54 protein-coding genes and 1 pseudogene (1 of these 55 cut by a window edge) are annotated in these 55,607 nt (G+C 67.4%); 35 read left to right on the forward strand and 20 right to left on the reverse strand.

Going from position 1 to position 55,607, the window contains the following annotated elements:
* Nucleotides 1–31 precede the first annotated feature (31 nt).
* Complete coding sequence (locus LCL61_RS09235) at nt 32–256, reverse strand: PspC domain-containing protein (protein WP_007033414.1); 225 nt, start codon at nt 254–256, stop codon at nt 32–34.
* Between the two features lie 170 nt (nt 257–426).
* On the opposite strand from LCL61_RS09235, the gene LCL61_RS09240 reads away from it, so the two are divergent.
* The 5 genes from LCL61_RS09240 to LCL61_RS09260 all read left to right on the forward strand — a co-directional run bounded on the left by LCL61_RS09240 (nt 427) and on the right by LCL61_RS09260 (nt 4,935).
* The gene (locus LCL61_RS09240; protein ID WP_340688534.1) at nt 427–1,221 is read left to right on the forward strand and encodes a transporter substrate-binding domain-containing protein; all 795 of its coding nucleotides are present in this window, start codon (nt 427–429) and stop codon (nt 1,219–1,221) included.
* A gap of 78 nt (nt 1,222–1,299) precedes the next feature.
* Nucleotides 1,300–1,902 carry a hypothetical protein gene (locus LCL61_RS09245; protein WP_340686451.1) on the forward strand — a complete coding sequence of 201 codons (603 nt, stop codon included), beginning with the start codon at nt 1,300–1,302 and terminating at the stop codon, nt 1,900–1,902.
* A 157-nt stretch (nt 1,903–2,059) separates the two neighbouring features.
* Entirely contained in the window at nt 2,060–2,968 is a 909-nt protein-coding gene (locus LCL61_RS09250; protein ID WP_340686452.1) for a M23 family metallopeptidase, read from the forward strand.
* A 402-nt stretch (nt 2,969–3,370) separates the two neighbouring features.
* Nucleotides 3,371–4,168 carry an alpha/beta hydrolase gene (locus LCL61_RS09255; RefSeq protein ID WP_340686453.1) on the forward strand — a complete coding sequence of 266 codons (798 nt, stop codon included), beginning with the start codon at nt 3,371–3,373 and terminating at the stop codon, nt 4,166–4,168.
* An 8-nt stretch (nt 4,169–4,176) separates the two neighbouring features.
* Nucleotides 4,177–4,935: an SDR family oxidoreductase gene (locus tag LCL61_RS09260; protein ID WP_340688535.1), complete on the forward strand. Its 759-nt coding sequence runs from the start codon at nt 4,177–4,179 to the stop codon at nt 4,933–4,935.
* On the opposite strand, the gene LCL61_RS09265 is transcribed toward LCL61_RS09260, so the two are convergent.
* Nucleotides 4,874–6,472 (reverse strand): IS1634 family transposase, encoded by a 1,599-nt coding sequence (locus LCL61_RS09265; protein WP_340686454.1) that lies wholly within the window; start codon nt 6,470–6,472, stop codon nt 4,874–4,876. The two genes, LCL61_RS09260 and LCL61_RS09265, sit on opposite strands and share 62 nt — an antisense overlap.
* 185 nt (nt 6,473–6,657) lie before the next feature.
* Here LCL61_RS09265 and LCL61_RS09270 point away from each other — a divergent pair, with 185 nt between their 5' ends.
* From LCL61_RS09270 to LCL61_RS09290, 5 genes are all read left to right on the forward strand, one after another.
* Nucleotides 6,658–9,213, forward strand: coding sequence for a bifunctional FO biosynthesis protein CofGH (locus LCL61_RS09270; protein ID WP_340688536.1), 2,556 nt, complete (start codon nt 6,658–6,660; stop codon nt 9,211–9,213).
* A 150-nt stretch (nt 9,214–9,363) separates the two neighbouring features.
* On the forward strand, nt 9,364–10,215 hold the full coding sequence (locus LCL61_RS09275) for a HalD/BesD family halogenase (RefSeq protein WP_340686455.1): 852 nt from the start codon (nt 9,364–9,366) through the stop codon (nt 10,213–10,215).
* 15 nt (nt 10,216–10,230) lie between these two features.
* The gene (locus LCL61_RS09280) at nt 10,231–11,079 is read left to right on the forward strand and encodes a class I SAM-dependent methyltransferase (protein WP_340686456.1); all 849 of its coding nucleotides are present in this window, start codon (nt 10,231–10,233) and stop codon (nt 11,077–11,079) included.
* Complete coding sequence (locus LCL61_RS09285; RefSeq protein WP_340686457.1) at nt 11,076–12,857, forward strand: choline/carnitine O-acyltransferase; 1,782 nt, start codon at nt 11,076–11,078, stop codon at nt 12,855–12,857. The genes LCL61_RS09280 and LCL61_RS09285 overlap by 4 nt, the downstream gene beginning before the upstream one ends.
* Nucleotides 12,858–13,050: 193 nt before the next feature.
* Nucleotides 13,051–13,587 (forward strand): DUF4232 domain-containing protein, encoded by a 537-nt coding sequence (locus LCL61_RS09290; protein ID WP_340686458.1) that lies wholly within the window; start codon nt 13,051–13,053, stop codon nt 13,585–13,587.
* Here the strand turns inward: LCL61_RS09290 and LCL61_RS09295 are convergent.
* From LCL61_RS09295 to LCL61_RS09305, 3 genes are read right to left on the reverse strand one after another with little or no spacing between them, the layout of a single operon-like run.
* On the reverse strand, nt 13,577–14,239 hold the full coding sequence (locus LCL61_RS09295; RefSeq protein ID WP_340686459.1) for a DUF6518 family protein: 663 nt from the start codon (nt 14,237–14,239) through the stop codon (nt 13,577–13,579). The two genes, LCL61_RS09290 and LCL61_RS09295, sit on opposite strands and share 11 nt — an antisense overlap.
* 28 nt (nt 14,240–14,267) lie before the next feature.
* Nucleotides 14,268–14,705, reverse strand: coding sequence for a hypothetical protein (locus LCL61_RS09300; RefSeq protein ID WP_340686460.1), 438 nt, complete (start codon nt 14,703–14,705; stop codon nt 14,268–14,270).
* Between the two features lie 15 nt (nt 14,706–14,720).
* On the reverse strand, nt 14,721–16,058 hold the full coding sequence (locus tag LCL61_RS09305; protein ID WP_340686461.1) for a hypothetical protein: 1,338 nt from the start codon (nt 16,056–16,058) through the stop codon (nt 14,721–14,723).
* 100 nt (nt 16,059–16,158) lie between these two features.
* Between LCL61_RS09305 and LCL61_RS09310 the strand changes: the two genes are divergently transcribed.
* Nucleotides 16,159–17,601 carry an ABC transporter substrate-binding protein gene (locus tag LCL61_RS09310; protein WP_340686462.1) on the forward strand — a complete coding sequence of 481 codons (1,443 nt, stop codon included), beginning with the start codon at nt 16,159–16,161 and terminating at the stop codon, nt 17,599–17,601.
* Here the strand turns inward: LCL61_RS09310 and LCL61_RS09315 are convergent.
* On the reverse strand, nt 17,581–18,480 hold the full coding sequence (locus LCL61_RS09315) for a LysR family transcriptional regulator (protein ID WP_340686463.1): 900 nt from the start codon (nt 18,478–18,480) through the stop codon (nt 17,581–17,583). The two genes, LCL61_RS09310 and LCL61_RS09315, sit on opposite strands and share 21 nt — an antisense overlap.
* A gap of 71 nt (nt 18,481–18,551) precedes the next feature.
* Between LCL61_RS09315 and LCL61_RS09320 the strand changes: the two genes are divergently transcribed.
* Complete coding sequence (locus LCL61_RS09320; RefSeq protein ID WP_340686464.1) at nt 18,552–19,586, forward strand: SDR family oxidoreductase; 1,035 nt, start codon at nt 18,552–18,554, stop codon at nt 19,584–19,586.
* A 198-nt stretch (nt 19,587–19,784) separates the two neighbouring features.
* Here the strand turns inward: LCL61_RS09320 and LCL61_RS09325 are convergent, their stop codons facing one another.
* Complete coding sequence (locus LCL61_RS09325) at nt 19,785–20,525, reverse strand: SDR family oxidoreductase (protein ID WP_340686465.1); 741 nt, start codon at nt 20,523–20,525, stop codon at nt 19,785–19,787.
* A 172-nt stretch (nt 20,526–20,697) separates the two neighbouring features.
* Here LCL61_RS09325 and LCL61_RS09330 point away from each other — a divergent pair, with 172 nt between their 5' ends.
* Together LCL61_RS09330 and LCL61_RS09335 are read left to right on the forward strand one after the other, a co-directional pair.
* Complete coding sequence (locus tag LCL61_RS09330) at nt 20,698–21,123, forward strand: DUF1508 domain-containing protein (protein WP_340686466.1); 426 nt, start codon at nt 20,698–20,700, stop codon at nt 21,121–21,123.
* 156 nt (nt 21,124–21,279) lie between these two features.
* Nucleotides 21,280–22,371, forward strand: coding sequence for a substrate-binding domain-containing protein (locus LCL61_RS09335; protein WP_340686467.1), 1,092 nt, complete (start codon nt 21,280–21,282; stop codon nt 22,369–22,371).
* Nucleotides 22,372–22,477: 106 nt separating this feature from the next.
* Here LCL61_RS09335 and LCL61_RS09340 read toward each other — a convergent pair whose 3' ends face one another.
* From LCL61_RS09340 to LCL61_RS09350, 3 genes are all read right to left on the reverse strand, one after another.
* Nucleotides 22,478–24,370 (reverse strand): S8 family peptidase, encoded by a 1,893-nt coding sequence (locus tag LCL61_RS09340; RefSeq protein WP_340686468.1) that lies wholly within the window; start codon nt 24,368–24,370, stop codon nt 22,478–22,480.
* Nucleotides 24,371–24,565: 195 nt separating this feature from the next.
* Entirely contained in the window at nt 24,566–25,468 is a 903-nt protein-coding gene (locus tag LCL61_RS09345; RefSeq protein WP_340686469.1) for a sortase, read from the reverse strand.
* Nucleotides 25,465–27,819 (reverse strand): hypothetical protein, encoded by a 2,355-nt coding sequence (locus LCL61_RS09350; RefSeq protein ID WP_340686470.1) that lies wholly within the window; start codon nt 27,817–27,819, stop codon nt 25,465–25,467. Before LCL61_RS09350 ends, LCL61_RS09345 begins: the two co-directional genes overlap by 4 nt.
* 257 nt (nt 27,820–28,076) lie before the next feature.
* Here LCL61_RS09350 and pstC point away from each other — a divergent pair, with 257 nt between their 5' ends.
* From pstC to LCL61_RS09370, 4 genes are read left to right on the forward strand one after another with little or no spacing between them, the layout of a single operon-like run.
* Nucleotides 28,077–29,066 carry a phosphate ABC transporter permease subunit PstC gene (gene pstC / locus LCL61_RS09355; RefSeq protein WP_340686471.1) on the forward strand — a complete coding sequence of 330 codons (990 nt, stop codon included), beginning with the start codon at nt 28,077–28,079 and terminating at the stop codon, nt 29,064–29,066.
* Nucleotides 29,066–30,199: a phosphate ABC transporter permease PstA gene (pstA, locus tag LCL61_RS09360; RefSeq protein ID WP_340686472.1), complete on the forward strand. Its 1,134-nt coding sequence runs from the start codon at nt 29,066–29,068 to the stop codon at nt 30,197–30,199. Before pstC ends, pstA begins: the two co-directional genes overlap by 1 nt.
* A gap of 23 nt (nt 30,200–30,222) precedes the next feature.
* Nucleotides 30,223–31,038, forward strand: a complete 816-nt coding sequence (locus LCL61_RS09365) for a phosphate ABC transporter ATP-binding protein (protein ID WP_425342036.1) — start codon at nt 30,223–30,225, stop codon at nt 31,036–31,038.
* Nucleotides 31,035–32,600 (forward strand): substrate-binding domain-containing protein, encoded by a 1,566-nt coding sequence (locus LCL61_RS09370; protein ID WP_340686473.1) that lies wholly within the window; start codon nt 31,035–31,037, stop codon nt 32,598–32,600. The genes LCL61_RS09365 and LCL61_RS09370 overlap by 4 nt, the downstream gene beginning before the upstream one ends.
* Nucleotides 32,601–32,643: 43 nt before the next feature.
* Here LCL61_RS09370 and LCL61_RS09375 read toward each other — a convergent pair whose 3' ends face one another.
* Nucleotides 32,644–33,555 (reverse strand): NADP-dependent oxidoreductase, encoded by a 912-nt coding sequence (locus LCL61_RS09375; RefSeq protein WP_340686474.1) that lies wholly within the window; start codon nt 33,553–33,555, stop codon nt 32,644–32,646.
* Between the two features lie 99 nt (nt 33,556–33,654).
* Here LCL61_RS09375 and LCL61_RS09380 point away from each other — a divergent pair, with 99 nt between their 5' ends.
* The gene (locus LCL61_RS09380; protein ID WP_340686475.1) at nt 33,655–34,116 is read left to right on the forward strand and encodes a GNAT family N-acetyltransferase; all 462 of its coding nucleotides are present in this window, start codon (nt 33,655–33,657) and stop codon (nt 34,114–34,116) included.
* On the opposite strand, the gene LCL61_RS09385 is transcribed toward LCL61_RS09380, so the two are convergent.
* Entirely contained in the window at nt 34,094–35,047 is a 954-nt protein-coding gene (locus LCL61_RS09385; RefSeq protein WP_340686476.1) for a helix-turn-helix transcriptional regulator, read from the reverse strand. The genes LCL61_RS09380 and LCL61_RS09385 overlap by 23 nt on opposite strands.
* Nucleotides 35,048–35,109: 62 nt before the next feature.
* Here LCL61_RS09385 and LCL61_RS09390 point away from each other — a divergent pair, with 62 nt between their 5' ends.
* From LCL61_RS09390 to LCL61_RS09400, 3 genes are all read left to right on the forward strand, one after another.
* The gene (locus tag LCL61_RS09390; protein WP_340686477.1) at nt 35,110–36,237 is read left to right on the forward strand and encodes an epoxide hydrolase family protein; all 1,128 of its coding nucleotides are present in this window, start codon (nt 35,110–35,112) and stop codon (nt 36,235–36,237) included.
* Nucleotides 36,238–36,239: 2 nt separating this feature from the next.
* Nucleotides 36,240–37,319: a winged helix DNA-binding domain-containing protein gene (locus tag LCL61_RS09395; RefSeq protein ID WP_340686478.1), complete on the forward strand. Its 1,080-nt coding sequence runs from the start codon at nt 36,240–36,242 to the stop codon at nt 37,317–37,319.
* 75 nt (nt 37,320–37,394) lie between these two features.
* The gene (locus LCL61_RS09400) at nt 37,395–37,691 is read left to right on the forward strand and encodes a hypothetical protein (protein WP_340686479.1); all 297 of its coding nucleotides are present in this window, start codon (nt 37,395–37,397) and stop codon (nt 37,689–37,691) included.
* A gap of 19 nt (nt 37,692–37,710) precedes the next feature.
* On the opposite strand, the gene LCL61_RS09405 is transcribed toward LCL61_RS09400, so the two are convergent.
* Nucleotides 37,711–38,481, reverse strand: a complete 771-nt coding sequence (locus LCL61_RS09405) for an FHA domain-containing protein (protein WP_340686480.1) — start codon at nt 38,479–38,481, stop codon at nt 37,711–37,713.
* Between the two features lie 84 nt (nt 38,482–38,565).
* Here LCL61_RS09405 and LCL61_RS09410 point away from each other — a divergent pair, with 84 nt between their 5' ends.
* Entirely contained in the window at nt 38,566–38,937 is a 372-nt protein-coding gene (locus tag LCL61_RS09410) for a PH domain-containing protein (protein WP_026467493.1), read from the forward strand.
* 848 nt (nt 38,938–39,785) lie between these two features.
* Here LCL61_RS09410 and LCL61_RS09415 read toward each other — a convergent pair.
* The gene (locus LCL61_RS09415; protein WP_340686481.1) at nt 39,786–39,968 is read right to left on the reverse strand and encodes a hypothetical protein; all 183 of its coding nucleotides are present in this window, start codon (nt 39,966–39,968) and stop codon (nt 39,786–39,788) included.
* Between the two features lie 45 nt (nt 39,969–40,013).
* On the opposite strand from LCL61_RS09415, the gene LCL61_RS09420 reads away from it, so the two are divergent.
* Both LCL61_RS09420 and LCL61_RS09425 read left to right on the forward strand, forming a co-directional pair.
* Entirely contained in the window at nt 40,014–41,390 is a 1,377-nt protein-coding gene (locus LCL61_RS09420) for a hypothetical protein (RefSeq protein WP_340686482.1), read from the forward strand.
* Between the two features lie 173 nt (nt 41,391–41,563).
* A complete protein-coding gene (locus LCL61_RS09425; RefSeq protein ID WP_340686483.1) occupies nt 41,564–42,580 on the forward strand; it encodes a hypothetical protein in 1,017 nt (338 codons plus the stop codon).
* A 2-nt stretch (nt 42,581–42,582) separates the two neighbouring features.
* Here the strand turns inward: LCL61_RS09425 and LCL61_RS09430 are convergent, their stop codons facing one another.
* Both LCL61_RS09430 and LCL61_RS09435 read right to left on the reverse strand, forming a co-directional pair.
* A complete protein-coding gene (locus LCL61_RS09430; RefSeq protein WP_340686484.1) occupies nt 42,583–43,053 on the reverse strand; it encodes an NUDIX domain-containing protein in 471 nt (156 codons plus the stop codon).
* 10 nt (nt 43,054–43,063) lie between these two features.
* Nucleotides 43,064–43,807, reverse strand: a complete 744-nt coding sequence (locus LCL61_RS09435) for a DUF5919 domain-containing protein (protein ID WP_005162385.1) — start codon at nt 43,805–43,807, stop codon at nt 43,064–43,066.
* A gap of 242 nt (nt 43,808–44,049) precedes the next feature.
* On the opposite strand from LCL61_RS09435, the gene LCL61_RS09440 reads away from it, so the two are divergent.
* The 9 genes from LCL61_RS09440 to LCL61_RS09480 all read left to right on the forward strand — a co-directional run bounded on the left by LCL61_RS09440 (nt 44,050) and on the right by LCL61_RS09480 (nt 50,861).
* Entirely contained in the window at nt 44,050–44,295 is a 246-nt protein-coding gene (locus LCL61_RS09440; RefSeq protein ID WP_276368013.1) for a hypothetical protein, read from the forward strand.
* Nucleotides 44,296–44,299: 4 nt separating this feature from the next.
* Nucleotides 44,300–44,761, forward strand: coding sequence for a hypothetical protein (locus LCL61_RS09445; RefSeq protein ID WP_340686485.1), 462 nt, complete (start codon nt 44,300–44,302; stop codon nt 44,759–44,761).
* Nucleotides 44,762–45,049: 288 nt separating this feature from the next.
* The gene (locus LCL61_RS09450) at nt 45,050–45,298 is read left to right on the forward strand and encodes a hypothetical protein (protein WP_340686486.1); all 249 of its coding nucleotides are present in this window, start codon (nt 45,050–45,052) and stop codon (nt 45,296–45,298) included.
* Nucleotides 45,276–45,530 carry an AMED_5909 family protein gene (locus LCL61_RS09455; protein WP_340686487.1) on the forward strand — a complete coding sequence of 85 codons (255 nt, stop codon included), beginning with the start codon at nt 45,276–45,278 and terminating at the stop codon, nt 45,528–45,530. Before LCL61_RS09450 ends, LCL61_RS09455 begins: the two co-directional genes overlap by 23 nt.
* A 311-nt stretch (nt 45,531–45,841) precedes the next feature.
* Nucleotides 45,842–47,416: an FtsK/SpoIIIE domain-containing protein gene (locus LCL61_RS09460; protein ID WP_340686488.1), complete on the forward strand. Its 1,575-nt coding sequence runs from the start codon at nt 45,842–45,844 to the stop codon at nt 47,414–47,416.
* Nucleotides 47,413–47,799 carry a hypothetical protein gene (locus tag LCL61_RS09465; protein ID WP_340686489.1) on the forward strand — a complete coding sequence of 129 codons (387 nt, stop codon included), beginning with the start codon at nt 47,413–47,415 and terminating at the stop codon, nt 47,797–47,799. The genes LCL61_RS09460 and LCL61_RS09465 overlap by 4 nt, the downstream gene beginning before the upstream one ends.
* Nucleotides 47,799–49,418 carry a replication initiator gene (locus LCL61_RS09470; RefSeq protein ID WP_340686490.1) on the forward strand — a complete coding sequence of 540 codons (1,620 nt, stop codon included), beginning with the start codon at nt 47,799–47,801 and terminating at the stop codon, nt 49,416–49,418. The genes LCL61_RS09465 and LCL61_RS09470 overlap by 1 nt, the downstream gene beginning before the upstream one ends.
* 10 nt (nt 49,419–49,428) lie before the next feature.
* On the forward strand, nt 49,429–49,608 hold the full coding sequence (locus tag LCL61_RS09475; RefSeq protein WP_340686491.1) for a helix-turn-helix domain-containing protein: 180 nt from the start codon (nt 49,429–49,431) through the stop codon (nt 49,606–49,608).
* Entirely contained in the window at nt 49,608–50,861 is a 1,254-nt protein-coding gene (locus tag LCL61_RS09480) for a tyrosine-type recombinase/integrase (protein ID WP_340686492.1), read from the forward strand. The genes LCL61_RS09475 and LCL61_RS09480 overlap by 1 nt, the downstream gene beginning before the upstream one ends.
* Nucleotides 50,862–50,925: 64 nt before the next feature.
* Here LCL61_RS09480 and lpdA read toward each other — a convergent pair whose 3' ends face one another.
* From lpdA to pip, 4 genes and pseudogenes are all read right to left on the reverse strand, one after another.
* A complete protein-coding gene (gene lpdA / locus LCL61_RS09485; RefSeq protein ID WP_340686493.1) occupies nt 50,926–52,311 on the reverse strand; it encodes a dihydrolipoyl dehydrogenase in 1,386 nt (461 codons plus the stop codon).
* Between the two features lie 47 nt (nt 52,312–52,358).
* A complete protein-coding gene (locus tag LCL61_RS09490) occupies nt 52,359–53,129 on the reverse strand; it encodes a lysophospholipid acyltransferase family protein (protein ID WP_340686494.1) in 771 nt (256 codons plus the stop codon).
* Between the two features lie 63 nt (nt 53,130–53,192).
* Complete coding sequence (locus LCL61_RS42565; RefSeq protein WP_425342037.1) at nt 53,193–53,600, reverse strand: nitroreductase family deazaflavin-dependent oxidoreductase; 408 nt, start codon at nt 53,598–53,600, stop codon at nt 53,193–53,195.
* Nucleotides 53,601–53,711: 111 nt separating this feature from the next.
* Nucleotides 53,712–54,602: pseudogene (gene pip, locus LCL61_RS42570) on the reverse strand (prolyl aminopeptidase); the annotation flags it as partial.
* 38 nt (nt 54,603–54,640) lie between these two features.
* Here pip and LCL61_RS09500 point away from each other — a divergent pair.
* Nucleotides 54,641–55,607: the 5' portion of a LacI family DNA-binding transcriptional regulator gene (locus LCL61_RS09500; protein WP_340686496.1), read on the forward strand. The gene runs 74 nt beyond the window's last position; the window shows 967 of its 1,041 coding nt (coding positions 1–967); it begins with the start codon at nt 54,641–54,643; the stop codon falls past the right edge of the window.

Genomic DNA, 55,607 nt, shown 5'->3' on the forward strand with positions numbered 1-55,607 from the left:
CTTCGGCCCCCTGCGCGCGGCGTCCGCCCCGTCAGGATTCGCCCGGCTGTTCCGGAGTCAGGAGCCATGCGGCGGCGTAGAGCGGGATCGCGAATCCGGCGGTGAAGAAGACGCCTGCCACGAGGGCGATGCGCAGGATCGCGGCGTCGACGCCGAGGTAGGCGGCCCAGCCGCCGGCGACGCCCGCGAGCATCTTGTCGGTGCGGCTGCGGTAGAGCTTCTTGGTGGCCTGGGGGGTGTACACGCTGTTGGTCATGGGTCAATGTTCGCTCTGGAACGGCCCCGGCACATCGGGGAACGGCCCCGAGCCGACCCTGGAATCCGACCCTGAGAGGCCGGAAAACCGGATGCTGGGGGTACGGCTTCGACATGAAGTTCGCCATGCGCATGGTGCGCCTCGGAGTCCAGGGTGTGGAAAATGCCTTGATGACGATCAAGGCGAAAGTACTCACGTTCGGGGTCGCGGTGCTGACCGTGCTGGGAATCGGCACGGCCGGTGCCGCGCCCGAAGGTCATGGCGCGCGGAGCGGGCTCGACGTCGTCCAGGCTCGCGGCGAGATCCGCGTGTGTTCGACGGGCGACTATCGCCCGTTCACCTATCGCGACGCGGCGGGCGCGTGGAGCGGGATCGACATCGACCTCGCGGGTGACCTCGCGAAGCGGCTCGGTGTCCGGCTCCAACTGGTCCAGACCACATGGAAGGCGATCGCCGACGACGTCGGGCGGAAATGCGATCTGGCGATGGGCGGGGTTTCGGTGACCTTGGACCGCGCGAAGAAGGGCTTCTACAGCCTTCCCTATCTCCGTGACGGCAAGACCCCGATCACCTTGTGCGAGAACGAAAAGCGGTTCCAGACCCTGGAGCAGATCGACCAGCCGGGCGTCCGGGCGATCGTGAACCCGGGCGGCACCAACGAACAGTTCGCCGACGCCAATCTCAAACGCGCGACCATCGTCCGTCATCCGGACAACAACACGATCTTCGCCGAGATCCTGGCGGGCCGGGCGGATCTGATGATCACCGACGCGACCGAAACCCGTTGGCAGGCAAAGCGGAATCCGCGCCTGTGCGCGGTGCATCCCGACGAGCCGTTCACCTTCTCGGAGAAGGCGTACCTGATGCCGCGCGACATCGTGTTCAAGGAATGGACCGACCAGTGGCTGCATCTCGCGCTGAACGACGGCACCTACGCGCGGATCGCGAAACCCTGGCTCGGCTGAAATCGGTTTGAACCACTTCCGTTACCCGGCCGTATCCCTGGTTGTGGGTGAGGAGGAACCAGACCGGAGGAAGCACCGATGATGAACAGTGCCGGGAAACACCGCAAGCGTGCGACGATCGGCATCGCGTCCGTTCTCGGCGTGGCCGCCATCGCCGCGGCGATGTTCGCGATCAGCACTCCGGACGGGCAGGCCGCGGAAAGCTGCCAGGGACTGGACAGCGCCCTCCGGAACAACCTGAACTTCATCGCCGGCCAGCAGGCGGATCCGGACGCGCAGTCCGAGGCGCGGATCGCGAACCGGCAGGCCGTCGTCGACCTCATCCAGCAGCGCCGCGAAGCCGCGGGATGCACCGAGGACGTACAGGCCGCCGAGCAGGGCGACGCCATGGCCGGCGAGGCCGCCGATCAGGGAGCAGCGGCCGCCGGGGAAGGAGAAGTCGTCTGCCAGGGCTCCACGGTGACGCTGTCCGGCGAGGGCGGCGCGCCCGCGGCGTCCAGCGGCCAGTTCCCGGCGGGCACCAAGCTGAAGGTGACGAACCTGGACAACGACAAGTCCACGACCGTCGAGGTCACCGGTGTTTCCGGTAGTTGCGCGCTGCTGAACAACGCGGCCTTCGAGCAGGTCCGCGAACCCGGGAAGTTCCTGATCCGCCGGGCCACCATCGAGCGGGTCGGCTGAGACACCCGCGCCGGGGCGGGGAAGACGCGGACGGTCCCGGTGCGGAGGCGGCACGAGTCCTCCTGGTCCCCTCGGCCAGGAGGGCTCGTGGTCGTTTGTATCTCGCTTGTACGCCCTTTCGGGACGCTTCTCGCGAAACGCCGAGAAAGGACATCCGATGAGATTCAGACGAGTGGTCACGGCGGCCGCCACCGCCTTGCTGGGCATGGCCGGGCTGGCGATCACCGCGACGTCGGCCGAGGCCGCCGTCGGGCCGCGGCCCAACTTCCAGCTCCCGTTCCCCTGCAACCAGGTGTGGAACGGCGACAACGACAACAGCAGCGCGCACCGGGCCTACGAGATCGACTTCAACCGCGGCAGCTCCGCGGGGGCGGACCTCGGCGACACCGTGGTCGCGGCGGCGGCGGGAAAGGTCGTCATCTCGGCGCACCAGGGGTCGGCCAACGGGTTCGGCAACCTGGTGAAGATCGACCACGGTGGGGGGTGGTCGACCTACTACGCGCACCTCAAGGTCCGCTCGGTCGCGCTCAACGCGCAGGTCGCGCAGGGGCAGAAGATCGGCGAGGTCGGCAACACCTCCAAGCCGGGCAACAACATCAGCCCGCACCTGCACTACGAGGTCCGCACCAACGACTCGTCATGGCCCAGCAACATCAAGCCCGCGTACTTCAACGGCGTGAGGTTCGGCTACCCCAACGCCAACGTGACCTCGAAGAACACCTGCAGCGGCAGCGGGAATCCCAACCCGTACGACGCCGTCGAGGTGTGCGGCGACGGCTACAAGGTGATCGACTCGCAGGCGCTCGGCAGCGCCGCGACCGCGTACCTGCTGTACAACGGCACGACCAAGAACAACTGCGTCACCACCATCAAGTCCACCTCGGTCGGCACGGGCAGCGCGGTTTCGGCCTTCCTCGAAGTCCAAGGTTCGGCGAGGAAGACCGACTCCGGCAGCTTCGAGTACTACGCGGGCCCCGTGAGCGCGGCCGCCGGCGCGAAGTGCGTCCGGTGGGGCGGCTCGGCGGGTTCCACCAGCTACGAATCGCCTTTCGAGCACTGCACCTGATCTTCTCCCGAACGCCATGAAAGGCCCCTTCCTTGCAAGTTTCGCAAGGAGCAACACACCCCAGATCGCACCGCAACCAAGCGGCCTTATCCGAAGCAGTCATTCCTAGCAGTTTTTGGTGAGACACCCACTCAATCGCACTGAGCGAGAGCTTGGTTCGTGTCCCGGTCGGTCGCCCGGTCTCCCTGGCGACGAAGAGAAGATTACACGTCCGGAAACCCCCGAAAACAGGGGGGTACCTTAACGGCGTTTACGCAGGTCAGCGGCCATAAACCGGACCGAAGCCGGTGATCGCCCCGCAGGCGGCCGGGGAACCACCCGGCGAACTCCCGGCGAAGAATATTGCTCCGAGTACATTGCACCGTATTGATCCTGATGATTGCTCCGATTAGCGTCGGGCTCATGAGCACTGCGGAACTCGACGGCATCTCCGTCGCTTACGACGACCTCGGCACCGGGTTGCCCGTCGTCCTCGTCCACGGCCACCCCTTCAACCGATCGATGTGGCGGCCCCAGGCCGAGCGCTTCAGCCAGGAGGGTTACCGGGTCATCACGGCGGACCTCCGCGGGTACGGCGAGACAACGGTGGTCCCGGGCAAGACCGGGCTCGACGTCTTCGCCAAGGACATCGTGCGTCTCGCGGATCGGCTCGGCCTCGGGCGCTTCGTCCTCGGCGGCCTCTCCATGGGCGGGCAGATCGTCATGGAGTTCCACCGCACCTACCCCGACCGCGTCGCCGGGCTCCTGCTCGCCGACACCTCTCCCCAAGAAGAGACAGGAGAGGGCAAACGCGTCCGCAACGAGATGGCGGACCGGATCCTCGCGGAGGGACTGAACCCCTACGCGGAGGAAGTCCTGACGAAGATGGTCTCCCCGGAGAACGTCCGCACGATGCCGGACGTGGCGGCGCACGTCCTGGGGATGATGCGCACGACGCCCAAGGAAGGAGCGGCGGCAGCGCTCAGGGGCAGGGCCGAGCGTCCGGACTACCGGGACAGCCTCACTCGCGTAGAAGTGCCGGCCCTGGTCGTGGTCGGGACCGAGGACGAGTTCACGCCGGTCTCGGACGCCGAGCTCATGCACGACCTCATCCCCGGCTCCACCCTGGCGGTGATCGAAGGCGCCGCCCACATGCCTAACCTGGAGCGCGAGGCCGAGTTCAACACCGTGTTCGCACAGTTCTTGAAAGAGATCGAGTGATGCCTTCCATGTCCCAGAAGACCGTTTTCGTGACCGGTGCCAGCGCCGGGTTCGGCGTCGAGATCGTCCGCCGGTTCGCCGCCGACGGCGCCAAGGTCGTCGCGGCCGCGCGGAGTAAGGACCGGCTCGACAAGCTGGCCGTCGAGCTGGGCGAGAACGTCCTCCCCTTCGAGCTCGACGTCCGGGACGCCGACGCGGTGGCCGCGCTCCCCGGCACGCTGCCCGCCGAATTCGCCGAAGTCGACCTGCTGGTCAACAACGCCGGCCTCGCGAAAGGACTCGAACCCGCCCATCGGGCGAAGCTCGACGACTGGGACCAGATGATCGACACGAACATCAGGGGGCTCGCGCACCTCACCCGCGCGTTGCTGCCCGGCATGGTCGAGCGCGGCCGCGGGCACGTGATCAACATCGGGTCGGTCGCGGGCTCCTACCCCTATCCCGGTGGCAACGCCTATGGGGCGACCAAGGCGTTCGTCCACCAGTTCAGCCTGAACCTGCGCGCGGACCTGCAGGGCACCGGCGTCCGGGTGACCAACGTCGAGCCGGGCCTGGTCGGCGGCACGGAGTTCTCCGTCGTCCGGTTCGAGGGTGATCAGAGCAAGGCCGACAACGTCTACAAGGGCACGACGCCGCTGACGGCCGCCGACGTCGCCGAGTCCGTCTTCTGGGCCGCTTCGCAGCCGGAGCACGTGAACATCAACGTCATCGAGTTGATGCCGGTGGTGCAGAGCTTCTCCGCGCTTCATATTCACCGAGAGAGCTAAGACCGAAGAGGTCGAAGAGCGCCTGCTGTTCCGGGCTCCGCTCGGTCAGCAGGCGCCGCGTCCGAGGGCGGCCGCCGGTGGACGGATACCGCAGCACCGTCTCCCCTATCCCCGCGAGGCTGTCCATCAGCTCACGGACCGACAGGTTCATCCCGGCCCGGTCGGCCTCGCGCCGCATGAGGTGGGTGACCGTGGACGCGAGCACCGTGACCAGGGTGTGCACCGCGATCCGATGCGGCGTCCACTCCCAGCGCGGGGCCGGGCCGGTGACGGCGGGACCGGTCAGCCAGCGGAACGTCGAGTCGAGGTGGGTCCGGGCCCGGTACGCGGTGACGACTTCGGACACCGGCCAGTCGTGGTCGGTGACCAGCACCTGCTTGCCGAAGAACTCGTCGTGCAGCCGCGACACGGCGGCATCGTCGACCTTCCAGGTCAGCCGGATCTCCCCCGGCTTCGTCCCCGTCAGGGAAGGGGAGAGCACCCGTTCGACGCGGCGGCCGCGGGTGATCCGCGCGATTTCGGCGTTCACCTGGCCACGGTCACCCCGGTGGACGCCCGAAGCGAGTGCGGCGTCGAGGCCGGCGAGTTCCCGCGTCGCGGTGCCCAGTTCCTCGCCGAACGCGCGGGCCTGCGCGTTGTGCAGGGTCTCCGAATGGGTCAGGATCACGCGCCGGCGCACGCCCGCGACGACGGCTCTGGTGTCGAGAGCGGTCAGCCCGGCAAAGCGCTCCGGGTCGACGGGCTTGCGCGCGGACGGCGGTTTCGCCAGCAGCTCCGGATGCTCCGAAAGAGGCAGCGCGCCGACGAAGTGCCGCCCGAGGTCCAGTTGCGCGGCCTGGCCGGCGGTGAAGACCAGCGTGACGGGGTACAGCGAGCGGAGTCGCTCGGCGAGCGCGGCGAACGGCGGCGCGTCGTCCCTCCGGTACACGTGCGACGCCAGCGGGATCGCGCCGTCCTTGGTCACCACCAGGCCGAGTCCGGCGAGTTCGCAGCGGCAGGGGTCTGCCGTGGTGAAGGTGGCGAACTGCGGGACGTCCACGGCGAGCGCGGCGTCGCCCGTCCCCAGCCAGGAGAGCACCGCGTCGGCGACGGCGGTCTCGATCCCGGCGATCCGTTCGGGCGTGAGACGGTGCAGCGCCCGCCGGTGATTCGGAAGGTCTGCCTGGACGAATTCCCGGGCGACGGACTCACGCCACCAGTCGGCTAACTGCGTTTCGGGCGCTGTCGCCCGGTGCAGAACGGCGAGCGCGAGATGCGTCCCGAGAGTGGTCGCGGCGCGCTGGGCTCCGACGGCTTCGTCGACCCGGCGCACGAAGTCGAGCCGTCGCAGCGTGGCCCACACCGCCGCGACGTCACCGAAGGTCCGGTGACGCGCTTCGCCGGGGGCGGAGACATCGCCCTCCATCGCGCGCCCGATCTCCTCGGCCGTCCCGAGGTAGCGCTGCGACACGACCCTCGGCTCGCCGTCGACCCGCGCGGAGGTGACGAGGTAGTAGTACGTCCGCCCGCCGACCTTCTTGCCGATCACCGAAGCCACACTTTAGGTAATACACTCCGACCCATCGATCGGCAACCAAGATCGCGCCCTGACCAGCGAGAACAGTGATCACACCCACGTGGGTGACGCGGTGGCGGGATGCACACTGGCAGGTGGAGCGAGTCCGGCCATAGCGTGCGGGAATGGCATCCCCTGCTGACGCGAACGCCCCCACCACCTCGGCGATGCGCCGGGCACTCGCCAGGGCGCGCGACGGGAAGACCCTCGACATCACCGAGGCCTCGATCCTGCTCCAGGCGCGCGGCGACGACCTCAAGACGCTGTCCGAGCACGCCTCCCGGGTCCGCGACGCCGGACTCGTCGCGGCAGGCCGTCCGGGCGTGGTCACCTACAGCCGTTCGGTGTTCATCCCGCTGACCCGGCTGTGCCGGGACCGATGCGGCTACTGCACCTTCGCGACCGTGCCCGGCCGCGTCGAATCGCCGTTCCTCTCCCCCGACGAGGTCCTCGACATCGCTCGCAAGGGTGCCGAAATGGGGGTCAAGGAAGCGCTGTTCACCCTCGGCGACCGTCCGGAGGACCGCTGGAAGGCGGCGAAGGACTGGCTCGACGCGCACGGCTACGACGACACGCTGTCCTACGTCCGGGCGATGGCGATCCGGGTTCTCGAGGAGACGGGTGTCCTGCCGCACCTCAACCCGGGCGTGCTGAGCTGGCAGGACTTCCAGCGGCTCAAGCCGGTTTCGGCGTCCATGGGCATGATGCTGGAGACGACGGCGAAGCGGCTGTACACGGAGAAGGGCGGCCCGCACTACGGCTCGCCCGACAAGGACCCCGACGTGCGCCTGCGGGTGTTGGAGGACGCCGGGCGCAGTTCGGTGCCGTTCACCACGGGGATCCTGATCGGCATCGGCGAGAACTTCGAGGAACGCGCCGACTCGCTGTTCGCGATCCGCAAGGTCGCGAAGACCTACGGCGGCATTCAAGAGGTCATCGTCCAGAACTTCCGCGCGAAGCCGGACACGAAGATGCGCGCGACCCCGGACGCCGATCTCGAAGAACTCGCCGCGACCATCGCCGTCGCGCGGCTCGTGCTCGGGCCGCGGATGCGGATCCAGGCGCCACCGAACCTGATCGGCCAGCAGTACGAACTGATGCTGAACGCGGGTATCGACGACTGGGGCGGCGTCTCGCCGCTGACCCCCGACCACGTGAACCCCGAACGCGCGTGGCCGCAGATCGACGAGCTCAAACGCCGCACCGAGGCGCTCGGCTTCACCGTGCGCGAGCGGTTGCCGATCTACCCGGAGTACGTCAAGGCCGGCGAGCCGTGGCTGGACCCGCGGATGAACGCGCATCTCGCGCCGCTGACCGACACCGAGACCGGGCTCGCCATCGAGGAGGCGATCCCGGTGGGCATCCCGTGGCAGGAGCCGGACGGCGGCTGGAAGGAGGCCGGGCGTACCGATCTGCACGTCGAGGTCGACACCGTCGGGCGCACGGAAGACCGCCGCAGCGACTTCGACTCGGTCTACGGCGACTGGGCCGAGATCAAGGGCAACATCAAGACCGGGCCGCAGCGGTTCGACACCGACATTCGAGATGCCTTGCGCAGCGCGGAAAAGAACCCCGCCGGACTTTCTGACGACGAGGCTCTGGCGTTGCTGCACGCCGACGGGCCGGAGCTCGACGCCTTCACCAAGATCGCCGACGACCTGCGTCGCGAGGTGAACGGCGACGACGTCACCTTCGTCGTCACGCGGAACATCAATTTCACCAACGTCTGTTACACCGGCTGCCGGTTCTGCGCGTTCGCCCAGCGGCGCACCGACGCGGACGCGTACACGCTTTCGCTGGAGCAGGTCGGTGACCGGGTCGACGAGGCGTGGGCCGCGGGCGCGACCGAGATCTGCATGCAGGGCGGCATCCACCCGGATCTGCCGGGCACGGCGTACTTCGACCTCGCGGCGGAGGTGAAACGCCGTCAGCCGGACATCCACCTGCACTCGTATTCGCCGATGGAGGTCGTCAACGGCGCTTCGCGAACGAACCTCTCGATCGAGGACTGGCTGGCCCGCGCGAAGGAGGCCGGTGTCGATTCGCTGCCGGGCACGGCCGCCGAGATCCTCGACGACGACGTGCGCTGGGTGCTGACGAAGGGCAAGCTGCCGACGTCGGAGTGGATCAACGTCGTCACCACCGCGCACAAACTCGGCATCACCACGACGTCGACGATGATGTACGGCCACGTCGACACGCCGGCGCACTGGGTCGGGCACCTGAAGCTGCTGGCGAAACTGCAGCGGGAGGGCCTGGAGCGCAACGGGCGGCGCGGGTTCAGCGAGTTCGTACTGCTGCCGTTCATCCACCAGAGTTCCCCGATCTACCTCGCCGGGCTCGCCAGGGCCGGGACGACGCTGCGCGAGAACCGCGCGGTGCACGCGCTGTCCCGGTTGCTGCTGCACGGGATGATCGACAACATCCAGAGTTCGTGGGTGAAACTCGGTGAGGAAGGCAGCCGCGCCGTGCTCCAGGGCGGGGTCAACGACATCGGCGGGACGCTGATGGAGGAGACGATCAGCCGGATGGCGGGGGCGGCCAACGGGTCGTACAAGACGATCAGCGACATGCGCGCGATGGTCGAACCGCTGGGCCGTCCGCTGCGCCAGCGGACCACGGAGTACGGCACGCCGACGGCCGAGCGGATCGCCGCGGCCCAGGCGTCCGACGGCGTCGCGACGGCGGTGCGGCGGCCGCTGTTGCCGCTTGTCACCAGCTGACGAAAAGTCATTGACGGCCCCCTTACCCGCGTACGACCGCGAGCAAGGGGGCCGTCACGTTCCGTGTGGCACCGCTCACAAGGCGCGGGAGCCGCGGGCGTTTTCTGTGCTAAACCCGAGAATCACTTCCGGGCAGCCGAGAGGACGTCGATGACCGCGAGCGCAGTCCAGGTGGCCGATACCGCCCGCTATCCGTTGTCCGAACCGGGAAGCCCCGCGTGGCGCGAAATCGTTTCCCGGACCCGCGCCGAACTGCGGGAAACGGGCTGCAGTGTGCTGGCCGACTTCATCCGTCCGGAGTTGCGTGACGTCCTTCGCGACGAAGGCGCGAAGATCGCTCCGGAGGCGTACGCGAAAGTCGAACGCGTCAACGCCTACAACATCGCCATCGACACTCCGCTGCCGCAGGACCATCCCGGCCGCACGATCATGGAACGCGGCAACGCCTTCGTGGCGCGCGACCAGATCCCGGCGACCGCGGTGATCCAGCAGCTGTACTCGAGCCGGGAGTTCCAGCGGTTCGTCGCCGACTGCTTCGAACTCCCCGAGCTGCACGAACTCGCCGATCCGCTGTCCGGCCTGGTGCTCAACGTGATCGAGCCGGGCCGCTCGCATCCGTGGCATTTCGACACCAACGAGTACACGGTCAGCATGCTCACCCAGGAGGCGGCCGACGGCGGTGTCTTCGAATACTGCCCGAACATCCGCTCCGAAACGGCGGAGAACTTCGACGACGTCCGCGCCGTGCTGGCGGGCGAAGGTGATCATCTGATCAAGCGGCTCACTCTGCGTCCTGGCGATCTTCAGCTGTTTCGCGGACGCTTCGCGCTGCACCGGGTGAGTAGTGTTCAAGGGGCAGTCGCCCGCCATTCCGCGATCTTCGCGTACAGCGAGCGTCCTGGGGTCATCGGCAGTCCGGAACGGACGCGACAGCTGTTCGGCCGGGTCCTGCCGGAACACGTCGCTTCGGCGGCGGTCCGGGGCGATCAGCTGCTCGACTAAGTCAGGAGCTTGGCCGTGCCTTTCGATTCGACCGGCAAGATCTCTTTCGACCACATCTACACCGAGCCCGATCCCCGTGCGTTCTTCGGTACCCTGCGACCTCTGGACTACGACATCCCGCAGCAGGCGAAGGCCTACTTCGCGAAACTGATCGACGAGTACCGCGCGGAAGCCGACGTCAAAGTCCCGACGGTGCTCGACCTCGGCTGTTCCTACGGCGTCAACGCGGCGCTGCATCGCTGTGACATCTCGATGGACCGGCTGTACGACCACTACCGGGACGGCGAGTCGCTGAGCCGGGACGAGCTGATCGCGCGCGATCGCCGGATGGTCGAGAAGCTCGCCGTCGGCGACGGTGTCCGCTTCATCGGCCTCGACGCCTCCGCGCCCGCATTGGACTACGCGCTCGCCGCGGGCTTCATCGACGACGCGATCCACGCGGATCTGGAGAGCGAAGACCCGACAGCGGAGCAGCGCGCGCTGCTGGCCGACGTCGACATCGTCATCTCGACCGGCTGCGTCGGCTACGTCACCGAGAAGACCCTCGTCCGGATCGCGCGGGAAAACCGGCCTTGGATGGCACATTTCGTCCTCCGGATGTTCTCCTACGGGCCGGTCGCCGAGAGCCTCGCCGAATTCGAGTACGAGACGACCGGGGTCGACGGCCTCTTCCGGCAGCGGAGATTCGCTTCGGCCGGGGAACAGTCGCAGATCTTGGACAATCTTTCCGTCGCGGGCGTCGACCCGCGTGGGCTGGAAGCCGACGGCCGGCTGTACGCGCGGCTGTTCGTCTCCCGGCCGAACGGCGCGGCGGGCGAGCTCGCCTCCGCGCTGAACGCCCTTCCCCTTCGAGATCAAGGATGATCGTGAGCAGTCCGGAACCGTCCACCCGCACGTTCGGCAACGAGGACATCCTGCCGCGGGTCCCCGTCCCAAGCCTGGACGACACCTGCCGCCGGTTTCTCGAGTGGTGCTCGCCGCTGCTCACCCCCGGGGAGCTCGCGGAGACCGAAGGCGCCGTCGCCGAGTTCCTCGCGGAAGGAAGCCCGGCGCACGAACTGCAGAGCGCGCTCGAGGCCTACGACAAGCGGGAAGGCGTCCGCAGCTGGCTCGACACCTTCTGGCCGTACCGCTACCTCGGCCGCCGCGACCGGATCGCGCTCAACGCGAACTTCTTCTTCCTGTTCACCGAATCCCCGCTGGGACAGCTGGAGCGCGCGGCCGAACTGGCCGCGTCGGCGGTGGACTACAAGCTGAAGCTGGACGAGGAACTGGTGCCGCCGATCGTGCTGCGCGGGCAGCCGCAGTCGATGGTGCAGCACAAGTACCTGTTCTCGGCGACGCGGATCCCCGGCGCCGTGCAGGACACCGCGCGCACGCCGTACCGCGAGGACTGGCCGGGGCCGTCGAGGGCGCGGCATATCGTGGTCTTCCACCGAGACACCCCGTTCCGGATGGACGTCATCGCGCCGGACGGCCGCCCGTACTCCCCCGAACAGCTGGTCGCGGGCCTGCAGGTGATCGTCAAGTCGGGGAACTTCATCGAAGACCCGCGGACCGCCGCCGGGCATTTCACCACCAAGGCCAGGGCGGAGTGGGCGGCGACGCGGGAAGCGCTGCTCGCCGCCGGGAACGCGTCCGCGCTCGACGACATCGAGACGGCGTTGTTCTGCCTGTGCCTGGAGGATTTCACGCCGGCGAACACGCGGGAGGCGTGCGACAACCTGCTGCACGGCGACAGCGGGAACCGCTGGTTCGACAAGGCCGTTTCGCTGATCGTCTTCGAGAACGGCACGGCGGGGATCAACGTCGAGCACTGTGAACTGGACGGGACCACGATCCTCGGGTTCACCGACGCGCTGCTGAGCGGAACGCGGCTGGAGCGGCCGCCCGCCGACGGCGTCCCGGCGTCCGAGGTCATCGAGTTCGTCCTGGGTGAGGCGCTGCGCGAGGACGCCCGCGCCGCTGCCGCGTCCTTCGCCGAGTACGCCGAGGCGACCGCTACGAAGACGGTGTCCTTCACCGACTTCGGCGCGAAGCGGGCGAAGGAGCTGGGGATGTCCCCGGACGCCTTCGCGCAGATGGCGTACCAGCTCGCGCACAAGCGGGCGAAGGGGATCACCGGCGCGACGTACGAGTCGATCGCGACGCGGCAGTACCAGAACGGGCGCACCGAAGCGATGCGCGTGGTGACGCCCGAGGTGCAGTGGTTCGTCCAGGTGATGGACGACCCGCAGGCTGACCGGCAGACGCGCCAAGCGGCCTTCCGCGCGGCGGCCGCGAAGCACGTCACGCGGGCGAAGGAGTGTCAGGCGGGTGACGCGCCGGAGCAGCACCTGTGGGAGTTGCAGCTGATCCAGAAGCGGCGCGGCGTCGAGGACTCTCCGGCGCTGTACTCGTCACCCGGCTGGTTGAAGATGCGCGACGACTACCTGAGCACCAGCTCGGCGCCGTCGGTGAACATCCAGTACTTCGGCTTCGGGTCGACCAGCCCGCAGTGCATCGGTGTAGCGTACGTGCTGCTGCCGGAGTCGTTGAATCTGTACCTGTGCACGCCGAGGCACGTGGCACACGAGATGGAGCTGTTCGCGACCGAACTGGCCAACGCCATGCGCGAGTTACAGGAGTTGCTGGCTTCTTGAGGGCTAAGGCAAACCATGGCGTGTCCGTGAAGGCCTCCTTGCCTACCCTGACGGTAGTGAAGGAGGCCTTCACTACCCATTCGGCGTTGGAGGCGCTGAGCGTCCCCAACGCCACATTGGGGACCCCCCCGCCCCAACGTCGAACCCAGATGTAGGTGAAGGGGGCCTTCACCTACATCGATAGGGTTCCGGCGTGCTGGGGAAACTGGGGTTGCTGGGCGGACTACTGCTCTTCGTGGCGGGGTGCACTGAGCCCCCGGCGCCGGTCCCTCAGCCCGTGCCCACGCCGGTGCCGGGCACCGTCGAACCGGCGGGCTGTCTCGGCACCGGGGTGACGGTGCAATCCGGGCCGGTCGAGGCCGCGCTGGGCCATCGCGCGATCGTGCTCACCCTCACCAACTGCGGCACGACACCGCGCACGATCACCGGCTATCCCGAAGTCCGCTTGCTGGACAAGGAAAAACGGCCGATGGCGGTCGAGGTCGAGCACGGGACCTCGTACATGGCGATCGATCCCGGTGTCAGCGCGCAGACCGTTCAGCCCGGCGGGACGCTGCTCTCGGTCGTCTCGTGGTCGAACACCGTCACCGTGGGTTCGCCGGAAGCGGGCGCCTACGTGACGGTCGCGGCCGCGAAGGGTGACCCGGAGCAGCGGATCACGGTCGACACCGACCTCGGGACCACGGGCAAGCTGACGCTGACGGCTTGGAACCCGAAGCTCAAAAACTGAGGTTGCCGAACAAGCCCTCGAAGAAATCCGGCGCCGACACGACCACGAGACCGGCAAGTCCCATCGGCAGGGCGGCCAGGGCGACCTGGGCGGCCTGCCGGCGCGAGCGGATTCCCCGCCAAGCCACGAAGGCGATCGCGAGGGCCGTCACGACCGCCAAGGTTCCGACTCCGGACCGGTCGGACCGCCGGACGAGGTCGGCGACCAGCAGACCCACGACCGCCGCGGTGGCCACGGTGCCGCGCCGGTCGGTCCGCCCCACGGCATCGAGCAGAAGTCCGGCGACGAGGCCACCGGCAACAGCCAGACCACACCACAGTACGAGCGTCGGCAGGTCGATCCGGTAGGGCATGCCCGCGTACTTGACGCCGTACATCACCGCCTTGCCGAGATAGAACGCGAGTACCGCCGCGATCAGCGCGCAAACCGCTCGAACCACTGCCCGACGCCTCGGCATCCCGGGGACGACGGCGACGATCAGCACGATCCAAAGGGTGAAGCTGTGCGCCAGTGGCCGAAGCGGCTCGCTGTAGTAGGCGTAGGCGCCGACAGCACCGGACACCGCACCGGCCGCGATCACCGCCACATCGGAGAATCCGAAGTGACCGGACGCGTGCTCACCCGCAGGATCGTTCCCCACCTCGGCCGACATCGTTCCCCTCGTTCGCGAACTCAGCCCGCTACATCGTCGTCGACCTCAAGAAGGCCTGTTCGGAGCCGTCGACCACGAAAGCGGTCCGCGACTTGGTGGTCGTGGGCAGCTCGCAGGAGAGCCACGCCACGCCGGGTGTCAGAAGCCCCTTCAGCTGTTTCGGCACCTCCGGGACCCCGGCCCCGCACTTGAGATCGCTGATCACCTTCGACACGGCCGCGGGCCGAAGCTTCACCACGGCGGACAGCCGGAGGTCGGACGGCCCGGGTGCCTCGATCCGGCCCTCGGAGGTGCCCATCCTCTCCTCGACCCAGGACGCTTCGACGATCTCGCCGACGTCGGGGAAGTCCTCGGCGACCGGCGCCGGATCGGTGCGGACGGCCATTTCCTCCGGCCGTGCCGGGGCACAGGCCGCGATCAGCACTACCGCGGCCGTGATCCCCCACGTCTTCCCCATGGTGCGCATGGGGAACATCTTCCCTCAGGCGGTGAGCTTCAGGATGTCGATTCCGCGAGTGTTGTCGGCGACATAGACGTAACCCTTGTGCCAGTAGGGCGCCCACGCGCTGGCGTCCGCCGGGCGGAAGTAGGCGATCTGCTTCGGGTCGGTCGGGTCGCTGACGTCGAGGAATCGCGTGCCCTGCGCGTAGAACGACTGCACGAGGACCTTGCCGCGGATGTCGAAGTAGTGCGCGGAGCAGTCACCCGACGCCGGGTCGCTGCCTTCCTGCCCGGCGACGCTCCAGGTGCCGACGGACTGGAGGCGGAACGGCTTCTCCGGCGTCGAGCGCCAGCCCTCGCCGTGGTACGAGTTCTTCAGCGACGAGATCGTCAGCACGCCGTCACCGGCGCAGCCGTCGAGGAAGCTTTCTTCGGTGGCATAGATCAGGTCTCGGCCGTGCCAGCGGTTCGAGTCGGCGCCGTCGGCCGAGCGGTGTCCCGCCGGGTGGAAGCTGTTGTGCATGAACTTCGACGGCGCCGCCGTCTCCTCGATCCCGCCGCCCGCGTAAGGCACCGGGTCGAACGCGGTCGCGCGGCGGACCTTCCCCTGCACGGGATCGCGGTGGTGGCCGTTGGTCCAGTAACCGCGGACGCCGCCTCGTCCGGACACCCACGCCACGCCCTCGGCGTCGACCTGGACGTCGTGCACGTAGTCGGTCTTGCCGTCGTTGCGCGCGAGTTCGATCGGGTTCGGGAACGTCTTGGGGTTGCGCGGGTCGCGGATGTCGGTCACCCAGATCGGGCGGCCGCCCCATTCCGCGGGCTGGTTCGCGGCCTTCGCGGGACCGCCGGTCCACAGATACCGGCAGTCGTCGACGCAGCTGGTCGTGTGGCCGGCGGGCACCTTGGTGTAGCTCAGGATGGCCGGTTTGTCCGGGTTCTTCAGGTCGATGATGTAGATACCGGACTCGCCGGTCTGCGTGGTACCGCCGTAGGCCCGCGGGTCGCGCGCGAGGAAGACGAGCTTGCGCTTGACGTCGACCTCGGTGTCCTCGGTCTCCCACAGACCGGGAAGGCTGACTTCACCGATCAGCTTCGGCGCGGTGGGGTTCTTCGTGAGGTCGTAGACCTTCAGGCCGAACTCGCCGGAAACCGCCATGACGTCACGTTTGCCGTACTGCAGGAACCCCATGGCGATGGCGCCTTGCGCGTCGGGCACGTTGCCGACGGCCTTGACGTTCTTCACCGCGCCGGGGGCACCCGCGACCCGGACCTTCTCACCGGCCGGTTTGTCCTCCTCGCCGCAGGCCGCGGCGGGCAGACCGGTGGCGATCAGGGTCGCGGTGACCGTGGCGAGCGCCAGGCACGAACGGAGCAACCAGTTTCCTCGCACAGAAACCTCCCAGGCTGGTTCCTGCACCTTATGATCGCCACTTTGCCCGCACAACCGCCAATGGTCGGTGTGGGACTGCTATGACATGACCATGCGCTTGCGTCTTCTGGTCCCGCTCCTGGCCGCCGCCCTGGTCGCGGCGGGCTGCTCGGAATCCGGCGAACCGCCCGCACCGGACGTTCTTCGCGTGGGCCTGGCCGCCCCGGCGACCCTGCTGCCCGCGGACGTCCGCGACCAGTCCGGGCGGATGCTCGCCGGCGCGCTGTGGACGCCGCTGGCCGATTACGACCCCGCGACAGGACGGTCGACGCCGCGTGCGGCCGAAGCGTTCACCAGCTCCGATCGGATCACGTGGACGGTGAAGCTCAAGGACGGCGGGAAGTTCCACGATGGCACCCCGGTGACCGCGCAGTCCTATGTGGACACCTGGAAGACGATCGGCGCGGAACAGTGGCAGGCGTCGCGGGTGATCAAGGATCTCTTGCGGGCCAAGGAGATCACCGCGCCGGATCCGCTGACCATCCGGCTCGTGCTCGACCGGCCATCCGGTCAGGTTCCCGCCCTGCTCTCCTCGCCCGCGCTGGTCCCGTTGCCCGCGTCGGCACTGACTTCCCGTGATTGGAACGGTTTCGCGCAGCGTCCCGTCGGCAACGGGCCCTTCCGGCTGGACGGCCCGTGGCAGCCGTCGGGCGGCAAACTGATCCGCGTGGCGGACGCGCCGGGCAAGGCGCGCGTGATCGAACTCAAGACCGGCGACGCGGCGGCGCAGTACGACGAGGTCAAGGCCGGGAAACTCGACCTCTCCACATTCGTCCCCGGCGATCGCCACGAAGCCATGCACGCCGATTTCGCGCAGCGGCACGTGATGTGGGCCCTGCCCACCGTCGCCTACCTCGGGTTTCCCCTGACCGCACAGCACTTCTCCGACGCGACCGTCCGGCACGGCTTCGCGCTCGGGATCGACCGCGCGGCGCTGGAGGCCGGCGTCCTCGGCAAGCAGGTGGACCCGGCGAAATCGCTGCTGCCGCCCGCCGTCGCGCCGGGCGAGCGCAGCAGCACCTGCCGTCCCTGCACGTTCGACGCCGGGGCCGGGAAATCCCTGCTGTCCCAGGCGGAGTTCCCGGCCACACCCGTCCAATTCGGACAGTCGCAGGCGAGCTGGCTGCGTCCGCTCGCGGAGCAGGTCGGCGCGGCGGTCGGCGTCCCGCTCGCCGCGGAGCCCGGACAGGGACCGTTCGCGATCGACGTGGCCCTGATGACGCCGAGCCCGCAGGAGGTGCTGGCCAAGCTCGCGAAGGCGACCGGATATCAGAGCGACGGGTTCGCCGACCTGCTGAAATCGGCCGAGGAGACCGAAGCAGGCGAGAGCGGCGAGGTCTACCGGCTGGTGGAGAACCAGTTGCTCCGGGATCTCCCGGTCGTGCCGCTGTGGTCGGGACACGGGCACGCCGTTTGGGCGGACAGGGTGGGCGACGTCAAGGCGACGGCGTTCGGCGGGGTGGACCTGTCAGGCGCCTCCGTGCGGTGACCCGAGCGTGCACTCGCCCGCGACGACGTCGATGAAGGCCGAGGTCAGCGGGTCGGGGGTGCCGCGGCAATAGGCGGCGAGCGTGCGCCGGATCGACGGTTCGGGCCGCAGGACGCGGCCGTGGAAGCCTGCGGGCAGGACGTTGGCCGGGACCAGCGCGGGACCGAGCCCCGCCGCCGCGAGTGCCGGGGCCGCCGCGCTCTGTTCGGTCCGGACCGCCGCCCTCGGCTGGAACCCCGCCGCGGCGCACGCCTGGTCGACGAGGTCGGCGAGGCCGTTGCCCGGCGCGTAGTGCACCCACGCGCAGTCGGCGAGGGTCGCCAGATCGACGACGCCGGTGCCGTCGTCCTCGCGCGGCCCGTCGATCGGCAGGACCACGACGAACTCCTCGGCACCGATTTCGCGGACCGGCCCCTCCCAAGCCTGCGGGACCGGGCCGACCGCGACGTCGGCCTCCCCCGCCGCCATGGCCTCCCGGAGCTCGTCCGCGTGCCGGAACTCCACCAGCCGCACGTCGACCTCCGGCCGCTCCCGGCGCCAGACCCGCAACGCCGCGGGCAGGACCCCGATGCCGACCGAGTAGACCGTCGCGATCTGGAGTTCCCCGGCCTCCAGCCCGGACGCCTGCCGGGCCGCGCACCGCGCGCGTTCGGCGTCGGCGAGGGTGGCGCGGGCGTGCGGCAGCATGGCGCGGCCCATCGGGGTGAGCCGGACGCTGCGCGGCAGCCGTTCGAGCAGCGGGCCGCCGACGCCCTTCTCCAGCGCGCGCACCTGATGCGACAGCGCGGGCTGCGTCACGTGCAGCAACTCGGCGGCCTTGGTGAACGAGCCGGTGTCGACGACGGTCACCAGGTACTCGAGTTGCCGCAAGCTTGTCATGAAGAGAGTTTATCGGAACAGTGATATCTATGCCTTGGACTTATCTCTATCGCGGGTCCAGGCTTGAAGACATGAACGAAGAACGCAAGGTCGCCCTGGTCGCCGGGGCCAACGGGGTCATCGGCAAGAACCTGATCGAACACCTGGAGACCCTGCCCGGCTGGCGTGTCATCGGCCTGTCGCGCCGCGGCGGCCCGGGCCAGATCGCGGTCGACCTGCTCGACGCGGACGACACTCGCGCGAAGCTCGGCGGCCTGGACGACGTCACGCACGTGTTCTACGCGGCCTATGTCGACAAGCCGACGTGGGCCGAACTGGTCGCGCCGAACCTGGCGATGCTGACCAACCTCGTCGACGCGATCGAACCCGCCGCGCCCGGACTGCGCCACATCAGTCTCATGCAGGGCTACAAGGTCTACGGCGCCCACCTCGGCCCGTTCAAGACCCCGGCGCGCGAAGACGACGCCGGGCATATGCCGCCCGAGTTCAATGTGGACCAGCAGGAGTTCCTGGACAAGCGGCAGGCCGGGAAATCCTGGACGTGGTCGGCGATCCGGCCGTCGGTGGTCGGCGGCACCGCGCTGGGCAACCCGATGAACCTCGCGCTGGCCATCGCGGTCTACGCGTCGATCTCGAAGGAACTCGGCCTGCCGCTGCGCTTCCCCGGCAAACCCGGCGCGTACGACAGCCTCCTGGAGATGACCGACGCCGGGCTGCTGGCGAAGGCCACCGTGTGGGCCACCGGTTCGGAGAACGAGGCGTACAACATCGCGAACGGAGACCTGTTCCGGTGGAGCGACCTCTGGCCGCGGATCGCGCGGTACTTCGACCTGGAGGTGGCGCCGCCGCTGCCGATGTCGCTGGACGTCGTCATGGCGGACAAGGAAGAACTCTGGACGTCGATCGCCGCGAAGTACGGCCTCGACGTGCCCTACAGCGCCGTTTCTTCGTCGTGGGGCTTCGCGGACTTCGTGTTCGGCTGGGACTACGACATGTTCGCGGACGGCTCGAAGGCCCGGCGGGCCGGTTTCCACGAATACACCGAGACCTCGGCGATGTTCTTCCGGCTGTTCGACGAGTTCCGGAAGGCGAAGGTGATCCCGTGAGGGCCTAGGGCTTCCGGGGGTGATCGCCGGCCAAGCGCGTGTCGCGAAAGCCACTTTCGCGACGTCAGATGTCCCGAAAGTGGCTTTCGCGACACGCGCTCCACTTCGGACCAGGAGAGGCCGGGGCGAAGGACGCTTTCCCCGCATCCGACGCGACGAAAGCGCCCTTCACCGCGTGAGATGCGGGGAAAGTCCCCTTCAGCCCCGCCCGATGTACGGCATCGCGGTCGCCGTGACGGTCAGGAACTGGACGTTCGCGTCCAGCGGCAGCCCGGCCATGTACAGCACGGCGTCCGCGACGTGCCGGGCGTCGAAGGTCGGCTCGGCCTTGACGCTGCCGTCGGCCTGCGGGATCCCGTCGGCCATCCGCAGGGTCATCTCGGTGGCGGCGTTGCCGATGTCGATCTGTCCACAAGCGACGTTCCAGGCCCGCCCGTCGAGGGAGATCGACTTCGTCAGCCCGGTCACCGCGTGTTTCGTCGCGGTGTAGGCGACGGACGCGGGGCGCGGGGCGTGCGCGGAGATCGAACCGTTGTTGATGATCCGCCCGCCGCGCGGGTCCTGCGCCTTCATCAGCCGCACGGCCTGCTGCGCGCACAGGAACATCCCGGTCAGGTTGGTGTCGACGGCGCGTTTCCAGTCCGTGAAGGACAGTTCGTCGACGGTCCCGCCCACCGAAACACCCGCGTTGTTCACCAGGAGATCCAGCCGCCCCCATTCCGCACGGACGGTCTCGAACAACGCGGCGACGGACTCCGGGTCGGCGACGTCGGTGGGCACCGGGAGCGCGTCCGCGGCGCCGTCGGCGGTCTCGACCAGCGCGTCCGCGCGGCGGCCGGCGAGGGCGACCCGGTAACCGGCGCCGAGTAACGCGCGGGAGATCTCCCTGCCGAGCCCTGAACCCGCCCCGGTGACGACCGCGGTCCTGCCGTTGCCCATCGAACCTCCTCGCAGACCGTGCCGGACCGATCCGGCTCGGTGATTGTTTTCCGGTTACCCGCGTCCGTTCAGGCTAGCGCGCCGCCGCCGGAGAGAAAACGTTCACCCGGCGGCCGTCGCGCCTTAAGCGAAACCGGTAACCCCTTCACCACATCGAGGCGATTCACGGAATGTGACCAGGGGGAATTCAGCACCGAAGAATCCACGCTTTCAACTCGTCCAGACCGGCGAACAGACCATCCGATGGCGGCTGCTCGGCGGCAACAACGTGTCGCTGGGTTCGGCGCCTGGCGACTATCCGCGAGCCGAGGAATGCCTAGCCGCGATCGCCTGGCTCAGCACCCATGTTTCCGAGCTGACCAGCGATTTCAGTCATCTCAGCGGCGGGCGCTGGCGCTGGCGCCTGCATCGGGAAGACCGCATCGTCGCGATCGCCAGCCATGCCTACGGGCGGCGTATCGAGGCGCAACGCGGCCTCGACCGATTCCGCTCGGCCACCACCGAGGCGTCCATCGGCGAAGGGATCGAGACCATCGCCGATTGGCGCCGGAAATACCGTCGCGATTCCGGCGGTATTTCACCGAATCGTTCTCCGTGACGGCCGCTCACGGAAAGTGCGTTCCCCGGAGATTAACCACCAGGACGTCGGGCGGGAACGCGAAGCACCGTCGTCGGACAGTGTTGCGGAGCGAGGATTGTGGCAAGTCACGGAATCCCGTGACGACTTGGGGACTAGAGAAAGAGTGCAAACAAGATGCGTGCTCGTACCACTCGGTTTCTCGGCGCCACCGCGATCGCCGCGTGTGCCTGCCTCACCCTGACCGGCACCGCCTCGGCGGTCGCCCCGGCCAACGGCCTCGAAGACGTCCTGGCCGCGGCGGGCTCGGACACCACCGTCGACATCACCGGCGCGATCCTGGCCAACGCCAACGGCGCCGCCTGGAACACCGACCCGGACAACCACGTCAACATCCCGCCGCTGCTCGCGCCGGGCGGCACCTTCACCGTTCCCGGTGACCTGTACGCCGACGAGGTCGTCTACAACACCACGACCACCCTGCCGCCGAACGGCTCGTCCCAGGGCAAGGCCGCGCTCAAGGCCTCCGGCGACGCGGGCGACGGCAAGATCGACATCGCGCGGTCGTCGTCGCCCCGCGGCTCGTCCGACCCCGCGTCGTTCGAGTACTACGCCTTCGCCACCGACGGTGTCACCTGGTCCTCCTCGGCGACCGGCTCGGGGGCGGGCCTGTCCCTCACGCTGGCGCAGCTGCGCGGTATCTACGACGGCTCCATCACCAACTGGAACCAGGTCGGTGGCGCCAACGCCGCCATCATCGTCTACCTTCCCCAGACCGGCTCCGGCACGCTGAGCTTCTTCACCACCACCGTCCTCGGCTTCGACCCCACCACCAAGCCGGTCACCATCAAGCGGTTCCAGGAGCACGACGGCAACTCCATCCCCGCCGCCGACCGTGCCAACGCGATCGCCCCGTTCTCCATCGCGCAGTGGATCGCCCAGGGCAACGCGGTGACCGCGGACAAGCGCGCGGGCTTCACCGTGAACCCGCTGGCCGGCGCCGGCTTCGACGGCTCCCCGGTCGCCGGTTCGGCCGGCAATTACACCCCGGCCTTCACCACGGCGTTCCTGGGCTCGCGCAGCGTCTACCACGTCCTCGACACCCGCACCCCGAGCTACGACCAGGCCCAGCGCGCCGTCGGCTTCGCCGCCGGTGACACCGCCGCGACCGCCAGCCCGCTGTGCGGTGGCCGGCTCGCCACCACCATCAAGCGGTACGGCTTCCTGACCGTCTCCGGCCCGAACGGCCTGTCCTGCGTCAAGTCCTGACCCGGCAAAGCAAGAAACGGCCCGGCGCTAGANGAACGGGGCATGGGCGATGAACCGATGGCCGTGCCGGTCGATCCGGTCGTGGACCTTGGCCCTGAAGGTGTTGTTACTTCGGGGCGACGCCCAGTGCGGCGAGCGCCGGGTCGGTCATGATCACGCCCGCGCCGGTGACCGGGTCGAAGCCCGGGGCGCCGAGGTCGATCGCGGTCGACACGAGCGCGTTCCGGATCTCCGCCTGGGTCGCCGTCGGCTTGCCCTGCTTCAGCAGGGCGGCGATGGCGGCGGCGCTCGGCGCGGCGGCCGAGGTCCCGAAGAACGGCTGGAAGCCGGTCACCGAGGTCGCGACGCCGTCGGCCGCGGTGATGTCCGGCTTGTTCCGCGTCGCACCGCCGGTCGAGGACACGTTTCCGGGGGTGATCACCGAACCGTCCGGGTTGTAGAACTGGTGACGGCGACCGTCCGAAGTGAACCGTTCCCACTTGCTCGCGCCGGTGAACAGACCCGGGTACGGACCGGCCGGGTTCGCCGGGTCACCGGCCTCGAGCGCGCGGCCGAAGGCACCGGCGGCCGGGGCGGCCGCGACACTGAAGGCGTTGACGGCCGCCGAGTGGCCGGAGGTCACACCGTTGGTGCTGAAGGCTTTCAGGTCACCGGAGGCGACGAATCGGCCGCGGATCACGTTGAGCGCGATGAACCGGTCGGCGCCGCTGTACTTCACCACGGCGACCTTGAAGCCCGAGCCGCTGGCCGGGACCTGGGCGATCTCGTACGGGTTCTGGGTGCCGTTCTGCGCGCCCTCGCTGGAGGCGACGACCGCACCGGACGAGTTCAGGACGAACAGGTCGTAGTCGCTGGTGGCCTTGCCCCAAGGGTCGGACCAGAACAGGGTGACGTAGCGGCCGACGGAGTTCGGCGAAAGCGCGTTGTACAGCTGGGTCGCGGCGCTCGGGTCGAAGTCGTGCGGCGTCCCGGTGATCCCGGAGATCTTGCTGCCGGAACCACGGAAGTCACCCTCGTAGTAGCCGCTGGTGCCGTCGGTCAGGTTGCCCGAGTTCCCCGCGGAGGAGAAGTAGAGCGCGCCGTCCGCGGTCACGTCGTTGACGGCCTGCGCGACCGGGCCGTCCTGGAACGGCGACTCGTCGAAGTAGGAGACGTCGTCGACGATGATCGTGCACTTGCCGGTGGTGCGCAGGGCGCGGATGTTGTCGGCGAAGCTCTGCTCGCTGGTGAAGGCGGTCGCGAAACCGAGCGCGGCGCCGGGCGCCATGTCGTGGATGATCTCCAGCATCGCGGTGCCCTCGTCACCGCTGCCCGCCTGGCCGGGGAGGACGTCGACGGCGGGGAGCTCGCCGGCGGTCTGCGACGCCTGGAGCGACTTGATGCCGTCCGAGAGCACGCAGACCTTCTGGCCCGCGCCGGTGACGCCGTACTTGGTCCGGGCGGTGTCGTTGCCGTGCGCCTTGTCGCCCTCGGCGACCTGCAGCGCGGCGGCGGTCTTCTTGACCGCGGCCTGCCGCCGGTCCTGCGGCGCGGATTCGTTCCAGGTCATGGCCTGGGAAGCGGCCTTGACCTCGGCGACGTCACCGCGTCCGGCGATCGCGTCCACCGCGGTCAGGGGGAGATCGGCGCGGATCGCTCCGGCGGGTGAGGCGTAGCGGACGGTGCCGCCCGCCGCCTTGACGGCGTCCACCAGGGACTGTCCGGCGCCCTTGATGTCCACCGCGACCGTGCCGGCGTCACTGACGCCCAGCCCGGTCCGGTACTCGGGCAGCTTGCCGGCCAGGCCCTTGTCGGCGCGGAGGCGCTTCTCGACGACGAGCTGGCTCGACTGCTTGCGCTCGGCCGGGGTGAGGCTCTTCTTGATGCTCTGCAGTGCGCTGATCCCCGCCTGGGTGCGCACCTCTTCCGACGGCTGGGCACCGGAAACCGCGGTCGACAGCAGCAAAGCACCGACCGCGACCGGAACCGAGCATGTGACCACCCGGCTGAATCTGCTCATCGAACTCTCTCCCTGTTTTTCACCGACACAGCCCGTGACAGAAATTCCTTCGGTCGCCCGAATGAATTACCCCTGACCGGGTGCAATGGGGAGAATCTAAAGAGTGATCAGTGAGGAGTCCACCGACCAAAGTCGGTATCGGGGGAAGAGCCACATGGTGAGAGCGATTTCGGCCCGAAAAGACCGAAATCGCTCTTAAGCCCACGCCGGAAACAGCCGCCAAAGCGCCAAAGCCGCCAGCGACGCCAGAGTGAGCAGCACCGGCCCGGTGATGACGTAGGTGGAAACCGGCCGCCACCGGCGGTAGAGGAAGGTCGCCCCGGCCGCCGCCGCCAAGAATCCGCCGAAGGCCAGCACCAGCCCGGCCCACGCGTCGCCGTCGCCGGTCCGCCCGTCCTGCGCGTCCGCCTTGCCGTTCTGCGGGGTGGGCCGGAACGGCCTGCCCTCCAGGACCGCGGTCACCACGGTCGCTTCCTGCGAGGCCAGCGGCCACCAGGACGCGGAGGTCACCAAGGTCAGCCGATCGTTCTGGGTCTTGCCGTAGTCGGCACCCTCGTCGAGCGGGCGGGTGGCCTTCTCGGTCACCCGGTAGACGGATTTGCCCTGAGTCGTCGCGACGACGATTTCGTCACCGGGCCCCAGTGCCTCCAGCGAACCGAACGGACCGCCGTAACCCGCGTTGCGCGCCACGATCGCGGCGTTGCCCGGCTGCCCAGGACCGGCGGTCCCCGGCACGTGGCCCGGCCCGGACGCGGTTTCCCCGCTCGACGCGCCTTCGACGACGACCTGCTGCAGTTTCAGCGCGGGAATCTCCAGCACGGCGACCGGCTTGCCGAACTCGACCGGTTCGGTGGGCGGAGCGGCGCCGAAGAGGCTTTGGCCGGCACCCAGCGCCAGACCGATCTCACCGCGGATCTCGCCCAGTGCCTTCCGCTGGTCGCTCGCCTGGAGCATCGGCCCCAGCGCGTAGACGACCAGAGCCAGCGCCACGACCGTGGTGACCAGCCAGGCGGCGAGGACGGCGCCGATCCATCCCGGACCGAAACTCAGGAAACGGGTTTCCGGTTCCTGGTGCCTCTCTTCGACGGAGGTGCTCACGCCGCCCCTCCGGCCGATTTACGCCGCAGGAGACCGAAGAGCATGGCGAACGCGGCCCCGATCTCGGCCAGCGCGACGACCAGCCATCTCGGCACCGGGCGCCCGGCGGCGACGTACGCGGTCGCGGACGGGAGCGTCGCCAGGATCACCAACGCCACCAAGGGAATCAACGCACCCAGCACGCCGGCTCCCGCGAACTTCGGGATGTCGATCGACTCGGCGAGATTCTTGGCCGCCAGCACGCTTTCCGGCGTCGGCGCGGCCGCGGCGGCGGGACCGGCGGCGGCCGCCGTCGCCGACGTCCCGGCAGGCGAACCCGTTCCCCCGCTGGGACCGGTCAACGAGGAAGTGGCGGCCGTCGTGGCACCGTTCCCGCCCGCCGGTGGCGGATTCTTCGCTTCTTCCCTTTCCTGACAGGCGCCTTGGACCGTCCCGGTGCCGATCTTGGCCACTCGCGCGGGAACGGTGGCCGCCAGGCCAGGGCTCAACGGGGTCATCCCCGGTGGGAGCAGCGACTGGCCGTAGCCGCTCGCCAGTTCGGCGACCGCCTTCAGCTGCGCCTGCTTCTCGGTCATCGGCTTGCAGGTCGCGTCGATCAACGGATTGACCGGTGCCGCCAGGTATTCCACGAAGGTCAACGGGTACGCGCCGTCCTTGGTCACGGTGCCCGGCTGCACGGTCCCGTCCGCGCCGACCTCCATCGAATCGGCGGCCAGCTGCAGGCTTTCCCTGGTCGGCGCGACGAAGTTCCCCTTGCCGTCCGGGAGCGCGACCGGCGCCCAGCCGTAGGCCCTCGCCGTCGCGAGATCGGTGATCACCCAGCTCATGCAGCCGCCGGTGCAGACGAATCCCGTTCCCACGACACCGTTCTGTACCGTCTTGCGCACGGCGAGCTGACCGGTTTTCGCGTCGACGTTGTGCAGCGATCGGGCACCGGGATCGAGCGCGTTGAGATCGGAGATCACCCCTGGCGATTTCCCGTTCAGCTCACCGAAGTACTCGGTCCCCTTCTTCGGGAACACCCAGGCCCCCGGCGCCGCCCCGGCGAGGACCCTGCTCAGCGCGAGCGGCACGGTGCCCGGCCCGGATTCCCCGGTCACCCCGAAGAAATCCAGGCTCTCGGCGCCGGCCCTGGCGCTGGCCGCGTTCGCCTCGTTCTCCCGCGTGACGGCGGCGAGCCCCGGATTACGGCCGATCAGCGGGGTACCGTTCCGGAAAATGCCACCCCGGCCGTCCAGATCGGGTTGCTGTCCCCCCTTGGTGACCATGTTCGCCACTTCGTCGTGGGTGAACCGCAGGGTGCCGGTGAACTTCGCGTTGAGCGAACTCCCGTTGTCGTCGGTGTCGGTCGGCGACCAGCCGACCGCGGCCACGACGGCCGCGTTGATCCCGACCGGGATGTACTGCCGGTCCCGGACGGTCTGGGTGGCGAGCGCGTTCCCGCTGCCGGTGACCACCAGATCCGAGGTGCCCTTGTCGAACGCGGTCAGACCGGCGTTTTCCGTCTCGCTCACGATGTTCGCCGGCTGCTCGGCCTGGGTGGGCGCGCAGAGCGCCTGGTTCCAAGCGACCGCGGTGCGGCCCAGCCGCTCCGGCATGCTGGCGCTGAGCGTGTTCTGACCGGCGCCCTTACAGCCTTCGACGCCGATCGCCTGCTGCGACGGAGTGAATTCGATCGAGCTGTCGATCCAGGTCACGAACGCGCCGTCCGCGTTCTTCGCGGTGATCGTGACCGCGACCGAACAGGGATTGTTCTCATCGCACCGGAACGAGTACTTGTTGCGGGTCTTCGCACCGGTCGCCGGATCGACGACGTCGGGATTGGCCGCCCAGGAAACCGTGGGCGGCTTGTCCGGCTGACCTTCGGCGTTCTTGTTGAAGGTGGTGTACAGCGGGTCCCAGATGATCGGTTTCGGGGTGGAGGCGCCGAGCGGGATCTGGGTGTCGATGACGATGTCGCCGGTTCTGCTGCTGCGGCGGCCCGTGGCACTGTCCATATGCGCCGCGTTCGCGATGAATTCGTCCTTCAGCTCTCCGCAGTAGGCCCGGACGCGCGCGCTGACGCTGCTGTCCCGCGCCCAAGGCGGTTTACCGGCGACCTTGATCAGATTGTCCGGCAAGGTCTTGGGACAGACTCTCAGTGACGCCTGCGCACCGCTCGCCAATCCCGACACCGTGATCCGCACCGGGTCGCCGTTCCGGGCCGCCGACAGATCGGCGGGCTCGGTTTTGAGGGTGTACGGCGGGTTCGCCGGCGCTTGCGCCTGCGCCGCGGGGACGGACACCCCCGTGACCATCAGCACCCCGCAGATCAGCAAGATCCCGGCTTGTCTTGCGCGGACGAAGAACACGGACGACTCCCAAGGTGCGCGGGCATACGGCGGAGAGCGGGACTCGATCACGAGCCGCGCCGAAACCAACGTCCCCGAGTCGCCCGTTCGGGGTCAACCGCCCACGGACCCGCCCCGGCACAGATTCACACGCGCCCCGTCGGGCGTTCCCCGCTTGGACACCTTTCGCGGTATCGGGCACCACATACTGGCCGCATCGAGGGGCGACGTGGTGTGCCCTGAACTCGTTTGCCCACCGATACGAAGGAAGGCCGCTCGTGACCGTCGCGCCACCCCGGCCCGGCCCGTCCTCACCGGGAGCCCCGGTGAGGCGGGCGATCACCGAAGTCCTTTCCCGGGCCGACCGGGCGTTCCGCCGGGTCACCACCGGCGCCGGGCTGACCATGCTGGGCATTCTCCTGGTCATCGGCTTCTTCCTGGTCTACCGGTCCGGGCCTGCCTTCGACAACAGCGGTTTCGGGTTCTTCACCACCATCCGGTTCGACCCCGCCTCCGGCGTTCTCGGCGTGCTGGGCCTGCTCTATGGGACGATCGTGGTCGCGCTCATCGCGGTCCTGGTCGCCGTGCCGCTGAGCATCCTCGCGGCGCTGTTCATCACCGAATACTCCAGCGGCCGGATCCGCGGCTTCCTCACCGGCCTCGTCGACCTGCTCGCCGCCATTCCCAGCCTGTTGTACGGCCTGTGGGGATTCAGCTTCCTCGGCCCGCAGATCGTCCCGGTTTCGACGTGGCTGACCGAGAACCTCGGCTGGTTCCCGTTGTTCGCGTCCAAGGAGAACACGCTGTACATCCAGTCCATGTTCATCGCCGGACTGGTGGTCTCCCTGATGGTCCTCCCGATCACGACCTCGGTGATCCGTGAGGTGTTCGCGCAGACTCCGCCCGGGGAAAAGGAAGCAGCGCTCGCTCTGGGCAGTACGCGGTGGGGGATGGTCAAAACGGTCATGCTGCCCTTCGGCCGGGGCGGCATCATCGGCGGTTCGATGCTCGGGCTCGGCCGCGCGCTCGGCGAGACGATCGCCGTTTCCCTGCTGCTGCCCCAGGTTCCGGAGATCACGCAGCACATACTCCAGTTCGGCGGCGCGACCATCTCCGGGTTCATCGCCAACAACTCCGGAGCCTCAGGCCTTTCGCTGTCCGGGCTGATGGCGGCGGGCCTGGTGTTGTTCGTCTTCACCCTAGCCACGAACTTCACCGCGTCGGTGATCATCTCGAAGAGCCGGTCCGGTGCGGGAGTGGATGCCTGATGACCACGACGACATCGACACTGACTCCCCCGGTCGCGTCCGGCCCGCGCAAACTCGTCAAACGGCGCCCGTCGGAGACCACGCGACAGGACCGGCTGGCGGCGCTCGGCTGCGCGGTGTCGGCCACGCTGCTCACCTGGTTCGTCATGCACCTGCTGCTGGATTCCCCCGGCTGGCCGGCGGATCTGATCGTCGCCTACCTGCTGTACCTGGCGATGCTCTACCTCGTCACCCGCGACCGCTTGGGCAAACTGGCCGCGTCGGACCGGCTCGTGTCGACGATCGTGGTCTCCGGGGCGCTCACCCTGCTCGTCCCCTTGCTGTTCCTGCTGACCTACATCGTGATCGAGGGTGCCCCGTACCTGCGCCTGGGCTTCTTCACCCACGACATGTCCGCGGTCGCGCCGACCGATCCGGTCACCGCGACCGGCGGTCTGCACGCGGTGGTCGGCACCCTTCAGCAGACCGCGCTGACCCTGGTGTTCGTCGTTCCGCTGGGTGTGCTCACCGCGATCTTCCTGAACGAGACCCGGTCGCGGTTCCGCCGCCCGGTGCGGATCATGGTCGACGCGATGAGCGGTCTCCCGTCCATCGTGGCCGGCCTGTTCATCTACGCGGCGCTGATCATCCCCGGTATCCAGGCGGGCGTGGGATTGTTCAGCTACAACGGTTTGATGGCCACCTTGGCACTGACGATGGTCATGCTGCCGACGGTGACGCGGACCGTGGACGTGGTGCTCCGGCTGGTCCCGGACGGCCTGCGCGAGGCGTCGCTGGCACTCGGCGCGAGCCGGGCGCGGACGGTGTGGTCGGTCGTGCTGCCCACCGCGCGCACCGGGGTAACCACCGCCGTGATCCTCGGGATCGCCAGGGTGGCGGGCGAAACCGCCCCGCTGCTGTTCACCTCGTTCGGCTCGCTCGCGATGAACGCCAACCCGTTCTCCGCGCCGCAGGAGAGCATCCCGCTGTTCATCTTCCGCTTCATCAAGCAGCCGCTGGAAAACGTCCAGCAGCGCGGTTACGTCGGCGCGCTCGTGCTGATCCTGCTCATCTTCGGCCTGTTCGCGATCGCCAGGATCGTCGGACGCGACCGGTCGAAGCGCAAGGCGAAAAGAACGAAGGAGAACCGGTGACCGACACCACCGAATTGTCCACTGTGGACGTCAGGCCGCCGGCCACCCTGACCGGCGGTCCCCCGCCCGGTGCGGCGGAACTCGAGTCGCGCGAGATCGGCGCCTGGTTCGGCGACCGGCTGGTCCTCGAAGGTGTGTCGTTGCGGATGCCCGCCAAAGAGGTGACCGCGCTGATCGGTCCGTCGGGCTGCGGCAAGTCGACCTTCCTGCGCATCCTCAATCGGATGCACGAGCTCGTCCCGTCCGCTTCGCTGACCGGCGAAGTCCTGCTGGACGGCCAGGACATCTACGCCGATGGAACCCGGCCGCAGCAGGTCCGGCTGCGTATCGGCATGGTGTTCCAGAAGCCGAACCCGTTCCCGGCGATGTCCATTCGCGACAACGTGCTCGCCGGGCTGAAACTCGCCGGCGTCAAATGCGACGACAAGAACGCGCTGGTGGAGCAGAGTCTCGAACGCGCCGGGCTGTGGCGTGAGGTCCGCGACCGGTTGAGCTCACCCGGCGGCGCCCTCTCCGGTGGGCAGCAGCAGCGGCTCTGCATCGCCCGTTCGCTCGCGGTCCAGCCGAACGTGCTCCTGATGGACGAGCCCTGCTCCGCCCTCGACCCGACGTCCACCCGGCGGATCGAGCAGACGATCGCCGAGATCGGGCACGAGGTCACCGTCGTGATCGTCACGCACAACATGCAGCAGGCCCAACGGGTTTCGGACCACTGCGCGTTCTTCCTCGCGGCCGAGAACGAACCCGGCCGGGTGATCGAACACGGTCCGACGGACACGATCTTCAACGCGCCGTCGGACGAGCGCACCTACGACTACGTGAACGGGCGATTCGGATGACGACCTTGCGCAGAGTGGGCGCTTTGGGCGGGATCTCGGCGCTGCTGCTCTCGATCTCCGTGGCGGGCGCGCCCGGCGCGGCGGCGCTCAGCAGGGTCACGGGCTCGGGGTCCAGCTATGTCGGTGTGGCGATGACCGACTGGCAGAACGGCGCGACGTCACGGGGTATCCCGGTCAACTACTCGGCGACCAACTCACCCGCCGGGGTCAACCAGTACGGCGACCGGACGGTCGACTTCGGCGGGACCGAAGCCGAAATCTCCTCGCTGCTCGCCGCGGGCGGTGGCGGCGTGACCGTCCAGACCCGCGGCTACCAGTACGTCCCGGACGTCGCCGGCGCGGTCGCCGTCATGTACAACGTCACCGACCAGGCCGGGAAGCGGGTCGACTACCTGCACCTCACCCGCGAGGTGATCGGCCGCATCTTCAGCCGGGACATCACCCGCTGGAGCGATCCGGCGATCACCGCGACCAACGGCGGGAAGTCGCTGCCGGACCAGCCCATCACGCTGGTCGGGCGGACCGGGCAATCCGGGACGACGGCACTGTTCTACGACTTCGTCGCGCACGCGGCACCCGACGCGTACCAGCGTTTCGTCGCCCGCAACGTCGGCAACGGGATGGGCAGCCTGCCCGCCGGGGTGCGCCCGATCCAGCTGCCCGAACGAGGACCGGACGCCGACTGGTACCGGCTGCTCGCGGACTCGGACCAGATCGCGCAGGCCATCGGCAAAGCGACCATCCCGTTCTCCATCGCCTACGACGAATTCGCCTACGCGCAGCGCCACAACGTGCCGTCGGCATGGGTGCAGAACGGCGCGGGGCAGTACACGCAGCCCTACGCGGAGAACATCGCCTCCGCGCTGAAGCACGCGGAACTCCGCCCGGACCTCAGCCAGAAACTCGACAAGGTCTACTCGAACGCGGACCCGAAGACTTACCCGATTTCGGCGTACTCCTACATCATGATGCCCTGTACGAGCGGCCGTGACACCTGCCGCGGTGGCTACGGCGACCAGGGCAAGACCGACACGATGACCGCGTTCCTCGAACACGTGGCCTGCGACGGCCAGATCAACATGGCCCGTATCGGCTACTCGCCGCTGCCGCCGAACCTGTCGCAGGAGATCATGAACTCCAACGCGCGGCTCACCGGGCAGCCGCCGAAACAGCTGAACGCGGGCAACTGCGCCAACCCGACCTTCCGCGGCAGTCTCGGCGCGGGCGCCACCAGCCCGCCCGACCCGCTGGTGACCGCCGGGATCATCGCCCCGAACGGCAAACCCGCGGCTGGGACGGGTGCTGCCGGACCGAACGCGTCGACCGGCCCGAGCACGGGTCCGGCCACCGGCGACAAGACCGCGACCGCGACGGCGAGCCCCGACGAGGAATCGGCGGGCGGCGGCTCGAAGAACTGGCGGGAAGCCGCACCGGCGGCCTACGACGAAGGCGGGTTCGGCGGCTTCGGGGGCTGGGCGGCGCTGGTGCTCTTCGTGGCGATCGTGACGCCGCTCGTGGTGCGCGGAGTGGTGAGGAAGCTGCGGGGGTCTTGGGGCTCGTGAGTGGTAAGGACGGTTCTAACCGTCCTTACCACTCACGAGGTCTCTACGGGAAGGTCAGCACGACCTTGCCCCGCCCGTGCCCGGTCTCGATCTCCCGGTGCGCCGCCGCGGCTTCGGTGAACGGATACGTCCGCCGGACGAGGAATCGCAACTCCCCCTTGACGTACGACGACGCCAGCATCCCCAGCCGCTCGGCCGACCGCGTCCCGGTGACCACTCGCGCCCCGGCCTCGGGCGCGCGCCCGTGCTCGACCAGGGTGAGCACGCGGTCCGGATTCCCGACCAGTTCCAGAGAAAGGTCGAAGGCTTCCCCGCCCGCGCCGTCCAGCGCCGCGTCGATGCCGGACGGCGCGAGGGCGCGCACCCGGTCCGCGAGGCCGTCGCCGTAAACCACCGGTTCGGCGCCGAGCGAACGGACGTAGTCCTGGTTCGCCTCGCTCGCCGTCCCGATCACCTTCGCCCCGCGCAGCCCGGCGAGCTGGACGGCGGCCGTGCCCACCGCGCCCGCCGCTCCGTGGATCAGCAGTGTCTCGCCGCGGGCGACCCGGAGGGCGTCCAGTGCCAGATACGCCGTCTGGGTCCCCGCCGTGAACCCGCCCGCGACCTCCCACGGCATCTCCGCCGGCTTCGGCGTGACGTTCTCCGCGGGCACCACGATGTACTCGGCGTATGCCCGCACGGCGGTGAAGCCGAGCACCTCGGCCCCCGAGACGAGGCCGGTAACCCCGGAACCGACCTCGTCGACGGCCCCGGCGAACTCGTTCCCCGGGACACGCGGCCAACGCAGCTCGAGCCCCGCGGGTTCCCATCCCGCCCGCACGGCCGCGTCGTACGGCTGCACCCCCGCCGCCTTCACCCGCACCCGGACTTCCCCCGCCCCGGCGTGCGGCTCCTCCAGCTCCAGCACCCGGAGCACTTCCGGGCCACCGGCTTCCGTGAACGCGGCCGCTTTCATCTTGTTCCTCCAGTTCGTCCCCTGCTGTCGGAACCCAGCCTCATACCTCCAGATAGCTGGAGGTCAAGAATTGTCGGTGTGACGTTCTAAGCTGCGCTCGTGACGAGCTACCGCATCTCCAGGGCAAGCGCTTCCGACGCCGGCAGGCTGACGGCGCTGATGCACGAATCGGCCGCCTACCAAGGGGAGTACGCGTCGATCCTCGAGAACTACCAGGTCACGGAGGACTACCTCGCCACCCATCCCGCGTTCGTCGCCCACGCGCAGCGGGATGTGGTGGGCTTCTACAGCCTGATCGAGTACCCGGCCGAGCTGGACCTGCTGTTCGTCGCCGATTCGGCTCAGGGCACGGGCATCGGCGCGTGGCTGATCGAGCACATGCTCGGGCAGGCCGCGGACCTCGGCATGACCGAGCTCCGCGTCGTCTCCCATCCGCCGGCGGCCGGGTTCTACGAGCGGATGGGCGCCCGCCGCGTCGGCGTCGTACCGCCCAGCCCGCCGAAGATCACCTGGGAGCGCCCGGAACTGGTCTTCGACGTCAAGCATCCACCGCACGACTGAACCGGCCGATCAGTTTGCGCAGGTGCCCGGCGAATTCCGGGGAGTCGACGACCTCGAAGTCGGTGTCGAGCAGGCCCAGGTAGAGCGCCAGGTACTCCAGCGTGTCCGCGCCGGCTTTGAGCAGGCAGGTCCGCTCGTCGACGGCTTCGACGACGACGGCGGGCGGCACCTTCGCCGCGGCCTCGGCGGCCGGGGCGTGCAGCCGGATCGTCGCGTGGTGCCGCCACAACGCGGCGCCGACGCCACGTTGGAGGTAGGCGACCACGCCGCCTTCGGGTGGTTCGCGTTCCTCGAACCGTCGGCCGTTGGGCATCCGCGGCCGCACCCGATCGGCGCGGAACGTGCGCCAGTCCTGCTTGTCGACGTCCCAGCCGACGAGGTACCACCGGCGGCTCATGTGCACGACGCGGTGCGGCTCGATCTGCCTTCGTGTCTCGGATCCGCTGTGCCCCACGTAGTCGAAGCGCAGGGTCTCGCGGTCACGACAGGCGGCGGCGATGGCCGCGAGCACCTCGGCGTCGACCGTGGGCCCCCCGCCCTGCACCGCGAGCGTCGCGGAATTCAGCGCCGCGACTCGGTGCCGTAGCCGCGACGGCAGCACCTGCTCCAGTTTCGCCAGCACGCGCACCGACGTCTCCTCGATCCCAGCGATCGTGCCGCCCGCGGCAGTGCGCAGGCCCATCGCCACCGCGACGGCCTCTTCGTCGTCGAGCAGCAGTGGGGGCATCGCCGCGCCGGCGCCCAGGCTGTAGCCACCGGAGACGCCGGGAGTGGCGTCGACCGGATATCCCAGGCCGCGAAGCCGCTCGATGTCGTTCCGGATGGTCCTGGTGGTGACGTCGAGCCGGTCCGCCAATTCCGGCCCCGTCCAAGTACGCCTGGCCTGCAGCAACGACAGAAGTCGCAGCAGTCTCGCCGAAGTTTCCGCCATGAATCCCACCTTGTCCGCAATCGCGGAACGAACCTTTCCGCAATCGTTCCTAATCTAGCCCCATGACCGAAATCAAGCCCTTCCGCATCGCCATCGACCAGGCCGAACTCGACGACCTCAAGGACCGCCTGCACCGCACCCGCTGGCCCCGCGAGGTCACCGGCGACTGGAGCCGAGGCGTCCCGGTCGCCTACCTCAAGGGATTGGCCGAGTACTGGGCCGACGGCTTCGACTGGCGCGCCCAGGAAGCCGAGCTGAACGAGATCCCGCAGTTCACCACCGAGATCGACGGCCAGACCATCCACTTCCTGCACATCCGCTCGACCGCCCCGGACGCGCTGCCGGTGCTCCTCACGCACGGCTGGCCCAGCTCGCCGTTCGAATTCCGGCGGGTCGTCGAGGAGCTCACCGACGAGTTCCACCTGGTCATCCCGTCCCTGCCCGGTTACGGGTTCTCGAACCCGGTGAGCGGCCCCGGCTGGGGCAACCTGTTCCGCGTCGCCCAGGCATGGACCACGCTGATGGACCGCCTCGGCTACGAGCGCTTCGGGGTCCACGGCACCGACGCCGGCGCCGGGGTCGCGGGCATCCTGTCGATGATCGCGGCGCACCGCGTGGTCGGCGTGCACCTCACCGGGACCAGCGCGGGGATGCCCTTCGGACCCGCGGTCGACCTGGACGGCCTCGACGACAAGGACCGCGAGCGCGGTGAACGCTTCAACCGGTTCCAGTCCGACGGCCTCGGCTACCTGCACTTGCAGGCCACCCGGCCGCAGACGCTGGCCTATTCGCTGAACGACTCCCCCACCGGCCAGCTCGCCTGGATCGTGGAGAAGTTCGCCGAATGGACCGATCCGGCCAAGGAACTGCCGGACGAAGCCGTTGATCGCGACCACCTGCTGACCGCGGTCAGCCTGTACTGGTTCACCGGCGCGGGCGCCTCCTCCGCGCACGCCGTGTACGAAGGCATGGAGGTCTACCGGCAGATGTCGCAAGGCGGCTGGGGCGAGGCGCCCGCCGGTCCGCCGCGTGGGATCGCCGTCTTCGCCGGGGACACCACGATCCGGAGCCTGCAGGACGGCCCGGTGGAACACTGGTCCGAGTACGACGCCGGCGGCCACTTCCCGGCGATGGAGGTCCCCGGTCTGTTCGCCGAAGACCTCCGTTCCTTCCTGCGAAAGTGCGTCTGACCATGGACCAGCTGAGCCCACGGGCCCTCAACCGCGCGACACTGGCCAGGCAGCTCCTGCTCGATCGCGACGATCTGCCCGCCGTGACCGCGATCGAGCGGCTGGCCGGCCTCCAGGCGCAGGCCCCCGACTCGTCCTATGTCGGGCTGTGGTCACGACTGCGGGATTTCCAGGTGGACGAGCTGGCGAAACCGCTGGCCGCCCGCGAGGTCGTCCGGTCGACGCTGATGCGCGGCACGGTCCACCTGGTCACGGCCGCCGACGGCCTCGCCCTGTGGCCGACCGTCAGATCAGTGGTCGAGCGCGGTTTCCTCGGCCACTACTCGCGGGAGATCGCCGGGCTCGACCTCGCCGCGATCGCCGAAGCCGGACGGGCACTGCTGGCCGAACGGCCCCGCACACGCGCCGAAATCCGGACCGCACTGGCGCCTCGATGGCCGGACGCCGACCCGCAGACTCTCGCGTATGCGGTCAACAGCCTGCTCCCGCTCGCGCACGTGACCCCGCGTGGCCTGTGGGGCCAGACCGGCCCGGCCGCGTTCGCCTTGCTCGAAGAGTGGGTCGGTGAGCCGGTCACGTCCGGGATCTCCCTCGACGACCTGGTAGTGCGTTACCTGAAGGCGTTCGGCCCGGCGACCGTCCGCGACGCGCAGGTGTGGTCGGGGCTCACCAGGCTCAAGGAGGTCTTCGAGCGACTCCGGCCACGGCTGATCACCTTCCGCGACACCGAGGGAAAGGAACTGTTCGACCTTCCCGACGCACCGCGGCCGGACCCGGAAACCCCGGCGCCGCCGCGGTTCCTGCCCGAGTACGACAACGTCCTGCTCTCCCACGCCGACCGCGCGCGGGTGATCCCCGACGGCCGCCGCGTGCCGTTGCCTCCTGGTAACGGCGGCCGCCGGGGCACTCTGCTCGTCGACGGTGAATTCCTGGCCATTTGGGCGATCAAAGGGGCGATCCTGACGATCGAATCGCGGAAGCCGTTGCGAGATCAGGATTCGATCGCCGAAGAGGGCGCACGGCTCCTGGAATTCGTAGCGCCGGGCTCGGCACACGACGTCCGTTTCGGCATCGGCGGATAACAGTCCGGCCTTTCGCCGTAACGATGGGCGCCGTTCGGGCGAAGCAGCCGCCAAAGAGCCTGAAGGGAGCGGGCCATGAGCAAGAACTACGGATTCATGACGGTGCTGGCGGGGCTGAGCGCGCTCGCGGTGATCGCGGTCGCGGCGGTCTGGCGGTACCCGAACACCTCCGACGTCACGGCGGTGATCACCGCGGCGGGAACGGTGATCGGCACCGTGGTGGGCGCCTTCTTCGGCGTGAACGCGGCCTCGGCGGGACGCGTGAAGGCCGAAGAGAGCCGGGATCAGGCGACGGCGGCGCTGGTGAAGGTCGCGGGCGAGGCGGACAGGGGAAGCGACGTCGCGAAGGCAGCGATGGAAGGCGTGAGCTGACTGTCCTTTATGGACACATTCAGTCGAGCGCCTCGAGCAGGGCGAGATCCGGCGGGACGAGGGTCGTGGACAGCACGAGCTCTCGCAACAGGTTGTCGTTCAACGCGTTGCCGACCGGCTCGCCGACTTCTTCTCGTCGCAGCCCGAAAACGCCGCCGGCGGACAGCCGCGCCCGGACGTCGATGACGACGTGCTCGACGCGGCGCGCGGTCCACGTCTCACCGGGCCGGAGTTCGGCGAGCACCTCGGCCGTCTGCTGACGGGACAACGGCTGCGGATTGAGGTCGTGCAGCAGATACCGTTGCCCGAAGACGACCAGGACCAGGCGTTCTTCCGCGCTGAGGCGCCAGCGGCGGGGCGGGACGGTGACGTCGTCGTGCCGGGTGACAGGCTGCCCTCCCTCGGGCCCCGCGACGTACAACTCGAGCAGGTGCTCCCGCCTGCCCGAACCGCGGACGAACAGCGGCGTATAGCCGTCCGACAGGGGGATCGGCTCCTCGCCGCGGGACAGCCAGCGGGAATTCGGCAAGCGGATGGGCAGCTGGCCGGTGTTCCTGACCCACCATTGCCCGTCGGTGAAGTTCAGCAGCCCGTGCCTGCGGCTGACCTGCAGGTCGTTCTCCCCCACACAGACGTCGACCTGGGGCCGATTGCGTCCGAAAGTGATCTCGCCGCCTTCGCCGGGGTCGACGGACACGCCGCCCGCGAGCGTGAGCGCGAACACCGCGCCGGGAGCCGACGGCGGCACGCCGAGCGCCAGGCTCTCGTGCGTCGTCGTGAGCCGCTTCATCGTGCCTCCTCCTGTTGCCCGGCATTATGAGGGACGCCGCCGGGGACGGGTCCCGATGTCGCGTTCGTCCGTATGTTGGACTACATGATTGACTTCTCCAAGGACACCGTCTTCAAACTCACGCCGTGCAAGCCGAAGGACATCGCGCCGACGGTACAGCCGATCATCATCCCCGGCGAGGAGATCATCTCGTCGTTCAAGGCGGTGCGCGACTTCGTGGTGTTCACGAACAAGCGGCTGATCGCGGTGAACGTCCAGGGCATGACGGGCAAGAAGAAGGACTTCACTTCGCTGCCGTACAACAGGATCCAGGCCTTCTCGATCGAAACCGCGGGCACCTTCGACCTCGATGCCGAGCTGGACCTTTGGTTCAGCGGGCTGGGGAACGTGCGGCTGGAGTTCCGGGGTTCGGACATCCGCGCCATCGGCCAACTGATCGCCACCCACACGCTCTAAGCAGTCACCTACTTGGTCGGGCCGGGCTGCGGTGGGCGCTGGGTCCGGTGGGTCGTGAGTGGCGATTCGGGTTCTAACCCTGATTGCCACTCACGACCNCCGGGCTGCGGTGGGCGCTGGGTCCGGTGGGGCGTGAGTGGCGATTCGGGTTCTAACCCTGATTGCCACTCACGACCCACCTGGCCGATCTTGGTCCCTGCTGCTCCGAGCGCTGCGAAAGCCACTTTCGCAAGGCTGGTCGCCTGCGGCTCGCGTCTCGCGAGTGCACGGGTGGCTGTTTCGCGTGATTGGACGGCCGACACACGTGATTGACGGGACGACACGCGTGTTCAGGCGGACGACTCGCGGCGAAACACCCGTCGCGCGCGTGTCGTCCATCCAGTCACGCGCGTCGTCCGTCGGATCACACGTGTCGTCCCAACAAGCACGTGAGACCGCCGGTGCGGTACAGGTGCTCGTGAGTGTTTCGGGTCGTTAGAACCGTCCTTACCACTCACGAGACCAGCTACATGTTGATCTTTTGATGCCCGGTTTCGCTGACGTGGGCATGATCGCCGCTCGTAGCCGCTGACCTGCGCGGACAGGGCTGGACACTTCTCGCGTGTTCTCACCCCCGCCCGACGTCTGACGGCCTGGAGACGGCCTGACACTCGCCCACTCCTCCCCCATCTCCCCGATACGAAGCCATCCACGCGGCCGTCTCGTCGGGTCAAGGCACGCTTTCCCGCCTTGACGCGGCGTGACGGCCGTTGTGACGATCTGGCATCGGGGCGATGGCTCCGCGTAACAGCCGTTGGTCCGTCTGCGACATCGGTGGCACGAATGTCTCAGCGAGGAGGCCGACGTGCTCATTGGCGTACCTGCGCGCCGCTGGCGGCGGCTGCACCTGTCCACGGCGGCAGCGGGCGCACCGCCCGGCCGGTGGGCGGAGCGGAGCGGCAGCCCGCCGTGTCGGGCAAGGTGCGCCCGCAGGCGAGACGCGGACGCAAGGTGACCAGCGCGCCGCCGACGGCGGCGCGCCTTGATCCCATAGAGCCAAGTTCGGCAGCGTTCGCACCCAAAATTCGGAGATTTCCATGAAAAAGAAGCCGCCAGTAGGTCGCCGAAACGCCCCCACCATCTGGGACAAAGTTGACATCGCACTCCTTATCGAAGAAGAAACTTCCAACAAAGCAAATAAGCCAAAACCGGAGAAGTCACCCGACGAGAAGAAGAGATTAAAAAGAAAGATCGTAGCTTTAGACCTGTTGGCATCTACGGCCTGGATCTACTCATTAGTAAAGGTCTTCATAGCGGACCTTGACAGGTTAGCAATTAACGCAATATCACCAAGACTGCTACCTATCCTGGATTATAGACTGTTCATATATGCCGCCTTGACTGCCGTTCTTTTAGTGATTGGCAACCGCCTCAAAGACAAGGCACTCCTTTTGGCAACCCTGTACGTCATCTTCTTTCCCGTAGTTATTCTAATATGGAAGATTCCACGCGTCGTTTACAGACGCAAAAGCTGGACGCTACTGTTTGGCATGCTTAACGTGCTAGTTTCACTATTTAGAAGCTACAAGACATTGATACCCCTATATGTTCTTTTAATTGAAGCGGCTCTCATTATTCAAATCTCTACTTACAGACCTCTCGTTGTACTCTCAGGAGCGTGTGTAGTTGCTGTGATCGGAGTGCTCATGTGGCGCACTGGCAGGAACTCATTTCAGCGCTCCAAATTTATCACGTTGCAGCGAGATGTGATCGTCAAGATAGTAAATAACCTATCCAGTTATGTCGGCCTTCAACCGGAGCTGCGCGATCCAAGAATCAAGAAGTTCAACAAGGTTCAGCTGGAGTTATTCCGAGATCGCATGGCACTGGGGTTCTGCCTAACCCGCGCGACTGGGTTCTGGATGCATCAGCTAAATAGCTATCGAAAGGCAGGCGTCACGGTACTATTTGGAATACTCTCGTTCTCTTGGTTGCTCTTAGAGGTTCTTTTAGGCGGCGCGTTCATAAACATGGCGCTCGTTAAAGTCTACCCTGAGTCCTTTACGCTCGAACGTCCGCCGTCAATCTTGACGTGCATCGACTACACCCTGAACGCTCTCGTGGTAAACGGCGTTGAATACATGCAGCCCACGGGCGGGCTCCCCTTACTTTTCAAAATTATCTTTGGACTCATTGGACCATTTCTCGCGCTAACATTGCTGGTTCATCTAACTCTTAGCTACAAGCCAAGCAGGCGAGAAGTTGAATTCGAGGAAAGCCGAAGAGATGTAAACCGCGTGGTCATCGCCTTGGAGGCAAAACTTAAACGCGACTACGACCTTGGTGGATACAATATCGTTGAACGCATTCAAGCTCTCGGCGGTAGCTTCTATGTACTAATACTTCAATTTATCGCAGAGCGCATTCCACACTGGGAAGACGAGCTTGACGTACACTCAAGTGCACCCCAATAAACTCTTTTGGTCTACCACCGAATACATACGCAACAAAGTCGACGCGTCCGCTGCTTGGCCGCAGCCAGATTGAAAGATTGATGCGGCCGCCCCGGCATGGATCGCGATAGGACGCGCCATGCGGGTCACCGGCGAGACTTACTGTCAAAACAATGATTGGAATCATACGCATCATGGCAGACGTTACCTTTTTGGACCAGGTCGCACCGGTCGACGAATATGGGCGCGCACTCTATGCAGTCGCCCGATCGGTCGTGCGGGCAATGCTCGATCAACTTTCACAAGGGGATCTTGAAGATTTTAACTGCGACCGCGTCGACGTCACGTTCCGCCAATTATCGAAGGTTGCACGCCTACATCGTGACAAAGGGCTTCGCGGAGACGGGTTTGAATGGGCAGTACACGAAGCAATCCAAGGGCAAGAACCTCGAATCACCGAGGTAATTAGCGATGCTTTGAGGAAGGTCAGCCCAAAGTCGTTTGCTTATTCAGATACACCAACATCCTTGATGTTCGGCTATGAGCGAGCTAAGTACCTAGGTTTTACCGAGGCAGTCATCAACAACGCAAGTGGTGATGCCGTCCTACTGCCGGACGGATCTGGTCGACCGTTTAAGTTCGGCCCTTGGGTCCCTGTAGCGGCAATGGGATCTCGTGGCGAGACTCGACTCAGGGAAAGAATTAAAAAGGTATGGAAAACAGATATCTTCCTCAGCGACGAGAACAAGACAAAATTCGCAGCTACTACAATCAAGAGCAATTGGCACCAGCTTGAAGACGGACCGGGCCTTCGGGTGGCAATTGTACCCCAAGCCATAGATCTCGCTCCCGGAATTCGACGCTTCCAATCCCTACACATGGCGGTCCTCCCGGACCCAGACGGCTTTATGGGGTTATTCAACGATGGCTACGAAGCCGTGGCTGAAGCAATCTTGACAGTAGGCAAGCACGACAGGGCACCCTACTACTATAAGCCAAGTGCGAAAGCGCAGAAAATTCAGAAACAACTTGAAAAGTACGAAAAGTCGAAGGTTATAGACATTCTCGATGCACTCGATGAAGCGGCGCAACAAGACCTCATCAAGGTCGAACACAAACTTGTGTCAGTGGACCCACCGGAGTGGCTCCACATCAACGAACAGCGGACGCCTGTTATTGCACCAAGACCCGTTTTTGAAAAGCTCGACTAGGGCTAGCTAAAGAAAGGCGAGTCCCGCAATTCTAGTGCATGCACTAGACGCAATCGAATAGAATTGTGAATATTCAGATTGTCGAGACTTTCTTCTTCTACCCAAAGGACCTCTCTGCTTTCTTCACTGGTATGCAGATAGCCACCCTGCCTTTGCGCACGGAAGCAGATTGAGAACTCCTGCCGCACCTCACCATCGTCATACGCGATGACGTGATTGGGGTTCGAGTACAACCCGACAACCCCCGTCACCTCGCACTCAATGCCGGTCTCCTCGCGAACCTCCCGCACGGCGGCCTGCGACAGCGTCTCGCCGAGTTCGAGCTGTCCACCTGGGATCGAGTACAGGTCGTTGTCGGTGCGCCTGATCATCAGGATGCGGCCTTCGTCGTCCTGAATGAACGCGGACACCGCGACCGCGATGCTGTTGGCCTTGGGGGCGTTCGGGTCGTTGTAGTAGTCGACGCGTGCCATGTGTGGCCTCCTAAAAGGTGGCGGGCTTGGCGAGATTCCAGACGGCTTCGAAGCTCTCCGAGTAGGTCTCGAAGAGGTCCCCGGCGGATAGCCGGCGGAGGTGCAGAGATGGGGCGTGGGCTCCCTGGAAGCCGTAGACGTGCGTGTTGATGATCATTTCGTCGTCGAAGCGGAAGATCGAGTTGTAGAGGGTCGTGTTGTGGAAGCGCATCTCCACCCCGTCTACCCCGATCAGCGGCCGGTAGAACGCCAGCGCGTTGCGGATGCGCGCCGCAAGCGTCCCGTCGCCTAGCTGCTCCTCGTCGCCGCGCAGAGCGACGCTCTCCCCTTCGGGATCTCCGAAAATCAGCCGAATCTTGGCCCCGGCCTGGGCTTTTGCTGTCAGGTCCTTGATGAACCGCGGGCGCTCCACCAGGAACAGCGCAGCGTGGACCAGCACCTCGACGGTGTCCGACGCTTCCTTGATCAGCCGGTCCCACAGCTCGACGGGGATGGCGTTGCGGTGCGGGAACACGCGCACGACCTCGGCGGCGGCCGTCTCTGCCTTGCGCTCCGGGGCCACCGAGTCCGGCCAGAGGTAGGTCTCGGACTCGCGCGCCATCGCGGCGATCTTGTGCCGGTGCTTCGGGTATGGCGTCCGCCCCTTGGTGATCCACCGTTCCACGGTCTTCTGGTCGACCCCGGTTGCGTCGGCGACCTGCTTCGGAGTGAGGCCGTTGCGCAGCAGGGCGTCCCGCAGGCGTTCGTTCGGCATCCGCCCTCCTAGGGACTTGTAGGGACGTCTTCGACCGTACCAGGGACGTCCCTAGATGTCCCGCCACGTGGTGATCACGTCCCGCGTTTTGGCGGAGATTAGGTGCCAGGTTGCCGGGGACTCGCCCCAGCACCTCGACACCAAGAGGGAGGCAGGCATGACGACTCCAACCGCCGGTCGGGCAGTGTCCGCGCGCGGCTCGGGATCGTGGACAGCTCGCCGGTTCGTGATCTGAGCGCCCGATGCGTGACACGGTCCAGATCCACGTCACGGCAGACCTGCCGATCCGCGTCCGTGCGCTCACTTATGCCAACCGGGCGGAGATCCGTTTCGGCAAGGCGTTCCCCGTGGTCCTGCTCGTCGATTCCGACGCGATAGCGGTGCTGGGGAGAGAACTCGCAGAGGTACAGGCCGCACTGAGCGCGGCTGCCGCAAGGGGCAAAGACGGCGACGAAATGCCGACAGACACAGACAAGCAAGGGAACTAACGACATGGCTATCTACAAAGGACACCGCTTCGCCATCGACTTCGACGAAGCATTTGGGCAGGGCCTCGTGATGGTCGGCGAAGTCTCGCCGGACAACGAGTACCAGTCGCGGGAAGACCGGGCTGCGGGTCGTCCGGCTCGTCAGCGGGTCGACGAGGTGACGGGCAAGCGTCAGTGGAAGGTCACCGTGACCGACCCGGACGAGGTCAAGGCCAAGCGCGCATCGTTCGAGATCACATTGCTGGCCGATGTGCAGCCGGTGCCGACCACGTCGGAGGTGCTGCCGGGTATGCGGCCGATCGAACTGGAGGGCCTGACGGCTGAGCCGAAGGTGGCCGGTCAGGGCGAGTTCAAGTACCAGTCCTACCTGTTCCGCGCGACTGGCTTCAAGGCTGCGGCGTCCGGCGGCGGAGCGAAGTCGGGCCGGGCTTCCGCCGCTGCCGAGTCAACGCCCAAGGCGGCGTGATGGCGGGCGGGGCGCTGGGGGTGGCATCCCCGCACCTGGTCCAAACCTGGGAAGCCGCGTACCGCCACTACAGCGCGATGACGCAGCGGACTGCGCAGGGCGGGGATGCCCTGGCGGCGCATGACATGGCCGTCGCTTCCTTGGCGGTGGCGTCGGCATGGCGGGGCCTAGCGGCTCAAGGCCAGTTGCCGTGGTGGGTGCTGGCTGCGGTATCGGCGGCTGCTGAGGGGTTCGAGGAGAACGCGCGGTCCTGGGAGATGCGCGCCTACAGCGAGGAAGGGCGAGTCCGTGGCGTTCAACGCGATGTGGAAGCCGGGACGGCAGGCGGTCGCGGGGATGCAGGGCAATGGTTCGGCGAACCCGGCTCTGGTGATCTACCTGGATCCGGACAGCCTGGCGATCCTGCCGCCGTCCGATCCGGCCGAGTGGCCGGAATTCATCCGGCTCCTTCGCCAAATCCGCGACAGCGCGGACGAACTGGCCGTGTTCCTCGGCAAACACGCGACGGTGCGCGATGACGACGCCCGGCCGGAATGAGCCGCAGACGCTGAAGGACGCGCACCTCGTCGCCTCCGCTCGTCGCCCCAAACCCGGGTCGAATCTGACCACGTGGCTGAAGTTCCATCAAGCGAATGCGCGCATGTACCGCGAAGTGTCCGATGTGGATCGCGCGCACCACCACGAACTCCGTTACTGGGTGGGCTACGAGGAGCGCAAGGCGGAGGAGGTGGCTGCGCAGATCCAGAAGAACAAGTCGGAAGCTAGCTGAGAACTGAACAGCCGTAGGGAAAACGTGCGTGGGGACGTGCGGCGTACAAACACGTCCTCACGCGCTTCCCTCGTCTCGTAAGGCGCAGAACCGGTAACTGGCCTAGGAAACCTCGCCGGTCCTGCGCTGTCCACAACCACTGGGAAGTGAACAATGACAACGCTAAACGATGGCAACAAGCGCCCGCTAGACGGGGTCACCCGAACGCGCTGCACGGTCTGTAAACGGTTCGCGAAGCTCCTGCCCGGCGAGACGGAATGCGCTCCGTGCCGGGGGATGCTTCCGCTGGATCTGACCGGCGGTGGTCGCCGATGAACGCGAACGGGATCGGTTTCCTTCTCGTCGGCGGCGGGGTGCTGGGTGTGGTGGTGTGGCTGCTGCACAAGCTCGGCCGCGCGCTCGCCACGATCGCGGAAGTCCTGGCTGCGGCTGCGGTGGTCTTCATCGCCCTGTGGTCGGCGGTGAAGTTGTTGGGGTGGCTGGGAAAACAGGTCTTCACGCACTGGCGAACCAGCCTCGGTGTCCTTGCGGTGGTGGCTTGGTGGCAGTGGCTCGGCTGGCCGTCACTCGCGATCACGGTGGGGTCGGTCGCGGTGGTCCTGGTGGTGTGGCGGCTGCTCGACGTGGTGTCGTTCGACCGGTGCTGTGGCCGGTTCCTGCGGGCGTGGTGGCTGCGCTGGTTCACCTACGTCCGGAAGCTGCCGGGCTGGCTACACGCCTGCGGCCTGTCGATCTCTGACGGCACCGTGCCGGTGGAAGTGACGGTGAATCTGGTTGGCCGTCGCCGGAAGGCGGTCTCTCGTACTGCGGGTGGCACGGCGGTGCAGGTGCCGAAGGTGCTGGGGGTGAAGTCGGGTCCGTCGTGGGATGAGGTTCGTGTCCGGCTCGTGCCTGGTCAGAAGCCGGAGGACTTCGACGACGCCGCCCGCGCGTTGGCTGTGGCTCGCAAGGTCACGCGGTGCCAGGTTCGGGAGCTGGAACCCAACGTCGTCTCGCTCGACTTTCAGCGCCGTGACCTCCTCACAGCCTCGGTGGATTGTGCTGAGCTGCCGGAGCTGGCGGCCGTCGACGGCGTGGATCTGCGGCGGGTGTTCGCCGGACGCACTGAGTACGGGAAGGACTGGCGGCTGCCTCTGACCGGTCCGGGCGCGCACATGCTCGTCGCCGGTGCCACTGGCGCTGGGAAGAACTCGGTGATGTGGTGCCCGCTGGTGTCGGCGGCCTCGGCGATCCGGGCTGGAACGGTGCGAGTCTCGGGGATCGACCCGAAGGGGATGGAACTGGCCTACGGGCGTGGGATCTTCGCTCGCTATGGCGTCGCCGGTAAGGAAGCGATCGAGGTCTTGGACGACCTGCTCGGCGGTCTTGAGTCTCGCAAGCGCGAGTTCGCCGGACGCACCCGTGAGGTGCCGATCTCCACCGACTACCCGTTGGAGGTCCTGGAGTTCGACGAGATCGGCGCACTCACCAAGTACACCGACCGCAAGACCCGCGAAGCGATCGTCGAGCGGGTGGCGATCCTGACGACTCAAGGTCGGGCGCTGGGCTACACGGTGCGCGGGTATGTGCAGGAGCCGACGAAGGACACGGTTCCGGTTCGGGAGCTGTTCCCCCGGCGGGTGTGCCTGCGGGTCACGTCGAAGACGCACGTCGGGATGGTTCTCGGTGACGGTGCCTATGAGCGTGGGGCGTGGGCTAACCGGATCGAGGAGTCGGCTGCGGGCGTCGGCTACATCTGGGGCGAAGGCATCCGCGAACCGCTGCGGGTCCGGGCGGGCTGGGTGCCGGACGAGACGGTCAAGGCGCTGGAGACCTACGTGACCAATGGCGGCGCTCATGTCGTCGACCTGGCTACCCGTCGCGGCCCTGAGGGGGTGGCGGCGTGAACCGGCTGATGGTCTTCCTCGACGCTATCCGCGATCACCTCGACTCGTTCGCGCTGCCTCCGGCTGCCTCGGTCCGGGTTGGGGTGGGGCCTGATCCGATCACAGTGCAGCTCGACTCTCGTCGGCTTGAGGACGTGGCGCGCGGCTTGCTCACCTGGGCTAACTCCCTGGAGGACGTGACGGCGTCGCTGTGGCGTCCTGAGGGCGGTGCCTCGGTGCACCTCGAACTCACTGGCCGCACTCCCTGCGGCATCCCCGTGGTGGTCTACGGCGGCGTCTGGTTCGACGAAGCCACCTTCCCGGACCTCCCTGCCGGGATGCGGCAGGAGATGCCGGTGTTCGTGCTGCGGCAGTGGAACGCACCTGGGGAGGTGGCTGCCTGATGAGCACGAAGGAAGCCGCGGTGACCCCGCCGGCCAACTCTCGGGCCGCTCGGATGCGGGAACCCCTGGCATCGGACGTGGTGAAAGCGACCGCAGAGAAGCACGGGGTCTGTGTCCGGCCGTTCACGATGGAGGTCGGCGACACCGACACCGGAGAACTCCGCTACGTACCCGTCCCGTGCGGCTCGACCATCGAATCGGTGTGCCTGCCCTGCGCTCGCAAGGCCAAGGCGCTCAGGCAGGTTCAGTGCCGTGAGGGCTGGCACATGGCCGAAGAACCTGACTTCACCGCAGAGCCACCGAGTGAGGTTCAGACGGAGCTTCTGGCATTTCGGGCTGACCTCGTCGCCGCTTACCGGCAAGAGACGGACCAGGCCGACGCCGAGGAGCTGCGGGAGGAGATCCAGGGCGTCGACGAGGAACTTCGGCAACTCGGGATGCGGGGCCGTCTTCCCTCGATCGACCTGCCCACGAAACGGGCGGTGAAGCGGTCGACGAAGCGGCGGCAGGACGCACCGAACCTGCCACGACGCAATGTCGCCAAGACCACGGTTGGGCGGGAGTACGCGGGACGGTTTCGTCCGTCGATGTTCGTCACGCTCACCTGCGACACCTACGGCCCCGTTCGGTCGGATGGTGCCCCGGTCGATCCGTCGACTTATGACTACCGGCGGGCAGCTCGGGACGCGGTGCACTTCTCCGCACTGGTGGACCGCTGGTGGCAGAACCTGCGGCGGGTCGTGGGCTGGGACGCGCAGTACTTCGCCACCGTCGAACCCCAACGACGCGCCGCCCCACACCTGCACGCGGCGATTCGAGGATCGGTGCCGCACGACGTTATACGCCAAGTCACCGAGGCGACCTATCACCAGGTCTGGTGGCCTGCGCACGACGAAGTGGTCTACGTCGACCGGATGCCGCTCTGGGACGGCGACGCCAGGGTGTTCGTCGACCCCGACACCCGAGAGCCGCTGACCGATTGGGACGACGCGGTGGAAGCCGTGGAGAACCCGGCGCATGTGGTGACCTTCGGCCGTCAGGTGCACTCGAAAGGCATCCTCGGCGGGACGGAAGAGGCCGGGCGGCACATCGGCTATCTGACCAAGTACCTCACCAAGTCCACCGGTGAGGTCGTGGAAGCCGACACCGCGCGGCAGAAGGACCACCACGACCGGCTGCACGCGGAACTGTCCGTGACGCCCTGCTCGCCTCGCTGCGCGGTGTGGCTGCTCTACGGCATCAACCCCAAGGGCGCCAACGGAAAGACCACGCCAGGGCACTGCAAAGGACGGGCGCATCGGCGGACCACGCTCGGCCTGCCCGGTCGTCGAGTGCTGGTGTCGCGCAAGTGGTCCGGGAAGACGCTCGTCGACCACAAGGCGGACCGGAAAGCGTTCGTGATCGAAGCGCTGGCGGCCGTCGGCATCGAGAAACCGGCACCGGACCCGGCCCGGCTGGTGTGGCGCAAGGTCGACGCCGGCGACGCGAATGTGCCACCTCGGGACCACCTGGTCATGCACGCCATCTCGGAACGCATCACCTGGAAAGCCGAGTACGACAAGGCACTACTAGCCGCGCAGAGTCCACCGGATCTTTCGGCAACTCCGCTCGCGGCTTAAGGGGGAAGGCATGGACAGCATCGATCCACTCTGGTCGGTCGAGGAAGTCTCGGACTACCTCCGCGTGCCAGTGAAGACGCTCTACCAGTGGAAATGGCTCGGCGAGGGGCCGCCGGTACGGAAGATCGGCCGTCACCTCCGCTATGACCCGACGAAGGTTCGGGCCTGGGTTGCTGAGGAGGCCGCCTGATGGGACACATCCAAGATCGCTGGTACAAACCCGCCAAAGACGCCAACGGGAACCTGCGGCTCAACGCTCGCGGAAAGCCGGTTCTGGAGAAGACCGAACTGTACGGCGTCGGGATGCGGTACAAGGTTCGCTACCTCGACCCCAACAACGAAGAGCGGTCAAAGTCCTTTCCTGATAAGCAAAAGAAGCGCGCCGAAGACTTCCTCATCGAGATGGAGTCGGACAAGCGCGAGGGCAAGTACATCGACCCTCGCGCGGGCCTGGTGCTCTTCGAGGTCGTCGCACAAAGCTGGCTTGACTCGCAGACGGTTGACTACACCAGCCGGGAGCGCTTCGCGACGCGCGTCAAGGTCCACCTGCTTCCGTACTTCGGCAAGAAGGCGGTCGGGTCGATCCGGCCGAGCCATATCCAGACGTGGTTACGGAAGCTCCAGGACGACGAAGCCTCGGAGACCTCGCGAGCGCTCTACTTCGGGCACCTTGTGTCGATCCTGAACTTCGCGATGGCGGACAAGAAGATCTCGGAGAATCCGGCGCTGTCCAAGGTGATCTCGCGTCCGAGGGCGAGCCGGAATCAGGTCGTGCCCTGGTCCCGCGAACGGGCTCGGGCGGTGCGGGACAACCTCCCGAGGCGGTACAAGCCCGCTGTCGACGTCCCGGCCGGTCTGGGCCTGCGGAAGGGTGAGCTGTTCGGGTTCTCGCTCGATGACGTCGACCGGAGCAAAGACCTGGCGTACATCACCCGACAGGTGCGAGTGGTCGCCGGGAAACCGGTGTTCGCTCCGCCCAAGGGTGGCAAGTCGCGTGAAGTGCCGATCGGGCGGAAGCTGCTCGGCCTCCTCGACGAGTATGCCGAGGAGTTCCCGGCGACCGAAGTCACGCTCCCCTGGTCGCATCCGGGCGGCGAACCCACCACGGTCCGCCTGCTCATGGTCAACGGGTACGGGCGGGTCTTCCGGGCGGAGTGGTTCCGAGTGAACTTCTGGCTGCCCGCGCTCAAGGACGCCGGGGTGGAGAAGCCGACCAGGGCGGACGGCGTGCACGCGCTGCGGCACCTCTACGCCTCGGTCCTGCTCGATGCTGGCGAGTCGATCAAGGCGCTGTCTCAGTACCTCGGTCACACCGACCCCGGCTTCACGCTCCGGGTGTACACGCATCTCCTGCCAAGCAGCCACGCCCGGACGCGGAAGGCCGTCGACGACTTCTTCGACGACGCGCTCGGCGACCCTGCCTCTGATGACCAAGCCGCATGACGGCCTGGCCACGGCCTGCCACCTGCCCTGACCCGCGAACCCGCAGGTCAGGGCAGGCTCACGCTTACATGTTGATCATGTGGCCCGCGAGTCCGTGCACGGCTTCCTTCACGGCTTCCCCCAAAGTCGGGTGAGCGTGCACGTTCCGCGAGATCTCATGCACCGTCAGGTCCCACTGCTGCGCCAAAGTCAGCTCCGGCAGCAGTTCGGTCACCTCGGGGCCGATCAGGTGCGCGCCCAAGAGCTCGCCGTGCGTAGCGTCGCTCAGGATCTTCACGAAGCCGACCGCCTCGCCGAGGCCGTGTGCCTTTCCGTTGGCGGTGAAGGGGAACTTCGCCACCTGGACGTCGAAGCCCTTTTCGCGAGCCTGTTCTTCGGTCCAGCCGAAGCTGGCGATCTGCGGCTGGCAGTAGGTCGCGCGCGGGATCATCACGAAGTCGAGCTCCATGGTCTCGGCGCCCGCGATGGTTTCGGCGGCGACGACGCCCATGGATTCGGACGCGTGCGCGAGCATCAGTTTCGCGGTGACGTCGCCGATCGCGAAGATGTGCGGGACGTTGGTGCGGCCGCGCGAGTCGACGGCGATGGCGCCGCGCTCGGTCAGTTCCACGCCGGTCTTGTCGAGGCCGTATCCCTCGACCCGCGGCTGGAAACCGATGGCCTGCAATACCTTGCCCGCTTCGAGAACGCGAGATTCACCGTTCTTCGACACGGTCACGCGCACGCCGGAGCCGGTGTCGTCGATCGACTCGACCTTGGTGGAGGTCAGCACCTCGATGCCGAGCTTCCGGTAGCGGCGCGCGAGTTCCGCGGAGACCTCGGCGTCCTCGAGCGGGACCATCCGGTCGAGGTACTCGACGATGGTCACCTTCACGCCGTAGTTGTGCAGCACATAGGCGAACTCGACGCCGATCGCGCCCGCGCCGGCGATGATGATGCTCTCCGGCAGCTCGTTTTCCATGATCTGCTGTTCGTAGGTGACCACGCGGTCGCTGCGCGTGGTGCCCGGCAGCAGGCGCGCGGTGGCGCCCGTGGCGATCACGCAGTGGTCGAAGGTGACCCGTTCGCCGTTGACCTCGATGGTGTTGGCGTCGAGGAAGGTGCCGTGCCCGTCGTATTCGGTGATCTTGTTCTTCTTCATCAGGAAGTGCACGCCCTTGACGCGCCCGTCCGCGACCTTGCGGCTGCGGTCGAAGGCGGCCTGGTAGTCGAAGCTGACCTTCCCCTCGACCTGGATCCCGAACGACTTCGCCTCTTTGGTCACGATGTGCGCGAGTTCGGCGTTGCGCAGCAGCGCCTTCGACGGGATACAGCCGACGTTGAGGCAAACGCCGCCCCAGTATTTCTCCTCCACGACCGCCGCGCTCAGCCCCAGTTGCGACGCCCGGATCGCCGCCACGTAACCGCCGACTCCGGCCCCCAGGACAACGACGTCATAGTGTGCACTCATACCCCGAAACCTACCCCTCACCGGGACGGTCCGAAGGGTGAGACTGCCTACTCGGGGCGCGAGCCGCGGATCTCGATCAGCAGGTCGGTCACCGCGGTCATGATCCGCTTCGTGGCCTCCTCCAGCACCTCACGGGACGGCGAGGGCGTCATGAGGTCCGAGAGGTCCACCGGCGGACCGGCGACCAGGTTCACCGTCTTGCGCGGGAAGGCGCGCGGAAGCACGGCGTCGGACGGCAGCAGGTGGTGCGTGCCCCAGTTCGCCAGCGGGATCACCGGGACACCGGTCTCCAGCGCGATCCGCGCGATCCCGGTCTTGCCGCGCATGGGCCACCCGTCCGGGTGATCCGTGAAGGTCGCCTCCGGGAAGATGACGACGCATTCACCCTCACGGACGGCGCTGACGGCGTCGCGGTACGCGTCGGACGCCGTGACCGCGCCGCGGTAGACGGGGATGTGCTTGCCCGAGCGCATCACCGAGCCGATGACGGGCGCGTCCCACAGGCTCGCTTTCGCCAGGTACCGCGGCACGCGCCCATGCGCCAGGCAGTACGCGGTCACCGTCGTCGGGTCGGCGAACGAGAGGTGGTTCGACGCCACCAGGAAGCCACCCGACGAGGGCAGGTGCTCCCCGCCGCGCACCCGGAACCGGGTGAACAGCACCAGGAACGGCCACACGACGTTGATCGCGAAGGCGAACCAGGCGCCCCGGCCGGCGCGGGCGAAGCGCCGGCCGAAGGCGATCATCTGGCGGAACGTCAGCAGGTCACCCGAAGCGGGGCTCAGCGCGGTCCAGCGTTCACGGGGTCTCAGCACCATGGACGTAATTCGTAGCCGAACCCGCCCGGGTTCGGCTGAAACCACGCGCGAACGCGGCGCGGATCACACGCGCTCGAGCACCACCACGGGGATCTCACGGTCGGTCTTCTTCGCGTACTCGTTGTAGTCCGGCCAGACGGCGGCGAGCTTCTCCCACAGCTTCGCGCGCTCCTCGCCCTCCAGCGTCCGGGCCCGCGCGGTGAACTTGTCCGCCTTGACCTGGGCCTTGACCTCGGGGTTGGCCTGCAGGTTCTTGTACCAGCCCGGGTCCTCCGGCGCGCCGCCCTTGGACGCCACGATCACCGGGTTGTTGTCGTCGTCGAACTGGTAGATCAGCGCGAACTTGCGGTCCTCGCCGGTCTTGCGGCCCTTGGTGGTGAGGATGAGGCAAGGGGCACCTTTCTCCCAGTCGTGGCCCACCTCGCCGTCGGTCTCTTCGTAGCGACGGACGTGCTCGTCACCGAAAAGCATGTCTGATTTCCTCTCGTCCTGGCGTATACCGGCGTCCTGCCAGTCTGACGCGAACCGGTCGGTCGCGCTGATCAACTCGTGCAGGATGCCGGGTTCGTCGAACGCGTGACCCGAGTCGCCCGCGATCTTCAGTTCCGCGGTGGGCAGCACCTGGCTGAGCTCCCACGCGGTGATGGCCGGGGTGACCACGTCGTAGCGTCCCTGGACCAGAACGCACGGGATGTCCCGGAGCTTCCCGGCGTCGCGCAGCAGCTGATCTTCGGCCAGCCAGCCGCCATGCCGGAAGTAGTGGTTCTCGATCCGCGCGATCGCGAGGGCGAACGAAGGATCGCTGAACGCGTCGATCACTTCGTCCTGAGGGCGCAGTTTGACGGTCTCCCCCTCCCAGCGGCTCCACGCGATCGCGGCGGGGGCGTGCACGGCGGGATCCGGATGGCTCAGCAGTTCGTGGTAGACCTCGATCAGGTTCTCCTGGCGGCGCGAATACGGCACCGGGGCGAGGAACCGCGACCACGCCTCGGGGAAGAGGAACGCCGCTCCCCCGCCGTAGAGCCACTGCAGTTCCTTCACCCGCAAAGTGGCGACGCCGCGGAGAACGAGTTCCGTGACCCGGCCCGGGTGGGTTTCCGCGTAGGTCAGCCCGAGCACACTCCCCCACGAGCCGCCGAAGACCATCCAGTGTTCGATGTCCAGATGCTCGCGCAAGCGCTCGATGTCGGCGACCAGATGCCACGTCGTGTTGACCGAAAGATCGGCCTCCGGGGTGGCGCAGTTCGGCGTGCTGCGCCCGCAACCGCGTTGATCGAAAAGGACGATCCGGTATCGGTCGGGGTCGAACAGTCTGCGATGTCTCGGAGTCGAACCGCCACCGGGGCCACCGTGGAGGAAGATCACCGGCTTGCCCCCGGGATCGCCGCACTCCTCCCAATAGATCTCGTTGCCGTCACCGACAGGCAACATCCCTTGGACGTAAGGTTCGATTTCCGGGTAAAGGCCGAGCATATCCGCCACTATGCCCCAAACGCCCGCTTGGAGGATCGATGAAGGCTCGCCCCCACGTGACGCTGGAGGACGTGGCGCGCACCGCGGACGTATCGCTCGCGACCGCGTCCCGCGTACTCAACGGCACCGCCACCGTCCGGGGAGATCTCCGCGAACGAGTGATCGCCGCGGCCTCCGAGCTGTCCTATACCCCCAATGCTCACGCTCAGGCATTGGCCGGTGGCTCACAGCCCACCGTCGGGGTGATCTGCCACGACGTCGGCGATCCGTATTTCGCCGCGATCGCCGGCGGGGTCATGCGCGTGGCGAGTGAAAACGATCTTCTGGTGATGCTCGCGAGCACGTTCCGCGATCCGGCCAAGGAGGTCGCCTACGTTTCGACGCTGCGCGCCCAGCGCGCGTCGGCCATTCTGCTGATCGGTTCCGCGTTCGAGGACAAGGCGTGGGAAAAGGCGATGGCCGCCGAACTCGAGCCGTACCGGCGCGGCGGCGGGCATGTCGCCGCGGTCAGCAGGCATCGCGGGCTCAAAGTGGACACCGTCCAGCCCGACAACCGAGGTGGCGGCGCCGAATTGGCGAAGGCCCTGCTGGACATGGGACACCGGCGCTTCGCCGTGCTCGCCGGGCCGAAGAGCCTGACCACCGTCGTCGACCGCCTCGACGGGTTCGCCGCGGAACTGCTGGAGCACGGTGTCGAACTGGCCGAGGACGACGTCTTCGAGGCGGCGTTCACCCGCGACGGTGGCTACGAGGCGATGGAGAAGGTCCTCGCCCGGCCGCGCAAGCAGTGGCCGACGTGTGTGTTCGCGGTGACCGACGTGATGGCGATCGGCGCGATGTCGGCCTTGCGCGACGCCGGGGTCTCCGTGCCCGGCGAGATGTCGATCGCCGGCTTCGACGACATCCCGGTAGTGCGCGATCTCACGCCCGCGCTGACCACGGTCGCGCTGCCGCTGGAGAAGCTGGGCGAACGGGCCATGGACCTGGCACTCAAGGCCTCCCCCG

The organism is Amycolatopsis coloradensis, from assembly GCF_037997115.1.
In the GTDB taxonomy this organism is placed as follows: Bacteria; Actinomycetota; Actinomycetes; order Mycobacteriales; family Pseudonocardiaceae; genus Amycolatopsis; species Amycolatopsis coloradensis_A.

Bases quoted from the DNA above. Each gene is read 5' to 3' on its own strand.
- LCL61_RS09235 (WP_007033414.1), bottom strand. From the start codon at position 256: ATGACCAACAGCGTGTACACCCCCCAGGCCACCAAGAAGCTCTACCGC.
- LCL61_RS09240 (WP_340688534.1), top strand. From the start codon at position 427: ATGACGATCAAGGCGAAAGTACTCACGTTCGGGGTCGCGGTGCTGACC.
- LCL61_RS09245 (WP_340686451.1), top strand. From the start codon at position 1,300: ATGATGAACAGTGCCGGGAAACACCGCAAGCGTGCGACGATCGGCATC.
- LCL61_RS09250 (WP_340686452.1), top strand. From the start codon at position 2,060: ATGAGATTCAGACGAGTGGTCACGGCGGCCGCCACCGCCTTGCTGGGC.
- LCL61_RS09255 (WP_340686453.1), top strand. From the start codon at position 3,371: ATGAGCACTGCGGAACTCGACGGCATCTCCGTCGCTTACGACGACCTC.
- LCL61_RS09260 (WP_340688535.1), top strand. From the start codon at position 4,177: ATGTCCCAGAAGACCGTTTTCGTGACCGGTGCCAGCGCCGGGTTCGGC.
- LCL61_RS09270 (WP_340688536.1), top strand. From the start codon at position 6,658: ATGCGCCGGGCACTCGCCAGGGCGCGCGACGGGAAGACCCTCGACATC.
- LCL61_RS09275 (WP_340686455.1), top strand. From the start codon at position 9,364: ATGACCGCGAGCGCAGTCCAGGTGGCCGATACCGCCCGCTATCCGTTG.
- LCL61_RS09285 (WP_340686457.1), top strand. From the start codon at position 11,076: ATGATCGTGAGCAGTCCGGAACCGTCCACCCGCACGTTCGGCAACGAG.
- LCL61_RS09295 (WP_340686459.1), bottom strand. From the start codon at position 14,239: ATGTCGGCCGAGGTGGGGAACGATCCTGCGGGTGAGCACGCGTCCGGT.
- LCL61_RS09300 (WP_340686460.1), bottom strand. From the start codon at position 14,705: ATGCGCACCATGGGGAAGACGTGGGGGATCACGGCCGCGGTAGTGCTG.
- LCL61_RS09310 (WP_340686462.1), top strand. From the start codon at position 16,159: ATGACCATGCGCTTGCGTCTTCTGGTCCCGCTCCTGGCCGCCGCCCTG.
- LCL61_RS09315 (WP_340686463.1), bottom strand. From the start codon at position 18,480: ATGACAAGCTTGCGGCAACTCGAGTACCTGGTGACCGTCGTCGACACC.
- LCL61_RS09320 (WP_340686464.1), top strand. From the start codon at position 18,552: ATGAACGAAGAACGCAAGGTCGCCCTGGTCGCCGGGGCCAACGGGGTC.
- LCL61_RS09325 (WP_340686465.1), bottom strand. From the start codon at position 20,525: ATGGGCAACGGCAGGACCGCGGTCGTCACCGGGGCGGGTTCAGGGCTC.
- LCL61_RS09335 (WP_340686467.1), top strand. From the start codon at position 21,280: ATGCGTGCTCGTACCACTCGGTTTCTCGGCGCCACCGCGATCGCCGCG.
- LCL61_RS09340 (WP_340686468.1), bottom strand. From the start codon at position 24,370: ATGAGCAGATTCAGCCGGGTGGTCACATGCTCGGTTCCGGTCGCGGTC.
- pstA (WP_340686472.1), top strand. From the start codon at position 29,066: ATGACCACGACGACATCGACACTGACTCCCCCGGTCGCGTCCGGCCCG.
- LCL61_RS09370 (WP_340686473.1), top strand. From the start codon at position 31,035: ATGACGACCTTGCGCAGAGTGGGCGCTTTGGGCGGGATCTCGGCGCTG.
- LCL61_RS09375 (WP_340686474.1), bottom strand. From the start codon at position 33,555: ATGAAAGCGGCCGCGTTCACGGAAGCCGGTGGCCCGGAAGTGCTCCGG.
- LCL61_RS09385 (WP_340686476.1), bottom strand. From the start codon at position 35,047: ATGGCGGAAACTTCGGCGAGACTGCTGCGACTTCTGTCGTTGCTGCAG.
- LCL61_RS09390 (WP_340686477.1), top strand. From the start codon at position 35,110: ATGACCGAAATCAAGCCCTTCCGCATCGCCATCGACCAGGCCGAACTC.
- LCL61_RS09395 (WP_340686478.1), top strand. From the start codon at position 36,240: ATGGACCAGCTGAGCCCACGGGCCCTCAACCGCGCGACACTGGCCAGG.
- LCL61_RS09400 (WP_340686479.1), top strand. From the start codon at position 37,395: ATGAGCAAGAACTACGGATTCATGACGGTGCTGGCGGGGCTGAGCGCG.
- LCL61_RS09405 (WP_340686480.1), bottom strand. From the start codon at position 38,481: ATGAAGCGGCTCACGACGACGCACGAGAGCCTGGCGCTCGGCGTGCCG.
- LCL61_RS09410 (WP_026467493.1), top strand. From the start codon at position 38,566: ATGATTGACTTCTCCAAGGACACCGTCTTCAAACTCACGCCGTGCAAG.
- LCL61_RS09415 (WP_340686481.1), bottom strand. From the start codon at position 39,968: ATGGGATCAAGGCGCGCCGCCGTCGGCGGCGCGCTGGTCACCTTGCGT.
- LCL61_RS09420 (WP_340686482.1), top strand. From the start codon at position 40,014: ATGAAAAAGAAGCCGCCAGTAGGTCGCCGAAACGCCCCCACCATCTGG.
- LCL61_RS09425 (WP_340686483.1), top strand. From the start codon at position 41,564: ATGGCAGACGTTACCTTTTTGGACCAGGTCGCACCGGTCGACGAATAT.
- LCL61_RS09430 (WP_340686484.1), bottom strand. From the start codon at position 43,053: ATGGCACGCGTCGACTACTACAACGACCCGAACGCCCCCAAGGCCAAC.
- LCL61_RS09435 (WP_005162385.1), bottom strand. From the start codon at position 43,807: ATGCCGAACGAACGCCTGCGGGACGCCCTGCTGCGCAACGGCCTCACT.
- LCL61_RS09440 (WP_276368013.1), top strand. From the start codon at position 44,050: ATGCGTGACACGGTCCAGATCCACGTCACGGCAGACCTGCCGATCCGC.
- LCL61_RS09445 (WP_340686485.1), top strand. From the start codon at position 44,300: ATGGCTATCTACAAAGGACACCGCTTCGCCATCGACTTCGACGAAGCA.
- LCL61_RS09455 (WP_340686487.1), top strand. From the start codon at position 45,276: ATGACGACGCCCGGCCGGAATGAGCCGCAGACGCTGAAGGACGCGCAC.
- LCL61_RS09460 (WP_340686488.1), top strand. From the start codon at position 45,842: ATGAACGCGAACGGGATCGGTTTCCTTCTCGTCGGCGGCGGGGTGCTG.
- LCL61_RS09470 (WP_340686490.1), top strand. From the start codon at position 47,799: ATGAGCACGAAGGAAGCCGCGGTGACCCCGCCGGCCAACTCTCGGGCC.
- LCL61_RS09475 (WP_340686491.1), top strand. From the start codon at position 49,429: ATGGACAGCATCGATCCACTCTGGTCGGTCGAGGAAGTCTCGGACTAC.
- LCL61_RS09480 (WP_340686492.1), top strand. From the start codon at position 49,608: ATGGGACACATCCAAGATCGCTGGTACAAACCCGCCAAAGACGCCAAC.
- lpdA (WP_340686493.1), bottom strand. From the start codon at position 52,311: ATGAGTGCACACTATGACGTCGTTGTCCTGGGGGCCGGAGTCGGCGGT.
- LCL61_RS09490 (WP_340686494.1), bottom strand. From the start codon at position 53,129: ATGGTGCTGAGACCCCGTGAACGCTGGACCGCGCTGAGCCCCGCTTCG.
- LCL61_RS42565 (WP_425342037.1), bottom strand. From the start codon at position 53,600: ATGCTTTTCGGTGACGAGCACGTCCGTCGCTACGAAGAGACCGACGGC.